Origin of the sequence: Nocardioides sp., assembly GCF_964229035.1 — a bacterium.
Lineage (GTDB): Bacteria > Actinomycetota > Actinomycetes > Propionibacteriales > Nocardioidaceae > Nocardioides.
In genome coordinates, this window is the sequence record NZ_CAXRAZ010000011.1 from 56,357 (window position 1) to 103,837 (window position 47,481).

General features: G+C 74.2%; 38 protein-coding genes (1 of these 38 running past the window's edge). 32 read left to right on the forward strand and 6 right to left on the reverse strand.

Annotated elements, in window-relative coordinates:
* Window positions 1-1,346 carry the 3' portion of an ABC transporter substrate-binding protein gene (locus tag ACERUN_RS04380; protein WP_370288532.1) on the forward strand. Its footprint begins 214 nt before the window's first position, so the window shows 1,346 of its 1,560 coding nt (coding positions 215-1,560); its start codon lies off the left edge, out of view; the stop codon is at window positions 1,344-1,346.
* 16 nt (window positions 1,347-1,362) lie between these two features.
* Window positions 1,363-3,132: an ABC transporter permease subunit gene (locus ACERUN_RS04385; RefSeq protein WP_370288533.1), complete on the forward strand. Its 1,770-nt coding sequence runs from the start codon at window positions 1,363-1,365 to the stop codon at window positions 3,130-3,132.
* A gap of 32 nt (window positions 3,133-3,164) precedes the next feature.
* Here the strand turns inward: ACERUN_RS04385 and ACERUN_RS04390 are convergent, their stop codons facing one another.
* On the reverse strand, window positions 3,165-3,674 hold the full coding sequence (locus tag ACERUN_RS04390) for an inorganic diphosphatase (RefSeq protein ID WP_370288534.1): 510 nt from the start codon (window positions 3,672-3,674) through the stop codon (window positions 3,165-3,167).
* 185 nt (window positions 3,675-3,859) lie between these two features.
* Between ACERUN_RS04390 and dacB the strand changes: the two genes are divergently transcribed.
* The 8 genes from dacB (at window position 3,860) to ACERUN_RS04430 (ending at window position 13,284) form a co-directional block, all read left to right on the forward strand.
* Window positions 3,860-5,374 (forward strand): D-alanyl-D-alanine carboxypeptidase/D-alanyl-D-alanine-endopeptidase, encoded by a 1,515-nt coding sequence (gene dacB, locus ACERUN_RS04395; RefSeq protein ID WP_370288535.1) that lies wholly within the window; start codon window positions 3,860-3,862, stop codon window positions 5,372-5,374.
* 73 nt (window positions 5,375-5,447) lie between these two features.
* Window positions 5,448-6,533, forward strand: a complete 1,086-nt coding sequence (locus ACERUN_RS04400; protein WP_370288536.1) for a zinc-dependent metalloprotease — start codon at window positions 5,448-5,450, stop codon at window positions 6,531-6,533.
* A 12-nt stretch (window positions 6,534-6,545) separates the two neighbouring features.
* Window positions 6,546-7,568, forward strand: a complete 1,023-nt coding sequence (tilS, locus tag ACERUN_RS04405) for a tRNA lysidine(34) synthetase TilS (protein ID WP_370288538.1) — start codon at window positions 6,546-6,548, stop codon at window positions 7,566-7,568.
* Between the two features lie 5 nt (window positions 7,569-7,573).
* Entirely contained in the window at window positions 7,574-8,125 is a 552-nt protein-coding gene (hpt, locus tag ACERUN_RS04410; protein ID WP_370288541.1) for a hypoxanthine phosphoribosyltransferase, read from the forward strand.
* Between the two features lie 201 nt (window positions 8,126-8,326).
* Complete coding sequence (gene ftsH, locus ACERUN_RS04415; protein ID WP_370288542.1) at window positions 8,327-10,399, forward strand: ATP-dependent zinc metalloprotease FtsH; 2,073 nt, start codon at window positions 8,327-8,329, stop codon at window positions 10,397-10,399.
* Window positions 10,400-10,410: 11 nt separating this feature from the next.
* Window positions 10,411-11,028 carry a GTP cyclohydrolase I FolE gene (gene folE, locus ACERUN_RS04420; protein ID WP_370288545.1) on the forward strand — a complete coding sequence of 206 codons (618 nt, stop codon included), beginning with the start codon at window positions 10,411-10,413 and terminating at the stop codon, window positions 11,026-11,028.
* Between the two features lie 67 nt (window positions 11,029-11,095).
* Window positions 11,096-12,142, forward strand: a complete 1,047-nt coding sequence (locus ACERUN_RS04425) for a sulfotransferase family protein (RefSeq protein WP_370288546.1) — start codon at window positions 11,096-11,098, stop codon at window positions 12,140-12,142.
* 29 nt (window positions 12,143-12,171) lie between these two features.
* Window positions 12,172-13,284, forward strand: coding sequence for an acyltransferase (locus tag ACERUN_RS04430; protein ID WP_370288547.1), 1,113 nt, complete (start codon window positions 12,172-12,174; stop codon window positions 13,282-13,284).
* Window positions 13,285-13,296: 12 nt separating this feature from the next.
* Here the strand turns inward: ACERUN_RS04430 and ACERUN_RS04435 are convergent, their stop codons facing one another.
* Both ACERUN_RS04435 and ACERUN_RS04440 read right to left on the reverse strand, forming a co-directional pair.
* Window positions 13,297-15,435 (reverse strand): acyltransferase family protein, encoded by a 2,139-nt coding sequence (locus ACERUN_RS04435; protein ID WP_370288548.1) that lies wholly within the window; start codon window positions 15,433-15,435, stop codon window positions 13,297-13,299.
* A 72-nt stretch (window positions 15,436-15,507) separates the two neighbouring features.
* Entirely contained in the window at window positions 15,508-17,127 is a 1,620-nt protein-coding gene (locus ACERUN_RS04440; RefSeq protein ID WP_370288549.1) for a glycosyltransferase family 4 protein, read from the reverse strand.
* Window positions 17,128-17,249: 122 nt separating this feature from the next.
* Here ACERUN_RS04440 and ACERUN_RS04445 point away from each other — a divergent pair, with 122 nt between their 5' ends.
* The 6 genes from ACERUN_RS04445 to ACERUN_RS04470 all read left to right on the forward strand — a co-directional run bounded on the left by ACERUN_RS04445 (window position 17,250) and on the right by ACERUN_RS04470 (window position 26,047).
* Window positions 17,250-18,596: a hypothetical protein gene (locus ACERUN_RS04445; protein ID WP_370288550.1), complete on the forward strand. Its 1,347-nt coding sequence runs from the start codon at window positions 17,250-17,252 to the stop codon at window positions 18,594-18,596.
* Window positions 18,593-20,803: a glycosyltransferase gene (locus ACERUN_RS04450; RefSeq protein WP_370288551.1), complete on the forward strand. Its 2,211-nt coding sequence runs from the start codon at window positions 18,593-18,595 to the stop codon at window positions 20,801-20,803. Before ACERUN_RS04445 ends, ACERUN_RS04450 begins: the two co-directional genes overlap by 4 nt.
* A gap of 120 nt (window positions 20,804-20,923) precedes the next feature.
* The gene (locus ACERUN_RS04455) at window positions 20,924-22,018 is read left to right on the forward strand and encodes a DegT/DnrJ/EryC1/StrS family aminotransferase (RefSeq protein WP_370288552.1); all 1,095 of its coding nucleotides are present in this window, start codon (window positions 20,924-20,926) and stop codon (window positions 22,016-22,018) included.
* Window positions 22,015-23,004: a Gfo/Idh/MocA family protein gene (locus tag ACERUN_RS04460; protein WP_370288553.1), complete on the forward strand. Its 990-nt coding sequence runs from the start codon at window positions 22,015-22,017 to the stop codon at window positions 23,002-23,004. The genes ACERUN_RS04455 and ACERUN_RS04460 overlap by 4 nt, the downstream gene beginning before the upstream one ends.
* Before the next feature lie 24 nt (window positions 23,005-23,028).
* A complete protein-coding gene (locus tag ACERUN_RS04465; protein WP_370288585.1) occupies window positions 23,029-24,627 on the forward strand; it encodes a glycosyltransferase in 1,599 nt (532 codons plus the stop codon).
* A gap of 130 nt (window positions 24,628-24,757) precedes the next feature.
* Window positions 24,758-26,047 carry a nucleotide sugar dehydrogenase gene (locus ACERUN_RS04470; RefSeq protein ID WP_370288556.1) on the forward strand — a complete coding sequence of 430 codons (1,290 nt, stop codon included), beginning with the start codon at window positions 24,758-24,760 and terminating at the stop codon, window positions 26,045-26,047.
* Window positions 26,048-26,085: 38 nt separating this feature from the next.
* On the opposite strand, the gene ACERUN_RS04475 is transcribed toward ACERUN_RS04470, so the two are convergent.
* Both ACERUN_RS04475 and ACERUN_RS04480 read right to left on the reverse strand, forming a co-directional pair.
* On the reverse strand, window positions 26,086-26,676 hold the full coding sequence (locus ACERUN_RS04475) for a DapH/DapD/GlmU-related protein (protein WP_370288557.1): 591 nt from the start codon (window positions 26,674-26,676) through the stop codon (window positions 26,086-26,088).
* Window positions 26,677-26,679: 3 nt separating this feature from the next.
* The gene (locus ACERUN_RS04480) at window positions 26,680-27,462 is read right to left on the reverse strand and encodes a hypothetical protein (RefSeq protein WP_370288558.1); all 783 of its coding nucleotides are present in this window, start codon (window positions 27,460-27,462) and stop codon (window positions 26,680-26,682) included.
* A gap of 142 nt (window positions 27,463-27,604) precedes the next feature.
* On the opposite strand from ACERUN_RS04480, the gene folP reads away from it, so the two are divergent.
* The 7 genes from folP to ACERUN_RS04515 all read left to right on the forward strand — a co-directional run bounded on the left by folP (window position 27,605) and on the right by ACERUN_RS04515 (window position 35,987).
* Window positions 27,605-28,465 (forward strand): dihydropteroate synthase, encoded by an 861-nt coding sequence (gene folP, locus ACERUN_RS04485; protein WP_370288586.1) that lies wholly within the window; start codon window positions 27,605-27,607, stop codon window positions 28,463-28,465.
* Complete coding sequence (folB, locus tag ACERUN_RS04490) at window positions 28,462-28,866, forward strand: dihydroneopterin aldolase (protein WP_370288559.1); 405 nt, start codon at window positions 28,462-28,464, stop codon at window positions 28,864-28,866. The genes folP and folB overlap by 4 nt, the downstream gene beginning before the upstream one ends.
* Entirely contained in the window at window positions 28,863-29,432 is a 570-nt protein-coding gene (folK, locus tag ACERUN_RS04495) for a 2-amino-4-hydroxy-6-hydroxymethyldihydropteridine diphosphokinase (protein WP_370288560.1), read from the forward strand. The genes folB and folK overlap by 4 nt, the downstream gene beginning before the upstream one ends.
* Window positions 29,429-29,956: a DUF3180 domain-containing protein gene (locus ACERUN_RS04500; RefSeq protein ID WP_370288561.1), complete on the forward strand. Its 528-nt coding sequence runs from the start codon at window positions 29,429-29,431 to the stop codon at window positions 29,954-29,956. The genes folK and ACERUN_RS04500 overlap by 4 nt, the downstream gene beginning before the upstream one ends.
* Before the next feature lie 113 nt (window positions 29,957-30,069).
* Complete coding sequence (locus ACERUN_RS04505) at window positions 30,070-30,768, forward strand: hypothetical protein (RefSeq protein WP_370288563.1); 699 nt, start codon at window positions 30,070-30,072, stop codon at window positions 30,766-30,768.
* A 130-nt stretch (window positions 30,769-30,898) separates the two neighbouring features.
* Entirely contained in the window at window positions 30,899-34,531 is a 3,633-nt protein-coding gene (locus ACERUN_RS04510; RefSeq protein ID WP_370288565.1) for a CDP-glycerol glycerophosphotransferase family protein, read from the forward strand.
* 10 nt (window positions 34,532-34,541) lie between these two features.
* Window positions 34,542-35,987 (forward strand): SDR family NAD(P)-dependent oxidoreductase, encoded by a 1,446-nt coding sequence (locus ACERUN_RS04515; protein WP_370288566.1) that lies wholly within the window; start codon window positions 34,542-34,544, stop codon window positions 35,985-35,987.
* A 38-nt stretch (window positions 35,988-36,025) separates the two neighbouring features.
* Here ACERUN_RS04515 and ACERUN_RS04520 read toward each other — a convergent pair whose 3' ends face one another.
* Window positions 36,026-37,450, reverse strand: a complete 1,425-nt coding sequence (locus tag ACERUN_RS04520) for a polysaccharide pyruvyl transferase family protein (RefSeq protein ID WP_370288567.1) — start codon at window positions 37,448-37,450, stop codon at window positions 36,026-36,028.
* A gap of 187 nt (window positions 37,451-37,637) precedes the next feature.
* Here ACERUN_RS04520 and ACERUN_RS04525 point away from each other — a divergent pair, with 187 nt between their 5' ends.
* The 9 genes from ACERUN_RS04525 to ACERUN_RS04565 form a co-directional block, all read left to right on the forward strand.
* Window positions 37,638-39,329: a DUF563 domain-containing protein gene (locus ACERUN_RS04525; protein WP_370288568.1), complete on the forward strand. Its 1,692-nt coding sequence runs from the start codon at window positions 37,638-37,640 to the stop codon at window positions 39,327-39,329.
* A 304-nt stretch (window positions 39,330-39,633) separates the two neighbouring features.
* Window positions 39,634-40,587: a Rossmann-like and DUF2520 domain-containing protein gene (locus ACERUN_RS04530; protein ID WP_370288571.1), complete on the forward strand. Its 954-nt coding sequence runs from the start codon at window positions 39,634-39,636 to the stop codon at window positions 40,585-40,587.
* A complete protein-coding gene (panC, locus tag ACERUN_RS04535) occupies window positions 40,584-41,513 on the forward strand; it encodes a pantoate--beta-alanine ligase (RefSeq protein WP_370288572.1) in 930 nt (309 codons plus the stop codon). Before ACERUN_RS04530 ends, panC begins: the two co-directional genes overlap by 4 nt.
* A 9-nt stretch (window positions 41,514-41,522) precedes the next feature.
* Complete coding sequence (gene panD / locus ACERUN_RS04540) at window positions 41,523-41,942, forward strand: aspartate 1-decarboxylase (protein WP_370288573.1); 420 nt, start codon at window positions 41,523-41,525, stop codon at window positions 41,940-41,942.
* Window positions 41,943-42,004: 62 nt separating this feature from the next.
* On the forward strand, window positions 42,005-43,726 hold the full coding sequence (locus ACERUN_RS04545) for an L-aspartate oxidase (protein WP_370288574.1): 1,722 nt from the start codon (window positions 42,005-42,007) through the stop codon (window positions 43,724-43,726).
* On the forward strand, window positions 43,723-44,646 hold the full coding sequence (gene nadC, locus ACERUN_RS04550) for a carboxylating nicotinate-nucleotide diphosphorylase (protein ID WP_370288575.1): 924 nt from the start codon (window positions 43,723-43,725) through the stop codon (window positions 44,644-44,646). Before ACERUN_RS04545 ends, nadC begins: the two co-directional genes overlap by 4 nt.
* Before the next feature lie 13 nt (window positions 44,647-44,659).
* On the forward strand, window positions 44,660-45,445 hold the full coding sequence (locus ACERUN_RS04555; protein WP_370288577.1) for a type III pantothenate kinase: 786 nt from the start codon (window positions 44,660-44,662) through the stop codon (window positions 45,443-45,445).
* A 176-nt stretch (window positions 45,446-45,621) separates the two neighbouring features.
* A complete protein-coding gene (locus ACERUN_RS04560) occupies window positions 45,622-45,960 on the forward strand; it encodes an Lsr2 family protein (protein WP_370288578.1) in 339 nt (112 codons plus the stop codon).
* A gap of 385 nt (window positions 45,961-46,345) precedes the next feature.
* Window positions 46,346-47,481, forward strand: a 1,136-nt coding sequence (locus ACERUN_RS04565) for a Clp protease N-terminal domain-containing protein (protein WP_370288579.1), incomplete at its 3' end; no start/stop codon positions are given.

Consider the following 47,481-nt stretch of genomic DNA (forward strand, 5'->3'; position numbering starts at 1 on the left):
ACGCCTTCAAGCTCTCCCGCTGGAGCACCGCCGAGACCCTCGTGCGCCTCGACGCCGAGGGCACCCCGGGGCCCTTCCTCGCCACCTCCTGGGAGCGGACGGCGCCCACCGCGTGGCGCTTCGAGATCCGACCCGGCGTCACCTTCCACGACGGCAGCGAGCTGGACGCCACCGCCGTCGTCGGAGCGCTCACCGAGGCGGCGGGTGCCTCCCCGCTGCCGCGGGTGCTCGACGGCGTCGAGCTCAGCGCGCGGGCCGTGGACGACGACACGGTGGAGGTCGCCACCGCGACCCCCGACCCGCTGCTCCCGCAGCGCCTGTCCAGCCCGCAGCTGGCCGTGCTCGCCCCGGGGGCCTACGACGGCGAGGCCGTCGACCCGGTCGGCACGGGCACCGGTCCCTTCGAGCTCACCTCCGTCGACGGCACCTCCGGGGCCACCCTCGACCGCTACGCCGACTACTGGGGCACCCCCGCGAAGGCGTCCGGCATCGACGTCAGCTTCGTGCCCGACGGCACCGCGCGGGCCGCGGCGCTGCGCACCGGCCGCGCCGACGTGGTGGAGGCCGTGCCCGTGGGCCAGGCGGCCACGCTCGACGACGACCTCGTGGTGGAGGTGCCGATGCCCCGCACCAACACCCTCTACCTCAACAACGCGAAGGGTCCTTTCCGCGACCCGGCCGTACGCGCCGCTGCCCGCGCGGCGATCGATCGCGCCCGTCTGGTCGACCAGGTCTACGAGGGCCGCGCCGACGAGGCGGCCGGCCTGCTCGGCCCGGCGCTGCCCTGGGCCGCCGCCCTCCGCGAGGACGACGCCTACACCGCCGCCCTGGCCCAGCGGTCGAGGCCGGCCCGGGTCGACGGTGTGCGCATCACCCTCGCCACCTTCACCGATCGCTCCGAGCTGCCGGAGGTCGCGGTGCAGCTGCAGCAGCAGCTCGAGGCGGCCGGGTTCGTGGTGGAGCAGGACGTGCGCGAGTACCAGTTCATCGAGAGCGACGCCCTGGCCGGCGCCTTCGACGCGTTCATCCTCTCGCGCGCGACGGTGCTCGACTCGGGCGATCCGGTGGCGTACCTGCAGAGCGACTTCGGGTGCGAGGGGTCGTTCAACATCGCCCAGGTCTGCCGGCCCGCGATCGACCGCGCCATCACGGCCGCCGCCGCGGCGGAGGCGGGACCCGAGCGGCAGCGCCTCGTCATGGCCGCGGAGGCGGCCGTGCTCGCCGGCGACACCGTGGTGCCGCTGCTGCACGAGCGCGTGCTCCAGGGCGAGGGCACGGGCGTCGAGGGCGCGCTGCGCGACCCGCGCGAGCGCGAGCTGATCGACGCCGACACCGTTGCGCGCTGAGGGGCGCCGCGGCCGGGTGCCGGTCGCGGCCTCGCGCGCCGGCGCGGCCCTCGCGCTGCTGGTGGTGGTCGGCTGCCTCCCGTGGCTCGCCCGGCGCGATCCCGCCTACACCGTGCTGCGCTCGCGCTACGCCGAGCGGGAGGCCACCCCCGAGGCCCTCGCCGCGGTGCGCGCCGAGCTGGGTCTGGACGACGGCCCGCTCGGCGCCCTCCGCACCTGGCTCGGCGAGCTGGCGCACGGCGATCTCGGGACGTCGTGGGTCAGCGGCGCCGCCGTGGGGCCGTCGGTGTGGTCGGCGACGCTGACCTCGCTGTCGCTGATGGGCTTCGCGCTGGTGGTGGCCGCCGTCGTCGCGCTCGCCCTGGCCCTGCCGGCGCTGCGCGGCGCGGTGGCGGGCCGCGGGCGCCGCGGTGGTGGGGCCGCGGCGGCCGCCCTCACCGCGGTGCCGGAGTTCGTGGCCGGCCTCGTGCTCCTGCTCCTCGGTGCGGTGTGGCTGCGGTGGCTGCCGCCCTACGGCTGGGAGGGGCCGTCGTCGGCGGTGCTCCCGGCACTTGCCCTGGGGCTGCCGGCGGGCGGCCTGCTCGGAGGGCTCGTCGCCTCGGCGATCGTCGACGCGGCCGCCGAGCCCTGGGCCACCACGTGGCGGCTGGCCGGTGCTCGACGCCGGACGCTGGCGGTCGCACTGCTGCGCCGCAGCGCGCCGGCGCTGGTCGGCCAGGTGGCGCTCGTGGTCGTCGGACTCACCGGGGGAGCGGTCGCGGTCGAGCAGATCTTCGCGGTGCCGGGCCTGGGGCGCCTCATGCTCGGGGCGGCAGCGGCGCAGGACCTGCCGACGCTGCGGTCCTCGATGCTGGTGCTGCTCGTCGTCGCCGGTGCCATCGGCCTGCTCGCGCAGCTGCTCCGGCGGGGGCTCCTCGCCGGTGCCACGCGCGGTGCCGCGCTGAGCGCCGCGCCGCCGGAGGCCTCACGCGGGCGCGCACCCGCGGCGCGCGCCGCGCTGGTGCTCGGGCTGCTCGCCCTCGCCGCGGTGATCGTCGGCGGCCTCGGTCGCGACCCCTACGCCGCCGTGCACGGCCGCCTCGCGCCGCCCTCGGGCGCACTGCCCTTCGGGGCCGACGCGTCCGGCCGCGACCTGCTCGCGCGGGTGGCCCACGGCGCACTCAGCACGGTCGGCACGGGGCTGGCCGTCACCGCGCTCGCGCTGGTGGTCGGTGTCGCGGCCGGCTGCCTGCCCCGTGCGGTGGTCGGCCCCGTCGAGGCCGCCAACGCGGCACCGCCCGTCCTGGTCGGGCTCGTCGCGGTCGGTCTCGCCGGGCCCTCGACGTCGACGGCGGCGATGGCGGTGCTGCTCGTCGCGTGGGCTCCCCTCGCCGCCCACGCCGCAGCCCTCGTGGAGGAGCTGCGCGCCCAGCCGCACGTCGCGATGCTGCCTGCGCTCGGCGTGGGGCGGGGCGGCGCCCTCGTGCGCCACGTGCTGCCGGCCGTCGTCCCGGCGGTGGGGCGGCACGCGGCTCTGCGGCTGCCGGGCGTCGTCCTCGCCCTCGCGGCCCTGGGCTTCCTCGGCGTCGGTTCGCCACCGCCCTCGCCGGAGTGGGGGCGCGTGCTCGCCGAGGGTGCTCCCTACCTCGAGCGCGCGCCGTGGGCCGTGCTCGCGCCGGCGGGCGCCCTCATGCTCCTCGCGGTGCTCGCCACGGCCGCCGCCGCCCTCGCCCCGGGCCCGTGGACGACGAAGGCCCGGCCGCTGCTGCGACCGGGCCTGCGCGGGCGCGGACAGGTCCGCGCGTGAGGTGCGCGAGGTGCGCGAGGTGCGCGAGGGTGTCAGTGGCCCTCGGACTTCGCGCGGGCGAAGGAGGCCTCGATCTCGGCCTCGGCGGCGGCACGGTCGACCCAGTCGGCGCCCTCGACGGACTTGCCGGGCTCGAGGTCCTTGTAGACCTCGAAGAAGTGCTGGATCTCGAGGCGGTCGAACTTCGGCACGTCGGTGATGTCCTTGAGGTGCTCCATGCGCGGGTCGTCCGCGGGCACGCACAGGACCTTGTCGTCGCCGCCGGCCTCGTCGGTCATGCGGAACATGCCGATGGCGCGGCACTTGATGAGGCAGCCCGGGAAGGTCGGCTCCTGCAGCAGCACGAGGGCGTCGAGCGGGTCGCCGTCCTGGCCGAGGGTGTCCTCGATGTAGCCGTAGTCGGCGGGATACATCGTCGAGGTGAAGAGGAAGCGGTCCAGGCGCATGCGCCCGGTCTCGTGGTCGACCTCGTACTTGTTGCGGCTCCCCTTCGGGATCTCCACGAGGACGTCGAACTCCTGCACTGGCTTCCTCCAACTCATCAGCCTTCGTCGATCCCGGGGGGTTCTGGTCACTCGGGATCGGCGCTGGTGCGGCTCGTCGGAGCCTCCCCGCGCGGTGGTCGGCGTCATTCTCACGCACAATGGGGCCCGCTGTGCAGTCGGGGAGCGTGGCGAGACGGCGAGCGGGGTCCGGCCCGCGCCGGCGAGAGGGAGGTCGCAGGATCGTGGGCGGCACGCATCAGCGCGAACGCGAGGGCCGCGGACGACGCTCCCGGCTCGGCGGTCTGCGCGGCGCGGCGGTGCTGGTCGTCGTCCTCGCGCTGGTGGGGGCGGGCCTGGTGGCCTGGCGCACCGGCTGGGCCGAGGAGCGATGGGACGCCCTGCGGGGCCGGACCTCCTCCGACGGCGACCCCGCCGCGGTGGCGGCTCCACCGGCCGTGGCGCCGCGGGTGGTGGCGAGCCCCTCGCCCGTGGCGGCCGAGGCCGACGCCTCAGCGCCCCTCGACCCCGCCGCCCTGGGGCAGGCGCTCCGCCCGCTGGCGGCCCCCGTGCTCGGCCCCCGCGTGCTGGCGGCGGTCGGCTCCCTCGACGGCCCCGTGGACGGCTCCGACCTCGCCTTCACCCGCGGTCGTGGCACGGCCATCCCGGCGTCCACCACCAAGGTCGTCACCACGGCCGCGGCGCTCTCGCTGCTCGGCCCGCAGCACACCTTCGCCACCACCACCGTGCTGCAGCCGGCTCCGGGATCGTCGGCGGGCGCGGTGCCCCGGCTGGTGCTCGTGGGCGGCGGCGACCCCTACCTCACCCGCGCGCCCGTGCCCACGGGCGCCCCCACCGCGACCTTCGCCCCACCGCGCGCCGACCTGCGCACGCTGGCCCGCGAGACCGCTCGGACGCTGCAGGCGCAGGGCACCCGGTCCGTGGCGCTCGGCTACGACGACACCCTCTTCACCGGTCCGGCGATCAGCCCGCGCTGGGAGCCCGGGTACGTGCCGGACGTCGTAGCGCCCATCAGCGCGCTGTGGATCGACGAGGGTCGCGACGCCGTCGGCGATCGCACGCTGGCGCCGGCCGACGCCGCTGCCGGCGTCTTCCGCGCCGAGCTCGCGGCCGCCGGGGTGCGCGTCGTCAACACGCCGCGTCGACTCCCCGCGGCACCGGGCGCCACCCCGGTCGCGTCGGTGAGCAGCGCGAGCCTCGCGCAGATCGTCCAGCGCGTGCTGGAGGTCAGCGACAACGCGGCCGCGGAGGTCCTGCTGCGCCACGTCGGGCTGGCCGCCCGCGGCGAGGGCTCGTTCGTGGCCGGCCGGCAGGGCGTCGTCCGCGCTCTCGCGGGCGCGGGCATCCGGCTCGGCGCCTCGGTGCTCCACGACGGCAGCGGACTCTCGCGCGCCAACCGACTGGCACCCGCGGTGCTGGTGTCGGTGCTGCGCTGGGCGGCCTCGCCGAAGCACCCCGAGCTGCGCCCCGTCATCGCCGGCCTGCCCGTCGCCGGATTCACCGGATCGCTCTCGGACCGCATGGGCGAGGGCGCCCCTGACGGTCGGGGCCGGGTGCGTGCCAAGACCGGCACGCTCTCGGGTGTCAGCTCGCTGGCCGGCATCGCGGTGGACGCCGATGGCACAGTGCTCGCCTTCGCCCTGATGGCCGACCGGATCCCCGAGCAGCGCAAGTTCCTGGCGCAGACCACGCTCGACACCGCCGCCGCGCGCCTCGGCGTCTGCCCCTGCACCCGCTGAGGGGCCGACGCCACCTGGGCGCACCGTCCGTGCCACCTCGGCGGGCGAGGGGGCACGACCTAGGCTCTCCGGCATGAGCGCCCCCCTCCTGCCCGACCGTCCGGCGAACGAGCCCGGCGGGTCCGACGGGCTGCCGCGGGTGATCGACTGGAAGCTCGCCACCGCCGTGGGTTCTCGGTGGGCGGGCGAAGGTCCGCAGGTCACGCGGGCCGAGGCGGACGACGCCGTGGCCGAGCTGCGCGCCGGCGCCCACCGCTCCACCGGGCTCGTGCGCGACTTCACCGGCCTCGACGCCCCCGAGGGCACCGCGCCGATCCTGGTGGTCGACCGGGCCGGCTGGGTGCAGGCCAACGTCGAGGCGTTCGCGGTGGCGACCCGGCCGATGGTCGAGAAGATGGTGGCCGACAAGCCGCCGTCCGGGCTCGCCCTGGCCGTCGGCTCGCGGGTCACGGGGCTCGAGGTCGGCGGCCTGCTCGCCTTCCTCGCCTCCAAGGTGCTCGGCCAGTACGACCCCTTCCACGAGCCCTACGGCCGCCTGCTCCTCGTGGCGCCCAACATCGTGCACGTCGAGCGCGAGCTCGACGTCGACCCCCACGACTTCCGGCTGTGGGTGTGCCTGCACGAGGAGACGCACCGCGTGCAGTTCACCGCGGTGCCCTGGATGCGCGAGCACCTGTTCTCCGAGATCCGCGCGATCAGCGAGGCGATGAACCCCTCCAGCCTGCTCGAGGGCGGCACCGACCGGCTCGTCGAGGCCATCCGCAGCGTGCGCCAGGGCGGCAGCATCGTGGAGATGTTCAGCAGCCCGGAGCAGCGCGAGGTGCTCGACCGCGTCACCGGCATGATGTCGCTGCTCGAGGGCCACGCCGACGTCGTCATGGACGACGTGGGGCCCACCGTCATCCCGTCGGTCGCCAGGATCCGCAAGCGCTTCACCCAGCGCCGCCAGGGCGTCGGCACCCTCGACAAGATGCTGCGCCGCCTGCTGGGGCTGGAGGCCAAGATGGCCCAGTACCGCGACGGTGCGGCGTTCGTGCGCGGGGTCGTCGACACGGTGGGCATGGAGCAGTTCAACGCCGTGTGGGCCGGCCCGGAGAACCTCCCGCGCAAGAGCGAGCTGGCCGAGCCGGCCGCCTGGGTCCGGCGCGTGCTCGGCTGAGCGGGCCGACCGGTGGGCCTGCACCCGGCGATCGCGGCCGTGCGGCGCGGCGTGCGCGGCGTCCTCGCTCCCCTGGCGCCGGGGCAGGCGGTGCTCGTGGCCTGCTCGGGCGGACCCGACTCGCTCGCCCTGCTCGCGGCGACCGTGGTCGAGGCGCGCGAGCCCGGTCTGCGCGTGATCGGCGTGACCGTCGACCACGGCCTGCAGGAGGGCTCGGCCGACCAGGCCGCGCGCGTGGTGGCTCAGATGGCCGCCCTGGGTGCCGACGAGACCGCCTCGGCCCGCGTCGCGGTCGATCCCGCCGGCCTCGGCCCCGAGGCGGCGGCCCGCCGGGCGCGCTACGCCGTGCTGGAGCAGATGCGCGAGCACTTCGGCGCGGCCCTCGTGCTGCTCGGCCACACGCGCGACGACCAGGCCGAGACCGTGCTGCTCGGGCTGGCCCGCGGCTCCGGCGGGCGCAGCATCGCCGGCATGCGCCGCGGCTACGACCACTACGCCCGCCCGCTGCTCGACGTCGCCCGCGACGACACGATCGCGGCCTGCCTCGCCGACGGTCTGGACTTCTGGGACGACCCGCACAACCACGATCCCGGCTACGCCCGGGTGCGGGTCCGCACGCGGGTGCTCCCGGTGCTGGAGGCCGAGCTCGGCCCCGGGGTGGCCGCCGCCCTCGCCCGCACCGCCGACCAGGTGCGCGACGACGTGGAGGCGCTGGACGACCTCGCCGACGCGGCCCTGCGCGAGCTCACCGCCTCCGCCGCGGCGGCCGGCACCGTCGGCCTCGCCGTGGACGACCTCCGCGCCCTGCCCCGCGCGGTGGCCACGCGCGTGCTCCGGGCCGCGGCGGTGGCCGCCGGCGCGGTGGACGCCGAGCTGTTCGCCGTCCACGTCACGGCACTGCACCGCCTGACCACCGGCGAGGTGCGCGGCGAGGTGCAGCTGCCGGGCCACCTCAGCGCCCGCCTGGAGCGCGATGCGCCCGGGTCCGCGCGCCGCCTCCGCTTCGGGCCGAGCAGTCCGCCTGTGGCAGGCTGAGCGCCATGCATGCGAGCGATGTCGGGGACGACCTGGTCGAGGTGCTCTTCACCGAGAAGCAGATCCAGGAGCGCATCGCCGAGCTGGCCGCCGAGATCGACCGCGACTACGCCGGCAAGGACCTCGTGCTCGTCGGCGTCCTGCGCGGCGCCGTCATGGTGATGGCCGACCTCTCGCGCGCGCTGACCACCCACGTCGAGACCGACTGGATGGCGGTGTCGTCCTACGGCTCGGGCACGAAGTCCTCCGGTGTCGTGCGCATCCTCAAGGACCTCGACTCCGACATCACCGGGCGCCACGTGCTCATCGTCGACGAGATCATCGACACCGGGCTCACGCTCTCGTGGCTCACCTCCAACCTCGGCTCGCGCGGCCCGGCGAGCGTCGAGATCGCCACGCTGCTGCGCAAGCCCGACGCCCTGCAGATGCCGGTCACCGCCCGCTACGTCGGCTGGGACATCCCCGACGAGTTCGTCGTGGGCTACGGCCTGGACTACCGCGAGCGCTACCGCAACCTGCGCGACATCGGCACGCTCGCGCCGTCGGTCTACTCCTGATCCTCGCCCGGCCCCCGCGCGGGCCGTGCGCCCGCTGAGGTCCGGCTGAGCGCTTCCTGAGCGGGCCGGCCCCGGGGAGCGCTCCTCAGGCGTGCAGGTCGCCTCCCGCTGGCCGTCGTCACCACTCATCCGCAAGACTGGTCGGCACGGCGGCAGTCAGGGTCGTCGGCTACGCAGGTGCGACTGGGAAGAGAGAACGGCGTGAAGCGCGTCTTCAGGGGGCCTTGGCTCTGGATCGTGGTGGCGGTGGTCTCCGTCGTCCTCGCCCTGGAGTTCCTCGCGCCCGGCGGTGGCTACGACGAGGTCCCGACCTCGCAGATGTCGAAGTACATCGCCGAGGGCAAGGTCAAGGACATCACGTTCATCGACGGCGACCAGGCCATCCAGGCCACGCTGGACGACGGCGTGCGTGACCAGGGCGAGAAGGTCTCGACCCACTACATCCTCGGCCAGCAGGAGGGGCTCATCGCGGCCGTCGACCAGCAGGTCGACAAGGGCACGATCGAGGAGTCCAACTCCAAGAACCCGCAGCCCAGCCTGATCGGCTCGATCCTGGCCACCCTGCTGCCGTTCGCGCTCATCATCTTGCTGTTCATCTTCCTCATGAACAACGTGCAGGGCGGCGGTCGCGGCGTCATGCAGTTCGGCAAGTCCAAGGCCAAGATGATCAGCAAGGACATGCCGAAGACGACCTTCGCCGACGTCGCCGGCTGCGACGAGGCGATCGAGGAGCTCGGCGAGATCAAGGAGTTCCTGTCTGAGCCCGCCAAGTTCCAGGCGGTCGGCGCGAAGATCCCCAAGGGCGTGCTGCTCTACGGCCCCCCGGGCACCGGCAAGACGCTGCTGGCCCGCGCGGTGGCCGGGGAGGCCGGCGTCCCCTTCTACTCGATCTCGGGCTCCGACTTCGTCGAGATGTTCGTCGGTGTGGGCGCCTCGCGCGTGCGCGACCTGTTCGAGCAGGCCAAGGAGAACGCCCCCGCGATCGTCTTCATCGACGAGATCGACGCCGTCGGTCGCCACCGCGGCGCCGGCATGGGCGGCGGCCACGACGAGCGTGAGCAGACGCTCAACCAGCTGCTCGTCGAGATGGACGGCTTCGACGTGCGCGGCGGCGTCATCCTCATCGCCGCCACCAACCGCCCCGACGTGCTCGACCCCGCGCTGCTGCGCCCGGGTCGCTTCGACCGCCAGATCCAGGTCGACGCCCCCGACCTGTCCGGCCGCCGCCGCATCCTCGAGGTGCACTCGCGCGGCAAGCCGCTGCACACCGACGTCGACCTGCTCTCGGTCGCGCGCCGCACCCCCGGCTTCTCCGGCGCCGACCTCGCCAACGTGCTCAACGAGGCCGCGCTGCTCACCGCGCGCAGCAACGAGAAGGTCATCACCTCGGCCACCCTCGACGAGGCCATCGACCGCGTCATCGCCGGTCCGCAGCGTCGCACGCGCCTGATGACCGAGAAGGAGAAGCTGATCACCGCCTACCACGAGGGCGGCCACGCCCTCGTCGCGGCGGCGCTGCCGGGCACCGACCCGGTGCACAAGATCACGATCCTGCCGCGCGGTCGCGCGCTCGGCTACACGATGGTGCTGCCCGACGAGGACAAGTACTCCCAGACCCGCAGCGAGATGCTCGACAAGCTCGCCTACATGCTGGGCGGGCGGGCCGCGGAGGAGCTCATCTTCCACGACCCCACCACCGGTGCGGGCAACGACATCGAGAAGGCCACCTCGCTGGCGCGCGCGATGGTCACCCAGTACGGCATGACCGAGCGCCTCGGCGCGATCAAGCTCGGCGAGACCCAGGGGGAGCCCTTCCTCGGTCGCGACATGGGCCACTCGCGCAACTACTCCGAGGACGTCGCCGCGATCGTCGACGAGGAGACCAAGAACTTCCTCGCGGTCGCGCACCAGGAGGCCTTCGACATCCTCGTCGAGAACCGCGACGTGCTCGACTCGCTCGTGCTCGCACTGCTCGACAAGGAGACCCTCGACAAGGGCGAGGTGGCCGAGATCTTCACCGCGCTGCGACTGCGCCCGGCGCGGCCCGCCTGGACGGGCTCGCCCACGCGCGTGCCCTCCGACATCCCCCCGGTGGAGATCCCCGAGGAGATCCGCCGTCGCGCCGAGCAGAACGGTCACGGCCAGCACGGTGACCACGGCACCCACGACTCCGGGCAGGTGCTCACGCCGCCCGGTCCGGACGGCGACATCTTCGGCAAGCCCGCTGCGCCGCCCTCCGACCCATCGCCGCCGGCGCCGCCGGTCGGTCCCTGAGGAGATCACCGATGATCGAGACCGTCCCCTTCCCCGACCGTTCGCCCGCGCCGGTCGCCGAGTTCGACCACGCCCGGGCCGAGGCCGCCGTCCGCGAGCTGCTCTACGCGATCGGTGAGGACCCCGACCGCGAGGGCCTCCAGGACACCCCGGGGCGTGTCGCCCGGGCCTACGCCGAGCTGACCGCCGGGCTGCGCATGCAGGCCGAGGACGTGCTCACCACCACCTTCGACCTCGGTCACGACGAGATGGTGCTCGTGCGCGACATCGAGCTGTGGTCGATGTGCGAGCACCACCTGGTGCCGTTCACGGGCGTCGCCCACGTCGGCTACATCCCGGCCGACTCCGGCAAGATCACCGGGCTCTCCAAGCTCGCGCGCCTCGTCGACGTCTACTCCAAGCGCCCGCAGGTGCAGGAGCGGCTCACCACGCAGGTGGCCGACGCGCTCGTCGACATCCTCGACGCCCGCGGCGTCATCGTGGTCATCGAGGCCGAGCACCTGTGCATGACGATGCGCGGGGTGCGCAAGGCCGGTGCCCGCACCATCACCTCGGCCGTGCGGGGCCTCATGCACAACCCCGCCACCCGCGCCGAGGCGATGGCGCTGATCCACAGCCCTCGCGGCTGAGCCGGGCGCGCCGTGCGGCAGGGACCGCCTTGCAGCGTGCGAGGCGGTCCCGCCTAGGGTGGAGGCCATGGCTCGCACCCTGCTCCTGGTCACCGGCACCGGCCGCAGCGGCACCAGCACGATGTCGGGCACCCTGCACCATCTGGGCCTGCACGTCCCCGGCCCGTACCTCGGCGCCAACGAGTCCAACCCGAAGGGCTTCTACGAGTCGCGCTGGTCGGTGCGCTTCCACAACGACCTGTGCCGGCGGGCGGGCATCCACATCGTCGACGCCCGCCCCGACGCGCTCCAGCGGGTGCACGCGGCCATCACTCCTCACGACCGTGACGCGCTGTCCGCCTTCCTCGCTGAGCGCACGGCGGGCCGGGCGCAGACCGTGGTCAAGGACCCCCGCACCACCTGGACCCAGCAGCTGTGGGCCGAGGTGGCCGGAGCGCAGGGGCTCGCGGTGGCCTACGTCGGCATGCTGCGACACCCGGCGGAGGTGGCGGGCAGCCGCCTGGCCAACTATTCGCGGCCCGGCGAGCACGAGGACGACGCCGCCGCGGCGGCACGCAGGCGCGCCGACGCCATCACCAACGTGGCCCGCTGGATCAACACCTCGCTGGTGAGCGAGCACGAGACGAGGGGGCGGCGCCGGGCGTTCGTCGCCTACACCGACCTGCTCGCCGACTGGCGGCCGGTGATGGCCCGCCTCGCCGACGACCTCGGGCTCACCTACGACGTCGACCCCGCCTCGGGCGAGCCGAGCGCCGTCGACGACTTCATCGACGGCGGGCTGCGCCGCCACCGCGTCGGCTGGGACGACCTCGACGTGCCGACCGAGCTCGCCGAGCTCGCCGAGTCGGTCTGGCAGCAGCAGCTGCGACTGCGCGACGACGCCGATACCCCTGCGGCGAGCGCCGAGCTGGACGAGCTGTCGGCACGCTACGCCGCGCTCCACCAGACCGCCGCCGCGCTCGACGCCGACGGCCGCGCCGGAGCGGTGCGCGTGGCTGAGCAGCAGTGGGCCTCGCCCGAGCGTCCGCTCGCCGAGCGCCGGGTGGGCGACGTCGGCGGACGCGAGCTGCTCCGCGCGGTCGGCGGACGGGTCAAGCGACGCCTGCGGTCCTGAGCAAGACCGCACGCCCTAGGGTGGCGCCGGTGAGCACCTCGCACGCCGCGCCGACCCCGACCGCCGACGACGCCGCGCCCGCGTCGTCCTCGGGGCACCGCTGGGACTTCGACCTGCTGCGGATCCTCGCGATTCTCGGCGTGGTCGCCATCCACGTCTTCGGGCTCATTCTCGGCAGCCCCGAGCTGAAGGGCACCGCCACGTGGACCTTCGCGGTGGTGCTCGACATCGGCAGCACCTGGTGCGTGCCGATCTTCGTGATGCTGAGCGGTGCGCTCCTGCTCGACCCGCGCGCCCACCGCGCCGGCCCGGGAGCCTTCCTGCGCCGCCGTGCCGCGCGGCTGCTGCCCGCGGTGGTGGTGTGGCACCTCGTCTACCTCGTGGTCGTTCGCAAGGTGCTGTTGGAGTCCGAGCTCGATCCGTCGACCGTGGCGGTCAACTTCATCGACGGCAAGGTCTACACCGCGCTCTACTTCCTCTGGCTGATCCTCGGCCTCTACCTCGTGGCTCCCGTGCTGGCGGCCTTCCTGGCCGGCGACACCCGCCGCGCGCGCATCGTCGCAGTGCTGGCCTGCCTGTGGTGCGCGGCCGTGGTGACGCTGCCGGTGCTCGCGAGCTACCTCGGCTTCCCACGGGCGCGCGTCGACACGCTGGTGACGATGTTCGTGCCCTACGTGGGGCTCTTCGTGGCCGGCTACGCGTGGCGCCACCCGCAGCGCACCGGTGTGCGCTGGCTCGCCGCGGGCACGGTGGCTGCGGTGCTGGTGGCCTTCAACGTGTGGCTGTTCCTCGCGGGGCCGAGCGATGCGGTGGCGCTGCTGAAGGCGGTCGTCCCGATCAACTACGCCACCGTGCCCACGGTGGTGGCCTCGATCGCGCTCTTCGTCTGCGTCATCGACCTGTGCGCCCGCGTCGAGCCGCCCGCCGGGGTGCGGCGGGTGCTGCAGAGGCTGGGCGACGCGACCTTCGGCGTCTTCCTGGTGCACCTGGTGTTCGTGGCGATCGTGCGCCGCTGGGCGCCCGACCTCTACGCCGACCCCGCGCCGGTGGCCAAGACGCAGCTGTACCTGCTCGTGGTGGCAGCGTCCTTCGCCACCAGCGTGGTAGCCGCGCGGATCCCCCTGCTGCGCCGCGTCTTCTGAGCGGCGTCGAGGTCAGCCCGCGGTGTGCTCCTTCACGAGCGGCACCAGCCGCGCGGCCAGCTCCGGCGCCAGCACCTTCACCCACGTGGCCGTGATGTGCGAGCCCTGGCGGTAGGTGAGCACGTTGCGCACGACCGCGCGGCACTCCCCGTCGGGGCACACGAAGGGGTTCATGTCGATGAAGGCGGCGTCGTCGACGGCGTCGGCCGCTTCCTGCATCGCCTGGTTGCTGCTCATCTCCTTGAACGGCCACGAGCAGGCGCGGGCGAGGCCGGCCGGTCCGTCGTCCTCGTGCTCGGCGACGCACTCGTAGGCGTTCGCCCCGATCTCGACCGAGGGGCTCGGGGTGTCGGAGATCGCGATCACCCGCGTGCCGCGGGCCGCGAGCCGGCCCCAGTAGCCCTCGTAACCCGCGACGAGACCCTCGACGGTCTCCTTGCCGGCCGCGTCGGCGGCGGCCTTGCGCAGGCCCGTGGTGATGAGGATGTCGGGCCGGTCGGCGCCCTCGGCGGTGACGAGCCGGTCGAAGACCTGCTTGCCCCAGTCGCGGCACTGCGTGAACGGCTTGCCCGCGACGAAGGTCATCGTGTCGGTGAAGGTGCAGCCGCCCTTGGTGTAGATGCGCACCCGCCAGCCGTTGGCCTCGGCGATGGCGTCGATGGCCGGCATCCACTGCGCGACCTTGGAGTCGCCCACCACGGTGACCTGCACGTCGCCGTCGGGGTCGCCGGAGTCGCAGGAGCGCACGGCGTCCTCGTAGACGTCGACGTGGCAACCCTTGCCGTAGAGGGCCGGGAGGTCCTTGACGGCATCGACGGGGTCGGGGGTGATCCGGTCGAAGAGGTCGGGGCCGGTGGAGGTGTCGACCGCGGCCGGCGCACCCTGCAGCTGGCTCGGGGTCAGCTGCACCCCGCCGCCGGGAGTGGCGGTGGTGGCGCCGCGCGAGCCGAGAGCGGCCGACTGCAGCAGGAGACCGGCCAGCGCGGCCACCAGCGTGCAGTTGAGGCCGATCGACAGGGCGAGTCGCGGTGAGGCGCTGATGGCGCGCGAGTGGCGCACCGGGCTCTCGACGAAGCGGTAGGACAGCCACGCCGGCACGATCGAGGCGGTGACGACGACGAGGCCCTGCAGGGTGCTCAGCTCGCCGAACTGCCAGGTGGCGATGCGCAGCGCCGGCCAGTGCCACAGGTAGAGCGAGTAGGAGAGACCGCCGATCCACACGAAGGCCGGGTTGCCGAGCAGCCGCCCGGCGCCGGTGTGGCCGGCGGAGAAGCCGCCCGCGATCACCAGCGCCGTGCCCAGCACCGGCACGAGGGCCCCGGGAGCAGGCCAGGTGGTCTCGGCGGTCTGCACGAACAGTCCGGTGGCCACCACGGCGAGGCCGGCCACCACCAGGGCCTGGCCCGCGCGCAGCGGCAGTCGCTGCCAGCGGGTGGCGCCGAGCGCCACGAGCGCGCCGATGCCGAGCTCCCACAGGCGGGTGGGGGTGACGAAGAAGGCCTGCGACGGCTGGGTGGCGGTGAGGTGGAAGGCGTAGGCCAGCGAGGGCAGCACGATCACCAGCGCGAGGCCGCCCGCCAGGAAAGCCCGGCCCGGCGGGGTGGCCCCGCGCGCCCGCGACCACAGCCACGCCAGGGCGATGAGCACCAGCGGCCAGATCACGTAGAACTGCTCCTCGACCGCGAGCGACCAGAAGTGGAGCACGGGGGAGGGGGCGACGTCCTCGGCGAGGTAGTCGACCGAGCGGGCGGAGAACACCCAGTTCACGACGTAGAGCGCGGCGCCGACGATGTCGTCGGAGATCGCCTGCCACTGCACGCGCGAGACGCTCAGCCAGGCCGCGATCGTCGTCATCACGAGGACGACGGCCGCCGCTGGCAGCAGCCGACGGGCGCGTCGCGCGTAGAAGCCGGCGAGACTGATGCGACCGGTGCTCTCGACCTCGCGGGCGAGTTGGGTGGTGATGACGAAGCCCGAGACGACGAAGAAGATGTCGACGCCGGCGAAACCGCCGCTCGGAGCGGGGGCGCCCGCGTGGTGCAGCAGCACGACGCCGACGGCGAGGGCCCGCAGGCCCTCGATGTCGGGCCGGAACCGGGAGCCGCCGGGTCGCTCGGTCGCGTTCCGGGCGGCGTTCCGGTGGGCGTTCACGCCCTGGATGGTCGCACAGGCGGCCCAGCCGCTCGGAAATCGTGCGGGCGCACCCGTGCCGCCGGGAGCGGCTCAGGCGTGGGCGGCGCGCACCTTCGCGAGCGCCTCGCGGTAGACGGCGTCGAGGATCTCGGCCTGGCTCTCCCAGGTCCACTCGTGCAGCGGCACCGCGCCGTCGTAGGCCGCGCGGTAGCGGGCGGGATCGGCCACCACGGCGCGGACGGCGCGTGCGAGGTCGTCGACGTCGCCGGCGGTGAAGACCTCGCCCTGGCCGGTGGCGCGCACCTGCCCCGACATCGCCCGCACGTCGCTCACCACGATCGGCAGGCGCGCGTGGCTGTACTCGAAGAACTTCGTGATGAGCGCGATCTCGTGGTTCGGGAAGTGCTCGATCGGGATGAGCCCGAGGTCGGCCGACGACAGGTAGGCCACCACGTGCTCGGGGGCGACGTAGGGCAGCAGGTGCAGGCGGTCGTCGAGCCCGAGCTCGCGGGCGCGCTCGACGACCTCGACCACCGGCGGCGAGTCGGGCAGGGCCACCACGAAGGCGCAGTGGACGTCGGGCAACTGGGCCATCGCCTCGACCACCGTGCCGAGGCCGCGCTGACGCGAGGGCGAGCCGCTGTAGACCATCAGCGGCGTGTCGGCCGCGAGGCCGCACAGCTCGCGGATGCCGGGGCCCGGCAGGGGGGTGGTCTGGCTGCCCGCGGGATCGGGCGGGCAGTTGAGGACGACGGCCGGCTGCTCGCTCAGGTGGTGGCGCTCGGCGAGCATCTCGCCGAGCTCGGCCGACACCGTCACGACCGCGTCGGCGTCGCCGGCGAACTCGTTCTCGTGGGCCATCTGGGCCACGTGCCAGCGCGGGTGGGGCGACCACGGCTTGATGCCGGGCAGGTACTCGTGGGCGTCCCACACCAGCGCGATGTGACGACCGGCCATGAGGGCGCGCATCTTGGCGCGGGCCCCGGAGCCGAGCATGCGGAAGTCGTTGGCGTGGATGACGTCGGGTTCGAAGGCGTCGATCGCCGGGCCGTAGTGGGCGTCGAAGTCGTAGAGGTGGCTGTCGAGGCGTCGCCAGGCGCGCGCGCCGCCGAAGCGCACGTGGAAGGAGGTGGCCACGCGGTCGACGAGGTCGACCTGCGAGCGGCGCTTGCGCCGCACCTCCTGCGTGGCGTCGCGGCGGGTGGCGTGGAGGCGCTCGGCCAGCTTGACCAGCACGCGCAGCGGCAGCAGGTGCCAGGGCTGCAGGCGGTGCAGGCGTCGTCCGCGCCCGGCGGCGCGCACCCGCGCGCGGCCCACGGCGAGGGTGAGGTCGGCCGCGCGGCGCTGGCTGGAGAGTCGGCTCTGCTGCTCGCGGATGGGGGAGGGGAAGGCCAGCGGGTGGCGCCAGCGCGGGCTGCGCGCCTCGTGCGGACGACGTCGCGTCTCGACCTTGATCAGGTGCACCTCGGCGCCGCCGATGTGCCACTGCTCCTCGGCGCCGAGCGGGGCGAGGCCCAGCACGCGCACCTCCCAGCCGTGCTCGGCCATCGAGCGCGCCTGCTTCTGCACGCGCGAGTCGCGGCGCACGTCGTTGTCGACGAGGATCGCGACGCGCGGTCGGCGTCCGGTGCCGCCCGTGCCGCCCGGGCCGTCTGATCCGCCCGAGCCACTCGTGACGTGTTCGGCCTCCTGCGGCGCCACCATGCTCATCGCTCCCCACTGCCGTCGCGGCGCTGTGCCTCGGGCTCCCCGCGCTCCCGGGACCGGGCGCGCGAGGCCGTACGATACCGAGTCGCCACGCCCCACCCCCGTCGCCGGCGAAAGGTCTCCCTGTGGTCCACGACAGGACTCGGCGCCTGCTCTTCCTCGCCTTCGGCTTCCCGCCGGCCCTGAAGAGCTCCTCCTACCGGCTGCGCGAGATCGCGAACACCTTCGCGCGCTCGGGGTGGGAGGTCACGGTGCTCAACGCCGAGCAGGCGATGTGGGAGAACGAGTTCGGCCTCGACCCCTCCCTCCTGGACGACGTGGAGCCCTCCATCCGCGTCATCGAACTGCCGCTCACCCGCGGCGACCTCGAGACCGACCTGCGCTCCTTCGACGAGGAGCGCGCCCTCCACCCGGCGCGGTGGCTCGCGCAGTGGCGCGAGGCCAACGAGGCCGCCTTCCCCGAGCCGACCTTCGGCGGCTGGCGCGACCCGCTCGAGCGCACGGTGCTCGCGCTGCACGACGAGCAGCCCTTCGACCTCGTCGTGGTCAGCTGCGTGCCCTACGTGTCGCTGGCCGCCGCACTGCGCCTGCACGAGGAGCGCGGCGTGCCCTTCGCCGTCGACTTCCGCGATGGCTGGTCGGTCGACGTCATCGCCGGCGGCGAGGCCTTCGCCGCCGACAGCGAGCCCGGGCGCTGGGAGCGCCGTGTGCTCGAGGCCGCCACCTCGCTGTGGCTGGTCAACGAGCCCATCGCCGAGCACTACCGGGCCCGCTACCCCGAGCTCGCGGAGAAGGTGCGCGTCGTCCGCAACGGGTTCGACCGGGGCAGCGTGGCCGAGCGGCTGCCGGAGCCGGCCACCGCGCCGCTGCGCTTCGGCTACCTCGGCACGATCAACTTCAAGCCGCCCTTCGTCAAGGCCGTGCTCGCCGCGTGGCGTGAGGCGCGGGCCACCCATCCGCTGCTCGCGGATGCCACCTGGCACTGGCACGGCAACCTCGGCGCGGGTGCCTCGCGCGGGTCGTCGGAGGTCGCGCAGCTGCTCACGGCCGCCCGCGGCGACGGCGTCAGCTACGGCGGGCCGGTGCCCAAGCGCGAGGTCGCAGCGCTCTACGAGAGCTGGGACGCGTTGACCTTCATGGTCATCGGCGGAGCCTTCATGACCTCCGGCAAGGTCTACGAGTGCATGGCCTCGGCCCTGCCGATCGTCTCGGCGCACGAGCCCGTGCACGACGCCTCCACCCTGCTCGCCGACTACCCGCTGTGGACCGGCGTCGAGGGGCTCGACCACGACTTCCTCGTCGGCGCCTTCGGCCGGGCGGCCGAGCTGGCGGTGTCGACGAGCGCCGAGCAGCGGGCGGCGGCGCGCGAGCACGCCGAGCGCTTCGAGCGCAGCCGGATCATGCGCGAGGCCGTCGCCTGGCTCGAGCAGCGCCTCGCCGTGGGCGCCGGCCCCGAAGGAGTCACGCGATGAGCACCTCCGCCCCCCGCGTGCTGGTCGTGGCCTCCACGACCTTCGAGCGCGCCTTCCTCGTCGACACGATGACCCGCTTCGCCGCCACCGGCGCCGAGATCGCCTTCGTCAGCGTGCCCTCGGTGGTGCTCGGCGACCTCGGGGCGAACGTCACCGTGCGCTGCCTCGACCAGGAGGCCGAGGGCTACCCGCCCGCCTTCTGGCGGCGCAGCCTCCTGGCTCCGCCCACGCGGCGCGTGTGGCTGCACGTCGAGCGCGACCCGTGGACGACGCAGCGCGCGGCCGCGGCCGACGTCCTCGTGGCCCTCGACAACCGCTCGATCTTCGCGGTCTGGCGCCTGGCGCAGAAGAACCGCACCGCAGCTGCGGTGGTGGGCCAGCACGCCGGACTGCGTGCGATCGCCCGGGCGCAGGACGGCGCCGAGCCCGTGCCCGTCCCCGCCACGCCGGCCTCGAACGCCGAGCTGCCGGCGGCCGTCGTCCGCGCGTTCGCGGAGTCGGCCGCCGCTTCCGCCGCCGCAGCCGCTCCCGCCGCGCCGGAGGCCGCCCCACCGAGCCCGCTGCGCCGGGCCCGCTCCCTGGCCGGTCGGGTGCGCCGCCGGGCCCGCGCCGAGGCGGGCCGCGTGCGCCGACGCCTGCGCGAGCAGCCGCAGCCGGCAGCCGCCGACGCCACGGCCGAGCAGCGACTCGGCGAGCTCACCCGCGAGTCCCTCGACCTCGCCGCCCACCGCCGCTTCGACGAGGCCGAAGCGGTGGTGGCGGCGGGCGTGGCCACGCTGCCCGACCCCCGTCGGCGTGCCGACCTCGCCGGCTCCCTGGCCTTCGCCGAGCTGGCCTCGGGTCACGTGCCGGGCCGGCTGCTCGAGGCGGTCGCGCTCGAGCTCGCCCACGCCGACGACCTCCTCGCCCGCGGCGAGCCGCGGGCGGCGATCGCCTCCTTCCTCACCGCCATGCGGCTGATGTTCGCGCCCGGCGTGCACTTCGACTCCGGGCGATCGCCGCTGGCCGCCGACCCCGCGTCGTTCGCCGAGGTGCTCGCGCGCAGCGAGGTGCGCCGACGCATCACCGCCCCCCGTGGACGACGCACCCCCGCGGCCCCCGTCCCGCCGGCTTCCGAGCGGCCGCCCCGGGTGGGCGTGATCTCCAGCGGCAACGTCAACTTCCTCGGCGCGATCCGCACGCGGCTCGAGGGAGCCGGGGCGGAGGTGCGCACGATGACGCGCACCGACCTGCTGCTGGCTCGCGGCTTCCCGGCGGTGCTGCTCGCCAAGCTCACCGACGACCCCTGGGTCGTCGACGCCCTCGAGGAGAAGCTGCGCGACCTGCTCGACTGGGCCGACGTCGTCCTCGTGGAGTGGTGCACCGAGACGGCGGTGCTGCTGAGCACGATCGACCCCGGCACCACCCGCATCGTCGTGCGCCTGCACTCCTACGAGGCGTGGACGGTCAACCCCCAGCTGGTCGACTTCTCCCGCGTCGACGAGGTGGTGTTCGTCAGCGAGCACCTGCGCGAGCTCGCGGTGGGGGTGCTGCCCGCGCTCGCCGTCGGCGGGTCGGCGACGCCGCGCGTGAGCGTCGTCCCCAACGTCGTCGACCTCGCGCCGATGCGTCGTCCGAAGCTGCCCGAGGCGCGCTTCACCCTCGCCCTGGTGGGCATCTCCTCGATCGCCAAGGACGTGCGGTGGGCGCTCGAGCTGGTGCGCCGCCTGCACGCGCACGACGAGCGCTACCGCCTGCTGCTGGTCGGCGCCGACCTGGAGCCGGGCACCTCGTCCCTCGGGCGCGCCTACGTGGCCGACTACCACCGCGAGGTGGCGCAGCTGCGCGAGCAGGGGGTCGTGGAGGTGCTCGGGCAGCGCCGCGACGTCGGCGAGGTGCTGCGCCGCGTCGGCGTCATCGTCAGCTCCTCCACCCGCGAGAGCCAGCACCTGGCGGTGGTGGAGGGGGCCGCGAGCGGCGCCGTGCCCGTGGTGCGCGACTGGCCCTACTTCGCCGGCGGTGCCCACGGCGCGCGCACGTTCTACCCCGAGGAGTGGGTGGCGGCCGAGGTGGAGGCGGCCCTCGAGCGGGTGCTGGCGGTCACCGCCGACGAGGCCACCTGGCTCGCTGCGTCGCGGGCGGCCGCCGAGGCGGCGTCCGCCTGGGACGCCGCGACCGTCGGGCCGGTCTTCGAGTCAGCGCTGCTCGGGCGCTCCCCCGAGCAGTGAGGACGTCGCGCGTCGGCACCGGCGCGCGACACACCGAGCCCGCCCGGGGCGCCCGTTAGGCGCCGCCGCGTGGATCGGTGGATGATGAGGCCGCAGACACCGACCCCTGGGAGGACATCCATGACCGACACCGTGCTGCAGAGCATCCCGGCCGCGAGGCCGGTGATCGACGAGTCCGACATCCAGGCCGCCGTCGACGTGATGCGCTCCGGGATGGTCGTGCAGGGCCCCCAGGTCAAGGCGTTCGAGGAGGAGTTCTCCGAGGTCGTCGACGGCCGCCACTGCGTGGCGGTCAACAGCGGCACCTCCGCGCTGCACCTCACGCTCATGGCGCTGGGCTTCGGTCCGGGCGACGAGATCATCTGCCCGTCCTTCACCTTCGCCGCCACCGCGAACTCGATCCGCCTCGTCGGTGCCACGCCGGTGTTCGCCGACATCCAGCCCGACACCTTCAACATCGACCCCGCCGCGGTCGAGGCCCTCGTCGGCCCGCGCACCGTGGCGATCATGCCGGTGCACCTCTACGGCCTCCCCGCCGACATGCGCGCGATCATCGACATCGCCCACCGCCACGGCCTCGCCATCGTCGAGGACGCCGCGCAGGCGCACCTCGCCGCCATCGACGGCCTCCCCGTCGGCTCGCTCGGCACGGCCGGCTGCTTCAGCTTCTACCCCACCAAGAACATGCACTCCCTCGAGGGCGGCATGGTCACCACGCGCGACGCCGAGCTCGCCCGCCAGCTGCGCCTGCTGCGCAACCAGGGCATGGAGCAGCGCTACGCCAACGAGGTCGTGGGCACCAACACCCGCATGACCGACGTCGCCGCCGCCGTGGGCCGCAACCAGCTGCGCCGCCTGCAGGGCTGGACCGAGCAGCGCCGGGCCAACGCCGACGTCCTCAGCGCCGGCATCACCGCGGCCCAGACCCCGGTCGTGCCCGAGGGCTACCTGCACTCCTACCACCAGTACACCGTGCGCTCGCCCGAGCGTGACGCCCTGCAGGCCCGCCTCGCCGAGCAGCAGATCGGCAGCGCCACCTACTACCCGACCCCGGTGCACCGGCTGCGCCCGTTCCTCACCGAGGCCGGCACGCCCGACCCGCGCTGGGAGCTGCCCGAGACCGAGCGCGCCGCCCTCGAGGCGCTGTCGCTGCCGGTGTTCCCCACGCTCACCGCCGAGGAGCTCGAGCGGATCATCGCGGCGGTGAACGCGTGAGCGGCACCCTGCGCGCCGGCCTCGTCGGCCTCGGCGCGATGGGCCGCAACCACGCGCGCGTGCTCTCGGTGCTCGACGGCGTCGAGCTGGTCGGCGCGGCCGACGCGGTCGTCACCGATACCCGGGTCTCGCACGGCGCGCCGATCGTCGCCGACGTCGAGCAGCTCATCGCGCTGAAGCCCGACTACGTGGTCGTGGCCGCGCCCACCGCCACCCACGAGGAGATCGGCCTGCAGCTGGCCGAGGCGGGCATCCACGCCCTCATCGAGAAGCCGCTGGCGCCCACCGTCGAGGGCGCCCAGCGCCTGGTCGACGCGTTCGCCTCGCGCGGCCTCGTCGGCGGCGTCGGCCACATCGAGCGCTACAACCCCTCGCTGCAGAGCCTGCGCACCCGCCTCGCCGACGGCGAGCTCGGCGAGATCTACCAGGTCGTCACCCGCCGCCAGGGCCCGTTCCCCGGCCGCATCGCCGACGTCGGCGTCGTCAAGGACCTCGCCACCCACGACATCGACCTCACCGCCTGGGTCACCGGCCAGCGCTACGTCAGCGTGTCGGCCCGCTCCTCGCGGCGCAGCGGTCGCGAGCACGAGGACATGGTCGCCGTGGTCGGCGAGCTCGACGGCGGCGCGATCGTCAACCACCTCGTCAACTGGCTCAGCCCGCTCAAGGAGCGCTCCACGGTCGTCACCGGCGAGCGCGGCGCGTTCATCGCCGACACCCTCACCGCCGACCTCACCTTCTACTCCAACGGCGCCGTGCGCACCGAGTGGGAGGCCGTCAGCGCGTTCCGCGGCGTCTCCGAGGGCGACGTCACCCGCTTCGCCATCGCCAAGCGCGAGCCCCTGCTCGTCGAGCACGAGAACTTCCGCGACGCCGTGCGCGGCGAGGACGCCGACATCGTCACCCTCGAGCAGGGTCTGCGCACGGTGAGCGTGGCCGCGGCGGCGCTGCTCTCGGCCACCGACGGGAGCGTCGTCCGGCTCTGAGGCCGGCGCAGCGTGAACAAGGTGATGCCCACACCCGACGTCAGCGTCGTCGTCCCGGTCTACAACACCCTCGACTACCTCGGCGCCTGCCTCGACTCCCTCGTGCAGCAGAGCATCGCCCGCGAGCCGGGGCGCCTCGAGGTCGTGGCCGTGGACGACGGCTCCACCGACGGCAGCGGCGAGCTGCTCGACCGCTACGCGGCCGAGCACCCGGGCGTCGTCCACGTGGTGCACCAGGCCAACTCGGGCGGGCCGGCGCGCCCGTGCAACGTGGGCCTGGACCACGCCCGCGGCCGCTACGTGATCTTCGTCGGCTCCGACGACCACCTCGCCCTCGACGCCCTGGAGCGGCTCGTCGCGGCCGCCGACGCCTGGGAGTCCGACGTGGTGGTGCCGCCCGCGGAGGGCGTCAACGGTCGCCACGTCGACCAGCGCCTCTTCGAGCGCGAGCACCCGGCGATCGAGTTCCCCGGCGACCTCATGCCCTACTCGCTGTCGAACACCAAGCTGTTCCGGCGCAGCCTCATCGAGGAACGCGGCCTGCGCTACCCGCTCGACCTGCGCGTCGGCAGCGACCAGCCGTTCGCGGTGGCCGCGATGCTCGCGGCCCGCCGGGTCAGCGTGCTCGCCCGGCCCACCGCCTACTTCGCGGTCAAGCGTCACGACGCCGGCAACATCAGCTACGCCGCCGACTGGCGCACCCGCCTGGGCGACCTCACGGCCGTGGTGGAGCACCTCGCCGACATCGTCCCCGCGGGTGACGTGCGCGACGCCCTGCTCGTGCGGCACTTCACGTGGGAGTTCGACAAGCTGCTCACCCGCGACCTCCTGCAGCGCACCGACGACGACGCCGAGGCCCTGCTCGACGCCCTCGCGGAGGTGGCCCGGCGCTTCCTCACCCCCGGCCTGCTCGAGCGTCTCGACGGCGCGGTGCGCCTGCACTGGCGCCTCATCAGCACCGGGCGGCGCGACCTCGTGCGCTCCGCCGTCGGCCCCGTGGCCCCCGGGTCGCGGCTGCTCGTGGAGCGCAGCGGGCTGTGGCTGCTCCTCGACGGGTTCGACGAGCCCACCGACGTCTCCCGCCTCAGCGGGCCGGAGCTCGCCCCCTGGTTCGAGGACGTCGAGCGGGGCGCCCGCCTGAGCCTCGACGGCTCACGGCTGCTCCTCGAGGCCCGCACCGGCGCGATCGACCCCGCCTCCGACGCCCGCATCGAGCTCGCCCTCAGCCCGCTCAACGAGCACGGCGTCCCGCGCCCCTGGCTCAACGTCGCCCTCGACCGCGGCACCCGCGTGCTCGCCGCCGCGCCGGTGCGCATCGGGGCCGACGGCGAGGTGCGCGCCGAGCTCGACCTGGCCCCCCTCGCCGTCGACACCGACCCCGGCTCCACCAGCTTCGGGATCCGGTTGCGGGTCACCACCGACGAGCGCATCCTCGACCGGCCGCTGCGCGCCGCCGTACCGGTCGCGGGGAGCCCGGGCGCCGGCCCCGCGGAGTTCACCACCCGCGGCGCGCGGGCCCAGGTCGCCGTGACATCCTCGCTCGAGCACCGCCTCGCGCTCACCCTGAGCATCGAGCCCACGCTGCGCCGTCGGGTCGGCGCGCTCGGGCGGCGGCTCACCTAGCCTGTCCCTCGCGCGGTGTCCTCGCGCGTCACCAGCACTCATCCCAGCACTCACCCCAGCACTCACCCCAGCAATCAGCAGCACACCGGCCGCCGGCCGGTCGCGTCAGCAGTCGAGAAGGAGCTTTTCCGTGGACATCTGCGTCGTCGCCCTGGGCAAGATCGGCCTCCCCCTGGCGGTGCAGTTCGCCAGCGCCGGGCACACCGTCGTCGGTGCCGACGTCGACGCCGGTGTCGTCGACCTCGTCAACCGCGGCGAGGAGCCCTTCCCGGGCGAGGCCCACCTCGCCGAGAAGCTCCGCGAGGCCGTGGACGCCGGGCGCCTCAGCGCCACCACCGACACCACTGCCGCGGTCGCCGCCGCCGACGCGGTCGTGATCGTCGTCCCCCTCTTCGTGGCCGCCGACGGAACGCCGAGCTGGCAGTGGATGGACGCCGCCACCGAGGCGGTGGGCCGCGGCCTCAAGGCCGGCACGCTGGTGAGCTACGAGACCACGCTGCCGGTGGGCACCACCCGCAACCGCTTCGCCCCGAAGCTCGAGGAGCTCTCCGGCCTCACCGCCGGTGAGGACTTCCACCTCGTCTTCAGCCCCGAGCGGGTGCTCACCGGCCGGGTCTTCGCCGACCTGCGCAAGTACCCCAAGCTCGTGGGCGGCATCAACCAGGCCTCCACCGACGCCGCGATCGCCTTCTACGACGCGGTGCTCGAGTTCGACGAGCGGCCCGACCTGCCGCAGGCCAACGGCGTGTGGGACCTCGGGTCGTCGGAGGCCTCGGAGTTCGCCAAGCTCGCCGAGACCACCTACCGCGACGTCAACATCGGCCTGGCCAACCAGTTCGCCCGCTACGCCGACCAGATCGACGTCGACGTGCTCAAGGTCATCGACGCCTCGAACTCCCAGCCCTATAGCCACATCCACCGTCCGGGCATCGCGGTCGGCGGCCACTGCATCCCGATCTATCCGCGCCTCTACCTGTGGAACGACCCCGCCGCCACCGTGGTGAGCGCGGCGCGCGAGGCCAACGCCGGCATGCCGGACTACTCCCTCGACCTCCTCGCCGCCGCCGTCGGCGACCTCTCCGGCGTGCCGGTGCTCGTGCTCGGCGCCGCTTACCGCGGGGGCGTCAAGGAGACCGCCTTCTCGGGTGTCTTCCCGCTCGTCGAGGGGCTCAAGGCCCGCGGCGCGGTGCCCTACGTCAGCGACCCGATGTACTCCGACGCCGAGCTCGAGCGGCTCGGCCTTCCGCCGCACCGCGGCGAGGAGGTCGAGGCCGCCGTCGTGCAGGCCGACCACGCCGAGTACGCCTCCCTCACCCCGGCCGACCTGCCGGGCGTGCGGGTGCTGGTCGACGGTCGCCGGGTCACCGACGCCTCTGCCTGGCGGGGCGACGGCGTGCGCCGCATCGTCATCGGCGGCTGAGCCGCCGCGGGTCGTGGCGCTCGCGCTGCGACCCGCCCTCAGCCGAGGGTGAGGACGCCGTCCGCCTCGGTGTAGGTCTCGCCGGTGCTCGGGCAGGTCCACGTGCCGGGAGCGGTCTCCTCCAGGCGCACGCCCGCGCGACCGACCCAGCCGATGCGCTTGGCCGGGACGCCGGCCACGAGGGCGAACTGCGGCACGTCGCGCGTGACGACCGCGCCGGCGGCCACGAGCGACCACGCGCCGACGCGCACGGGCGCCACGCACACCGCACGGGCGCCGACCGAGGCGCCCTCGCCGATCTCGACGCCGACGGCCTCCCAGTCGTGGGCGCGCTTGAGCGCGCCGTCGGGGGCGACCGAGCGGGGGTACTGGTCGTTGGTGAGCACGGCCGCGGGGCCGATGAAGACGCCGTCGCCGAGGGTGGCGGGCTCGTAGACGAGCGCGTAGTTCTGCAGCTTGCACCGGTCGCCGATGCGCACGCCGGTGCCCACGTAGGCACCGCGGCCGATCACGCAGCTCTCGCCGAGCACGGCGTCCTCGCGGATCTGCGCGAGCTCCCAGACGGTGGTGCCCGCGCCGAGGGTGGCGGAGTCGGCGACCTGGGCGGTGTCCTTCACGACGGCGCTCACGGCTCAGCCCCTCTTCTCGATCGGGGTGTTGCTGCCCTCGTTGTTGAGGCCCTTCTCGATGATCACGAGGTTGTGGTAGGCGTGCACCGCGATGACGTGGCGGTCGCTGTAGGTGGGCTCGTAGTCGGCCTGCGGGTACTCCTCGTAGTTGAGGCCGTCGAGGAGGTCCTTCACCAGGGCCATCGTCGTGTGGGTCGCGTGGCGGTCGGGATCGCCGCCCCAGCGCCCCCAGTAGGAGGTCTGGGTGTCCTCGATGGCGTAGAGGCCGTCGGGCTCGATGAGCGGGAAGAGCAGGCGGAAGGTCTCGCGGATGTGCTCGGGGCGGTGGCTGCCGTCGTCCACGACGACCTTGAGCGGGCCGCGCTCGGCGACGATGCGGCGCAGCACCTCCTCATCGACCTGGGATCCCTGGTAGGCGGTGATGCGGGGCTCCTCGACGAAGGACTTGTCCTGGATGTCGAGGCCGACGATCTGGGCCTTCGCGAAGAAGTGCTTCCACATGCGCAGCGACTTGCCGCCCTCGCCCTCGCGGGCGTAGCCGCCGATGCCGATCTCGAGCAGCGTGAAGGCCTCGTCGCGCAGGTGGCCGAAGTGGCGCTCGTAGTGCTGGGTGTAGTGGTGGCCCGGCCCGGCCTTGTCGGTGCGGAAGTGGCGCCCGATCTCGGTGAGGTCCATGCGGTGCCAGGCCGGTCCGGCGTCGCCGCCCGCGCGGCGCAGCCGCTGCCACACGCGGTCGCTGACCAGCGGCTTCACGGTCTTGACCGCGGCGCTCTTCAACATCGACATGACGGCTCCTTCTCGGCGGGTGGGACGGCTGGAACCCTAGCAACGCGCCCGCCCGCCGCCCGCGTCGCCGCCCGCGACCACTAGCCTCTCGACCGTGGCCGCGACCGACCCCTCCACCGCCGCCTCCGCGCGGCCGCTGGTGATGGGCGTCGTCAACGTCACCCCCGACTCCTTCTCCGACGGCGGCCGCTACGTCGATCCCGAGGCGGCCGTCGCCCACGGCCGCGACCTGCTGGCCCAGGGCGCCGACATCCTGGACGTCGGCGGCGAGTCCACACGACCGGGCGCCACCCGTCCGCTCGTCGACGAGGAGCTCGGCCGGGTGCTGCCCGTCATCTCCGCGCTGGCCGCCGAGGGGGCGCGGGTCTCGGTCGACACCATGCGCGCGGAGGTGGCGGCCCGGGCGGTCGAGGCCGGTGCGAGCATCGTCAACGACGTCTCCGGGGGCCTGGCCGATCCCGCGATCCTCGACGTGGTGGCCGATGCGGGCGTCACCTACGTGGCGATGCACTGGCGCGCGCACAGCGAGCACATGCAGCGCTGGGCCCGCTACGACGGTCCGGGCGGTGTCGTCGCCGCCGTCCGCGACGAGCTCGCGGCCCGTGTGGAGGCCGCGCTCGCCGCCGGCATCGGCGCCGAGCGCCTGGTGCTCGATCCGGGGCTGGGGTTCGCCAAGCTGGCCGAGCACAACTGGCAGCTCGTGCGCCGCCTCGACGTCGTGGCCTCCCTGGGTCTGCCGCTGCTCGTCGGGGCCAGTCGCAAGACCTTCCTCGGCCACCTGCTGGCCGACGCCGAGGGCGCCCCGCGCCCGGTGGGGGAGCGGGAGGCGGCCGGAGTGGCGCTCACCGCCCTGCTCGCCGCCGGCCTCGGCGGTGCGCCCGTGTGGTGCCTGCGGGTGCACGACGTGAGGGCCCACGTGGACGCCTTGGCCGTTGCGGCACAGTGGGCCCTGCCCGCGGGGCCCGACCGGCCCCAGCACCACCACGATCAGGAGCACCGATGAGCGACGAGCTGAGGATCCTCGGCATCGAGGTCTTCGCCCACCACGGCGTCTTCGAGCACGAGCGCCGCGAGGGGCAGGTGTTCCGCTTCGACCTCGAGCTGGGCGTCGACACCGCTCCCGCGGCCGCGTCCGACGACCTCGCCGACACCGTCGACTACGGCGGGCTCGTGGCCCACGTCGTCGCCGAGGTCGAGCGCGACCCCGTCGACCTCATCGAGACCCTCGCCCAGCGCATCGCCGATGCGTGTCTGCGCGACGTTCGTGTTGAATGGGCGCGAGTGACGGTGCACAAGCCGCAGGCCCCCATCGAGGCCACGTTCGACGACGTGCAGCTCACGATCACCCGACGCCGCACCGCGGCACCGGGAGACCACGACGGGAAGGCGGAAGACCGACCATGACCGAGACCCCCAATCCGAACATCATCGACGCGGACACCCTGACCGGGGAGATGCGCCCGATCCGCCGGGTGGTGATCGGTCTCGGGTCCAACCTGGGCGATCGGATGAGCAACCTCCAGGGAGCCGTCGACGCTCTCGCCGACACGCCCAACGTGTGGGTCACGGGCATCTCGCCCGTCTACGAGACCACGCCGGTCGACTGCCCGCCGGACGCCGAGACCTTCCTCAACGTGATCGTGCTGGCCGACACCACGCTCTCCGCGCACCGCCTGCTCGACCGCGCCCAGGCCATCGAGGACGCCTTCGGGCGCGTGCGCACCGGCGTGCAGAACGCGCCGCGCACCCTCGACGTCGACCTGATCGTCGTGGGCGATCGCCGCAGCGACAAGCCCGAGCTGATCCTCCCGCACCCGCGTGCGCACGAGCGCGCCTTCGTGCTGCAGCCGTGGCTCGACCTCGAGCCCGACGCGCAGGTGCCCGGCGTCGGGGCCGTGGCCGACCTCCTCGCCTCCGCCGACACCACCGGCGTGCAGCGCCGCGACGACCTGGTGCTCGAGTTCGAGTGAGCCGCGACGGCTCCGAGCCCGACGCCTCTCGGGGCCCCGACCGGCCCGGCGGGCCGGACGACGACCGCGACGGCCTGCGTCCGACCCCCGTGTCGTCCGCCCTGGCCTGGGCGGGCGTCGGCGTGGTCGGCGGCCTGCTGCTGCGCTTCGCGGTCGGGCGCCTCGGGGCGGTGGCCCCGCTCGTCACGCTCCCGCAGGGGCTCGCCTTCGCCCTGCTGGCCGCGATCCTCGGCTACGTCGCCTGGGCCACCCGGCGCTCGCTGCGCGGTCGCGGCAGCCGCCTGGCCGCCCACCAGGCCGTCAACCGGTTCCTCCTCGGACGGGCGAGCGCCCTGGTGTCGGCGCTGGCGCTCGGCGGCTACCTCGCCTACGGGCTCACCTGGATCGGCGACCCGGCCGAGCGGGCCGACGACCGGCTCGTCGGGTCCCTCGTGGCCGCCGGGTGCGCCCTCGCGGCCGTCGTCGCGGGGCTCCTGCTGGAGCGCGCCTGCCGCGTTCCGCCGTCGGAGCGCGCGGGCTCCTGAGGGACCGCCCGGGACCTGATCTGCGCGCCCGCCTGGGGCCGCTGTGACTCCTGGGGTGGGTGTGACGAGCGTGTCGCCGTCTCCCGGAGCGGTGCGCGGCCTACGGTGAGCCCATGACCTTCCCCGTCGGCCGACCCGCGGGCACCGCAGCGGGCACCCCCTCCGTCCCCTCGCCCGCGCCGTCCGCGTCGACCTCGCCGGCCTCGCCGACGGGCAGCGGCTCGCGCCGACGCCAGCGCTCCACGCGCATCGCGGTGGCCGTCGTCCTCGTGGGGGTGGCGGCCGCACTCGTCGCCGGCGCCGCCGTCGTCGGCACCAGCCCGGTGCTGCTGCTCGCCGGCGCGCTCGCCGTGCTGCTCGGCGGTGCCGCCACCAAGATCACCCACGCAGAAGTGCAGCGCACCCGCGTGGACGCCGCCCGCGACCGCGCCGACCAGGCCCGCGCCTACGCGCGCCTCACCGAGGCCCGCACGGCCGAGAACGTCGAGTTCGCCGCCGACATGACCGGCCTGATCGCCAAGCGCGACGCGCAGGTGCAGCGGGTCGAGAAGCGCCTGGCCGAGACCACCGACGAGCTCGCGGCCGCGCGCAGCGAGCTCGCCGCGAGCACGGATCGGGCCGAGGCGGCCGAGCGCACCTCCGAGCGGCTCACCTCGCGCCTGGCCGAGGCCGAGGAGCGCGCCGAGGCGGCCGTCATCCGCGTGGCCGAGCTCGAGGCCGAGATCGACGTGCTGCGGGCGGAGTGGCAGGCGCTGCAGGCCGCCCGCGCGGCCGAGGGTCACCACCACCCCGGCAACCGTCGCGCCGTCTGAGCCGGCCGCTCCTCGGGCCCTCTCGAGGAGGGGAGCCGCACGGCCCCCGACCGGGCGCGGCGGCTAGGGTGGGCGGATCGCCGCCGGCCCGCCCATCGGGCCCCGACCCGACTGCGAGGATGCTCCCGCCGTGGCCTTCGACCCCGTCCGCGCCCGCGCCACCGCGATCCGCCTGGGCAAGTCCGGGCCGGCCCGCCTGAGGGGTCCCGTCGGGCGCGCGACGCGCCGCTTCCGCGCCGGCTTCGGGGGACCGCTGGTCACCGTCGTCGTGCCGGTGAGCGACGACGCCACCACCCGCGTCGGCCCTTGCCTGGACACCTTGAAGGTGCAGACCCACCGCAACCTCGACATCGTCGTCGTGCCCTACGGGCGCCACCAGCGGGTGGCGGCCGTCGTCGCACCGCAGGCCGCTGCCGACTGGCGGATCCGACGTCTGCGGCCCGCGGCCGACCTCATCGCCGCGCGCCACGCCGGCATCCGGGCGGCCCGCGGCTCGCTGGTCATCGTCGCCGAGGGCGGTGACGACTTCGTGCCGGAGGGCATCGAGGCCCTCGTCAGCAGCCACCTGGCCACCGGCTCCCCGCTCGTCGTGGGCCGCCTGCGTCGCCCGTCCACGGTCGGCTGGATCCCGGACGCGCCGCTCGACGCCGCGCACGTGGTGGATCGACCGGCCACCGACCTGACCCGCTCGCCTGTCGCCGTCACCGACCTGGCGCTGGGCAACCGGCTCGCCACCCGCGAGCTCTGGTCGCGCGTGCGGTTCACCCCCGGCCTGCCTGGCGGGGCGGACGTCGCGCTCGCGCTGCTGCGCGCCGCCGACCGCTTCGACCTCATCGCCGCCGAGACCTACGTGCCCTCCCAGCGCCGCGACGGCGTCGGCGTCGGCAGCGTCGTCGACGTCCTCTCGGGCCTGGAGGAGTGGCTGGCCCAGCAGGGTCGGCTCTGGGAGCTCGTCGAGGCCGTCGGCGACCCCGCCGTCAGCGACTGGTGGCGCTGGGGCCAGCTCGGCTACGGCGTCCAGCGCATGGTCGCCGACGTCGAGCGTGCCGACGACCGTCAGTGGGCCCTCCTGCGCGAGCACGTGGGTCGCCTGCTCGAGACGGCCGGCACGCGGCTGTGGAGCTCGCTCGGGGCCGAGGCACGGGTCAAGACCTGGCTGCTGCGCGAGGGCCAGCGCGCCGCGCTGGAGTCCTTCCTGGCCGCCCGCCTCTTCAACGAGGGCAGCGTGCGCACCGTCGTCGAGGCCGGCCGCGTGCGCGCGCTGCTCCCGCTGCACGACGACGCCTCGCTCGCTCTGCCCGACGAGCTCTTCGTGATGACCGACGACGAGACGCGCCTGCGGGTCGTGCTCGCCGACGTCCGATGGCGGGCCGAGAGCATCGAGCTCACCCTGCTCGCCTCCCCCGACTTCGTGGACCTGCCCAGCACGCCGCAGGTCGAGGTCAGCCTGGTCGAGGAGGGCGTGCCGGCCGAGCGGGCGCGGCGCTTCGACCTCACCGTGCTGGACCAGCCGCGCGATCCCCGGGCCCACCTGGGTCTCGTCGAGCGGCGCGAGCAGGACGCCACCCGCGGGGCGGTCGTCGTCGAGATCCCGCTCCCGGCCCTCGTGGCCGCGTCCGGAGCGGGCCGCACCTGGGTGGTCGAGACGACGCTGAGCATCGACGGCCTCACCCGCACCGGCCCGGTCACCGGCGTCGACGCGCGCTCCTCGGCCGGCCTCCTCGGCCGCGACCACCTCGCGCCGCGACCGTGCGGCGACGCGCTCGTCACGCTGCTGCCGCGCACCAGCTCGACCGGTCTGCGGATCACGCCCGACGAGGCCGTGCGGCTGCACGAACCCGTCGTGGCGGGCCGCACGCTGCGCGGCCGCCTGCGGCTCGGTGCGGCCGCCTCCGCCGACGCCGCCGACCGCCCGGTCGCGGTGATCGCCTCCTCGGGCGGCCTCACCGCCCGCGCCGAGGTGGACCCCGGCGCCGACCTCGCGTTCGAGCTGACCCTGCCGCCCGCCCGCCACGAGCAGCGGTCGTGGTCGCTGCAGGTCGTCGACGCCGCCGGTCGCAGCCGCGACCTCGGCTGGCCGGCCGGAGCGCTCGCGCAGTGGGTCGGCGTCGCCACCGGCTCGGTGGTGCTCTCGCGGGGCGCGGCAGGCGAAACCCGCGTGCTCGAGGCGGCCGACGAGTTCGTCGTGGACGACGTCCGCGTGAGCGGTCTCGAGGCGCTGGTGCTCGGGCGCTGGCTGGGCGGCGCGGCGCCCGCCGACGCCGAGGTGCGGCTCGAGGGCCCGAAGGCAGTGCTCGTCGGCGAGGCGGTGCCCGATCCCGATCCGTCGGCCGGGCCCGGAGCGGCCGCCTACCGCTTCCGGTTGGCCCACGACCCCTGGGGGCTCGGCGAGCGTCCGGTGCCGCCGGCCACCTACCCCGTGACGGTGCACCGCGGCGGCCGTCGCCGCATCGCGCCGTTCGGCGAGCGGGCGCTGGAGCGGCTCGGTCGCCCCGCGGTCGACGAGGTGTTCGCCAGCCGGCTCGTGCAGTACGGCCGCGACGCCAACCTCGACCTCGACCGGCCGCTGCGCGACGATGAGCGCGGCCCGTCGGCGCAGTGCGCGCTGCAGCGCTGGTACGCCGGGGCCGACCTGCCGATCGAGGCCGACGTCGTCTACCTGCAGTCCTACCTCGGGGCGTCGGCCACCGACAGCCAGCTGGCGCTGCACGAGGAGCTGCGGCGCTCGCGACCCGACCTGCGCCTGGTGTGGGGGGTGCACGACTCCTCGTGCTGGACGCCGGAGGGCGCCGAGCGCGTGCAGCTGTTCAGTCGCGAGTGGTACCGCGTCATCGCCACCGCCGGTCACCTGTGCCTCAACATCGACCCCGAGCGCTGGTTCCGTCGGCGCCCCGGCCAGCGGGTGCTGCAGACCTTCCACGGCTACCCCGCCAAGTCGATGGGGCTGCGCATGTGGCGGGCCAAGAACTTCACGCCCCGGCGCATCGACCTCGAGCTCGCCCGCACGTCGGGCCAGTGGGACCTCATCCTCACGCCGGCGCCCGAGATGGACGAGCACTACCGCCGCGAGTACGCCTACGACGGGCCGATCCACAGCCACGGCTATCCCCGCGACGACGCCCTGGTGGGCCCGGACGCCGACGCCCGTCGTGCGGCGGTGCGCGAGCGGCTCGGCATCGCCGAGCACCAGACGGCGGTGCTCTACGCACCGACGTGGCGCGACGACCTCGCCACCAACTGGCGCGAGGCCGAGATGGTGCAGCACCTCGACCTCGCCGCTGCCGCGCGCGAGCTCGGCCCCGACTACGTGCTGCTGATGCGCGGCCACCGCTTCCACTCGGGTGCGGCCGGTCGGCCCGGCGGTGAGACCCGCTACCGCGACGTCACCGACTACCCCGAGATCAACGACCTGATCCTGGCCTCCGACGCCGCGGTGCTCGACTACTCCTCGCTGCGCTTCGACTTCGCGCTCACGATGCGGCCGATGATCTTCCTCGTGCCCGATCTCGACTCCTACGTCGGCGGCGTGCGCGGCTTCCTCTACGACTACCGCGACTCCGCGCCCGGGCCGCTGGTCGACACCGCCGAGGAGGCCGTGGCGCTGCTGAAGGACCTGCCGCGCCTGCGACGCAGCACCGCGGCGCAGCTCGAGCACTTCGCCGCCACCTACAACCGTCTGCAGACCGGCGACTCGGCGCGCCGGGTGGTCGAGGCGTTCTTCGGGCCCGCTCCCGAGGCGGGCGCGGAGGCGAAGGGTCAGTAGCCTTCGGGCCATGTCCGACGCCACCGCTGCCGCCCCGGTCACGAACGTCGCCGTCCTCCTCGCCGGAGGCGTGGGCAGCCGGGTGGGGCTCGACATCCCCAAGCAGCTGATCAAGGTGGCGGGCAAGACGCTGCTCGAGCACACACTCGTGGCGCTGCACGACCACCCGGACGTCGACGAGGTCATCGTGCTGATGACGCCCGGGCACACCGACGCGGTGCGCGACATCACCCGCGGCGAGGCCTTCGACAAGGTCACCGCGATCCTCGAGGGCGGCGACACCCGCAACGACACCACCCAGCGCGCGATCGACCACCTCCTCGCCCAGGAGGCCGCCCGCGGTCGGGCCGCCGACGGCTCCGGCGTCCGGATCCTGCTGCACGACGCGGTGCGCCCGCTCGTGACGCCGCGCATCATCGGCGAGTGCTTCGCCGCACTGGCCACCCACCCAGCCGTCGACGTCGCGATCCCCTCGGCCGACACGATCATCGAGGTCGCGCCCGACGACACGATCCGCAGCATCCCGCCGCGCGCCAGCCTGCGCCGCGGGCAGACGCCGCAGGCGTTCCGGCTCGACGTCCTCGCCCGGGCCTACGAGCTGGCGGGCGCCGACCCCGACTTCGCGGCCACCGACGACTGCAGCGTCGTCCTGCGCTACCTGCCCGACGAGCCGATCGTGGTGGTGCACGGCGACGACCGCAACATGAAGGTCACCGAGCCGATCGACGTCTTCATCGCCGACAAGCTCTTCCAGCTCACCGGCATCGACCTGCCGCGCGCCAAGTCCGAGGAGGGCTACCGGGCCGCGCTCGAGGGCCGCACGATGGTGGTCTTCGGCGGCAGCTACGGCATCGGGGCCGACATCGCGGCGCTCGCGGAGGCCTACGGCGCCCGCGTGCTCACCTTCAGCCGCTCGGCCACCGGCACCGACGTCGGACGACGCGCCGACGTCGCCGCCGCGGCCCGCACCGCGATCGCCGAGGCCGGCTCGATCGACTTCGTGGTCAACACCGCCGGCGTGCTGCCGCGCGGCCAGCTGGTCGAGACCTCGGAGGAGACGGTGTGGGCCGCCACCGAGATCAACTACCTCGGTCCGGTGTTCATCGCCCAGGAGTTCTATCCGCACCTGGCGGCCTCCGGCGGCTCGCTGCTGCTGTTCACCTCCAGCTCCTACACGCGCGGGCGCGGCGGCTACAGCCTCTACAGCTCGGCCAAGGCCGCCACGGTCAACCTCACCCAGGCGCTCGCCGACGAATGGGCCGAGGCCGGGGTACGGGTCAACTGCATCAACCCCGAGCGCACCGCCACGCCCATGCGCACCAAGGCCTTCGGTCAGGAGGCCCCCGGCACGCTGCTGGACTCGGCCACCGTGGCGCGCACCTCGATCGACGTGCTGGTCTCCGACCAGTCCGGTCACGTCTACGACGTGCGCAAGGACGACCCCTTCAGCCTCTGACCAGGCCACTCAGCCTCTGACCAGGCGGAGTCGGCTGCTCAGCTCGTCAGGCGCCGCTTGGCCCGCCCGGCCACTCGCCGCGCGCGAGCGATCGGACGACGGGCACGGGCGTCGTCCAGCTGGCGGCGGGTCGCGTCGAGCTCGGCGCGCAGGGCGGCGGCCTCGGCGGTGGCCTGGTCGATGCGCGCGTGCAGCTTCGCCTCGTCGGGCGCGCAGGCGAGGCGCTCGGCGAGGATCGGCTCGTAGATCGCGCGACGCCGCGCGGCGAGCTGCTCGACCTCGGCGGCCGGCCGGCTCGCGGCACCGCGCACGAGGTCGGCGAGCTCGCGGGCGTTGGCGTCGGCGCGACGGGTGAGCTCCGCGGAGGCCTCGACCACCTCGTCGCGGTCGCCGATCTCCAGCGCCCGCCCGATCGAGGCCTCGAGGTCGGCGAGGCCGACGTCGAAGGGCATGTGGGGGTCCCAGTGCTTGGCGTAGCGGGTGGGCTTGACGCGGGTGAAGGTGAGCCGCGGCACCTGGTAGGCCGCCGAGATGATGCGCACGTGCAGCGAGGTGCCGATCACCACGCGGGCGGTGCGCAGCTGCTCGACGATGTCGGCGGGGCGGCGCTCGGTGCGCAGCTCGACCGAGCGGGCGGGGTCGAGGCGCGCGATGTGGTCGGCCACCTGCTCGTAGGCGGCGAGGGAGTCGGTGGAGGGCACCGTGCCGGCCATGACGAAGCGGATCGTCATGCCGTCGAGGTGCTTGCTGGTGACCAGGGCCTTCGCCAGCGCCTCGTGGCCGAGGTCGCGCAGGATGCTCACCGACGACTGCACCACGACCACGTCGGAGTCGGGGTCGTAGGGGTGGGGGTCGACCGCACCGAGCGCGTGGACGACGTCGGGCACGAGCGTGTGCTCGACGGCCATGTCGGTGAGGTAGGCGCTCGCGATCGGGTCGCGCACCGAGACCGCGTCGGCGCTGCGCAGCGCCTCGAGCAGCTCGTGGCGCACGTGCCAGGGGCGCCCGCGCAGGCCGCCGAGCCCGGCGGAGTTGACGATCGTGACCGCGCCCGCGTTGCGCTCGAAGGCCGCCGGGTTGGGGATGTAGGGAGCGACGATCGGCGCGTGGTCGACGGCCTCGGCCAGCATCCGCTGCTGCTCGGCGTGCGTGGCGGTGTTGAACCGCTGGCGCAGCGGCTGCGGCATCGACATCCGGAACGCCGACTCCATGGTGGTGCCGCCGATCTCGCCGCCCATCGACCAGATGGCGTCCACGTCGTCGTCACGCAGCCGTGAGCCGTAGGCCTCGACCCTCCGGTCGAGCAGCTCGGTCATGTCGGAGGCGAAGGGGGCGGTGGCGATCACCTCGGCGTCGGCGAGGTAGCGCTCGGTGACCAGCAGGAAGAGCAGGTCGCCCACGTTGTCGCGCTCGTAGGGGCCGATCGCCAGGACACGGGGGCGGGCGGACGGGGCGTCGGGCATCGGGGCGATCTCTCCTGGCGTCGTGCTGCTGGGTCGGCGGGTCCGGCGGGTCCGGCGGGTCGCCATGCTCTCACGCCCGCCGCACCGGGCACGGGCCCCGCAGCGCGTCCGCTGCCCATCCTCTAGCCTCTCCCTGACCCGGACCGGTGCCGCGAGAGCACGACCAGCACGCGCGAGGAGGACGACGGTGGTGCGACGCCTCGCCCGCGCGGCCCGCCACCGCGTGCGCACCGCCCGGCTGGAGCCCCGCGTCCTGCGCCGCGAGCTCGTCGAGCTCGTCGCCCGCGAGTGCGCGGACCGCCCCGACGCGCACGTGGTCGTCGTCGGAGAGCACCGGCGCGCGCTCGTGCGGGCACTGCGCCGTCGCGGGCCCGGCTGGCAGGTGAGCGCCACCCCGGCCGACCCGGCCCGCCGCCACGTCGAGCTGGCGCTGCTGCCGCACGCGGACGTCGTCCTCGCGGGGGCGGACCCTGCGGGCGATCGACTCGGTGACTTCCGCGCCGTCTTCTTCCACACCCGGCCCGGTGGAGCGTTCGTGGTGCCGCGGGGTGCCGGCGAGCTCGGCGCCGCGCGCGGCGCCCTCGGCGAGCACCTCGCCGAGGGGTGGGCCACCGAGCCCGGGCCTTTGCGCGCGGGCCGGGTCCGCAAGGCGTGGCAGAACCACCGCCTCGCCGTCCGGATGCACGTCACCGGCGAGACGCTCGGCGACCACTTCGTCCTGCGCCACGACCTGCCCGACGTCATGGTCAAGCTCGACGAGCCGCGCGGCAACGCCTGGATCGAGGGCTCGGCGGCGCGCCACGGCACCCCGCACCGCGTGCTCTCGGTGCTGCCGGCCGAGCAGCCGCCGTCCGCGGCGGTGATCACCGAGGTGCCCGAGCCGCGTCGTCCACCGATGGGGCGCCCGATCAAGCTCGCCGACATCGCGCTGCGCGAGTACCGCGACGTCGTCGTGGACGTCGAGCAGCTCGTCGTCACCGGTCGGGTGATCCTGCCCGACACCTACCGCCACAACCAGGCGCCGACGCTCACCAACTTCGGCGTGATCGACCTGCCCGGCCCCTACGGCATCCTCCAGCGCCCCCTGCCCGCTCCTGAGGACCTGCCGCTGCTCGCGGGCACCCACCTGCACCTCGACAACGAGATCCGCGGCCACTTCGGGCACACGACCACCGAGGTGCTCTCGCGGATGTGGAGCTGGCCGGCCGCGCTTGAGATCGATCCGGACGTGCGGGTGCTGATGACCGCCGCGCGCGGGCGGCCCGAGATCGCCGAGTGGGAGTACGACTTCTACGAGGCCTGCGGCATCCCGCGCGAGCGCATCGTGAAGATCGACGGCCCCGCGCGCGTCGAGCGCCTGCTCTCGGGCACACCGATGTTCTCCAACCCCGAGTACGTCCACCCCCGCATCCTCGAGACCTGGGACCGCCTCGGCGACGTCCTCGCTGCCCGCGCCGAGCCCCGCGACGACCGCCCCTCGCGCATCTTCATCGCGCGGCGCATCCGCAAGCGCGCCTGCCTCAACGCCGAGGAGGTCGAGGAGATCTTCGCCGCCCGCGGCTTCGCGATCGTCTACCCCGAGGACTATCCGCTCGGCGAACAGGTCGCGATGTTCCGCGCCGCCGACGTCGTCGCCGGCTACGCGGGCAGCGGCATGTTCCACATCGCCTTCGTCACGCACCCCCAGCACGTCATCCAGATCGGCTCGGACGCCTACACCCCGCGCAACGAGGTCCTCATGGCCGCGCTCCGCGGCCACCGCATCGACGCCGTCGTCTCCCGCGCCAGCAAGTCCACCGTGCAGGCCGAGTTCGCCGTCGACCTCGACCGCGAGGGCCCCCACCTCCTCGCCCTCCTCGACCGCCTCCCTCCCGCCTGAGGCCGCCGGCCGGTCGGCGCGGGATTCACCGGTGGACCGGCGAAACTCGTGCTGGTCACATGAAACTTCGGTCGACCAGCGCGAGATTCACCGGTGGACCGGTGAATCCCGAGCGCCGCATCAGGCCACCGGGGGCGATGTGACCCCGGCCACGCGCGATTCCGGTTCCCCGCCGACCGCCGCGGGCGTACCGTTGGCAGCGCTCCGGACGCCCCCGGAGCGCCTGTCACGAGCACACGTCCTGTACCCACACCGCACGCGGCCCCGGCCGGGTGGTCGGAGGGACGGGAACGAAAGGTTCACGATGGCCCACTTCCGGGTGGGCGTCGTCGGCGCGGGTCGCGTCGGCGCCGTCCTCGCTGCTGCCCTGCGGCGCGCCGGCCACGACGTGGTCGCCGCCGCCGGTGAGTCCGACGCTTCCCGGCGTCGCGCCGCCGACCTCCTGCCGGGCGTGCCGCTGGCCAAGCCCAGCGACGTCGCCCGCGCGGTCGACCTGCTGCTGCTCACCGTGCCCGACGACATGCTGCCCAACGTCGTCCAGGTGCTGGCCGACTCCGGTGCGCTGCACGCCGGGCAGGTCGTCGTCCACACCTCGGGGCGCCACGGGCTCGCCGTGCTCGCGCCCGCGGCCGCGGTGGGCGCCCGCGTGGTGGCGCTGCACCCCGCGATGACCTTCACCGGCACCGCCGTCGACCTCACCCGCCTGGGCGGGTGCGTCATGGGGCTCACGGCCGGGGACGCCGAGCGCGCGCTGGCCGAGGGTCTCGTGGCCGACCTCGGCGGCCGGCCCACCTGGGTGCCGGAGGAGATGCGCACGCTCTACCACGCCGGTCTCGCGCACGGCGCCAACCACCTGGTCACGCTGGTGAGCGAGGCGATGGGGCTGCTCGCCGCCGCCGGCGTCGACGACCCGTCGGGCACGCTGCGCCCCCTGCTGGACGCCGCCCTGGCCAACGCGCTCGAGCACGGCGACAGCGCTCTCACCGGCCCGATCGTGCGCGGCGACGTGCAGACGGTGGCCGCGCACCTGGGCGACATCAGCGCCAACGCCCCCGACACCGTGCCCTCCTACGTGGCGATGGCCTGGGCCACGCTCGACCGCGTGGTCACCGACGGTCGGCTGCTGCCGATCCGCGCCCTGCGCATCGCCGAGACCCTGGCCGCGCACGATCCCGCCGGCGGCGCCCACCGCGCCCGCGTCGAGCAGCTGCTCGCCCGGGCGCCCGGTAGGTCCCGCGCCGCGATGGAGCAGGCGTGAGCACTTCGGTCGCCGTGCGGTCGCCGGCCGTCGCCCGCACCCGCGCCGACCTCGCCAGCCTGCTCGGCGCGCGCGCCGCGACCGCGCCGGTGGTGCTCGTTCCCACCATGGGCGCCCTGCACGAGGGCCACGCCACGCTCATGCGGCTGGCCCGCGAGCGTGCGGGCGCCGACGGCACGGTCGTGGTGAGCATCTTCGTCAACCCTCTGCAGTTCGGGCCGGGCGAGGACCTCGACCGCTACCCGCGCACCTTCGACGCCGACCTCGCGCTCGCCGGCGGCGAGGGCGTGGACGTCGTGTTCGCCCCCGTCGTGGCGGAGGTCTACCCCGACGGCGTGCCGCACCCGGGCGAGCCCTCGCCGGCGGTCACCGTGCAGCCGGGGCCGCTGGCCGACGTCCTCGAGGGGGCGAGCCGCCCGGGCCACTTCCGCGGCGTCCTCACCGTGGTGGCCAAGCTCTTCGGCCTCGTGCGCCCCGACGTCGCGGTGTTCGGCGAGAAGGACTTCCAGCAGCTCGCGCTCATCCGGCGCATGGTCGCCGACCTGTGCCTGGGCATCGAGATCGTCGGCGCACCCACCGACCGCGAGCCCGACGGCCTGGCGCGGTCGAGCCGCAACCGCTACCTCTCGGACGACGAGCGCGCCCGCGCCGCGGTGCTGAGCGCCGCCCTGCGCGCCGCCCAGGAGCGCGCCGCCTTCGGTGTCCCCGCCGCGCGATGGGCCGCGATGAGCGTGCTCGCCGCCGAGCCCGCGATCGAGCTCGACTACCTGGCCATCACCGACGCCGGCCTCGGCCCGATCGACGACCACCCCGCGCCCGGCACCGAGGGCCGCGTGCTGGTGGCCGCGCGCCTGGGCACCACCCGACTCATCGACAACCTGCCCCTGCACTTCACCGCCCCGCCCACGAACCAGCCCGGAAGCTGAGGGATCCCCATGCTGCGCACGATGATGAAGTCCAAGATCCACCGCGCCACCGTCACGCAGGCCGACCTGCACTACGTCGGCTCGGTCACCGTCGACGAGGACCTCCTCGACGCCGCCGACCTGCTGCCCGGCGAGCTCGTGCACATCGTCGACATCGACAACGGCGCCCGCCTCGAGACCTACACGATCGCCGGCGAGCGCGGCAGCGGCGTGATCGGCATCAACGGCGCCGCGGCCCGCCTCGTGCACCCCGGCGACCTCGTCATCCTCATCGGCTACGGCCAGATGAGCACCGAGGAGGCGAAGGAGTTCAAGCCGAGCGTGGTCTTCGTCGACGCCGACAACAAGATCATGGCCACCGGCTTCGACCCCGCCGAGACCTTCGGCGACCCCACGCTGGCGCGCGGCGACGTCACCGCCGGTCGCTGACCGCTCCACCACCCGCACGTCAGGCCTCTCGGTAGCCTGCTGGAATGCCTGAAGGGTCCGCTGTGCCTACCTCCCTGCGACGTCTCCCAGGTCGCCTCGACGCCCCCGGCCCCGGGTGGACGACGCGCGCCGACGTCGTCGTCGTGGGCTCCGGCATCGCCGGGCTCACCGCGGCGCTGCGCCTGCGCGGCCACGTGGACTCGATCCTCGTGGTCACCAAGGACGTGCTCGCCGCCGGCTCCACCCAGTGGGCGCAGGGCGGCATCGCCGCGGCGCTCGGGCCGGGCGACACCCCGCACGAGCACGAGGTCGACACGCTGGTCGCCGGTGCGGGCGCCTGCGACGCCGAGGCGGTGCGGGTGCTGGTGAACGAAGGCCCGGACGCCGTGCGCGAGCTGATCGCGCTGGGCACCAACTTCGACCACACCGCCGACGGCGAGCTCTCGCTCACCCGCGAGGGCGGTCACCACCGCGACCGCATCGCCCACGCGGGCGGCGACGCCACGGGCGCGGAGATCCAGCGGGCCCTCATCGCCGCCATCGAGGCCGCCCCCGACATCGAGGTCATCCAGCACGCGCTGGCCGTCGACCTGCTGCTCGGGCGCCCCGCCGGCTCCCCCGACGACCCGGCGGCGCCGCTGGGCGTCGCCGGGCTCACCCTCCACGTGATCGGCGAGGGCGAGCGCGACGGCGTGGGCGCCGTCCACTGCCGGGCGGTGGTGCTCGCCAGCGGCGGGCTCGGCCAGGTGTTTTCGCAGACCACCAACCCGGCGGTCGCCACCGGCGACGGCATGGCGCTGGCCCTGCGCGCCGGCGCCACCCTGCGCGACCTGGAGTTCGTGCAGTTCCACCCGACGGTGATGTACCTCGGCCCCGACTCGCGCGGCCAGCAGCCGCTCATCTCCGAGGCCGTGCGCGGCGAGGGCGCCTTCCTGGTCGACTTCGAGGGCACCCGCTTCATGCAGGGCGTGCACGAGCTGGCCGACCTCGCGCCACGCGACGTGGTGGCCAAGGCGATCATGAAGCGGATGCTCGAGACGGGTCAGCCGCACATGTGGCTCGACGCGCGCCACCTCGGCGCGGAGTTCTGGGAGCGCCGCTTCCCGACCATCCTCGCCACCGCCCGCTCGCACGGGGTCGACCCCGTCACCCAGCTCATCCCGGTGGCGCCCGCGTGCCACTACGCCTCCGGCGGCGTGCGCACCGACCTCGTGGGCCGCACCGACGTGCCGGGCCTCTACGCCACGGGTGAGGTCGCCTGCTCCGGCGTGCACGGCGCCAACCGGCTCGCCTCGAACTCGCTGCTCGAGGGCCTGGTGTTCTCGCGGCGCATCGCCGAGGTGCTCCCCGGCGAGCTGGGCCCCTGGCGCGAGCCCGTCGCCGACGAGCGCCACCCCGGCCTCGTGGACGGCGAGGTGCGCCGCGAGCTGCAGGAGGTGATGACCTCGCGCGTCGGCGTCCTCCGCTCGGCCTCCGGCCTGGTCGAGGCGGCCGCGGTGCTCGACAAGCTCGCCGGTCGTGCGGCCGGCGCGGCCGGGCAGGCCGCCTGGGAGGCCACCAACCTCGTCACCATCAGCGCCGCCCTCGCCGACGCCGCCGCGCTGCGCGAGGAGACCCGTGGCTCGCACTGGCGCGAGGACTTCCCCGAGCGCGACGACGCCACCTGGGCCGGCCACTTCGACGTCCGCATGGCCGACGGCGCCACCACGGTGACCTTCGTGCCGTCGCCGGCCACCGACCGGGGAGCCGGGATCGGCGCCGTGGGCGCGGAGGAGCCGGCGTGATCGCGGTGATCGCGCGCGTGCCCCTCGCCGACCTGCCCGCGGCGCTCGTCGAGGAGATCGCCGCCGCCGGGCTCGACCCGCAGGCCGTCTACGACCACGTCGTCCTCGCCTTCGAGGAGGACCTCCCCGGCGGCGTGGACGACGTCACGAGCGCCGCGATGCCCGACATGGGCCGTGCCACCGCCGACTTCGCCGCGCGCGAGGCAGGGGTGGTGGCCGGGCTCGCGATCGCCGAGCTGGCCTTCGTCTACGCCCTCGGCGACGACGTCACGGTGAGCGGCCGCGTGCCCGACGGCACCCGGGTCGCGCCGGGCGACGTCGTCCTCACCGTGGAGGGGGCGGTGCGGGGCGTGCTCACCGCGGAGCGCACCGCGCTCAACTTCGCCTCCCACCTCTCGGGCGTGGCCACCGCCACCGCCCAGTGGGTCGACGCGCTGGTCGGCACCCGCGCCCGCGTGCTCGACACCCGCAAGACCCTGCCGGGCTGGCGCGCGCTGCAGAAGTACGCCGTGCGCTGCGGTGGCGGCGTCAACCACCGCCTCAGCCTGGTCGACCGGGCGATGGTGAAGGACAACCACGCCGTGGCGGCCGGGGGAGTGGTGCCGGCCTACCGCGCGGTCGTGGCCGCCAACCCGGGTCTGCGCGTGGAGGTCGAGGTCACCACGCTGGAGGAGCTGCGCGACGTGCTCGACGCCGGCTGCACCGAGGTGCTGCTCGACAACATGAGCACCGCCGAGCTCGCCGAGGCCGTGCGCATCAACGACGAGCGGGGCCGCCCCGCCTCGCTCGAGGCCTCCGGCGGACTGACCCTCGCGCGGGCCCGCGAGGTGGCCGCCACCGGCGTCGACTTCATCTCCGTCGGCGCGCTCACCCACTCGGTCGACGTCTTCGACCTCGGCCTCGACTTCCGGACGGGCTGAGGACGGCGATCCGATGGTGCTGCTCGCCGCCGACATCGGCAACGTCTCCACCGTGCTCGGCCTGCTCGCCGGCGACGGATCGGACGACGTCGTCGACCACTGGCGCGTCGGCACCGACGAGCGCCGCACCGGCGACGAGTGGGCGGTGCTGCTGCGCGGCCTGCTCGGCCGGCGCTTCGACGACGTGGACGGCGTGGTCGTGTGCGCGACCGTTCCCTCGGTGCTCAACGCTTGGCGCGAGATGCTCGCGCGCGACTTCGGCGCCGTGCCGTGCGTCGTCCTCGAGCCGGGGACACGCACGGGCGTGCCAATCGCCGTCGACAACCCGCGCGAGGTGGGCACCGACCGCATCGCCAACGCCGTGGCCGCCGCTGCCCGCTTCGACGCGCCCACGATCGTCGTCGACTTCGGCGGCACCGCCACCACCTACGACGTCGTGGACGGCGGCGGGCGCTACGTCGGCGGAGCGATCACGCCCGGCATCGCCATCTCGCTCGAGGCGCTCGGTCGCGGCGGCGCGCAGCTGCGCATGGTCGAGCTCGCCCGCCCGCGCAGCGTGATCGGCAAGAACACCGTGGAGGCGCTCCAGTCGGGCGTGCTCTTCGGGGTCGCCAGCCAGGTCGACGGCATGGTCGAGCGCATCGTCGAGGCCCTGGGCTGCGACGTGGACGACGTCGCGGTCGTGGCCACCGGATATCTCGCGCCGCTGGTGATCGAGGAATGCCGCAGCTTCACCGACCACGAACCCTGGCTGACCCTTCAGGGGCTGGGGATCGTCTTCGGGCGCAATCGTCGCTGAATTATCGTGGGATTCAGCCGCGATAATCGTCGGCCATCGTGATTCGCGCGCGCCGTGGGGCGGTCGATTTCGCGGAATGTGCTTGAATGAGGCCATTCCCGGCCGATCGGGCTGGCATCGTCTCGGGCGAAACACGGTCCTTTCACAATTCAACGATTCGCAGGAGGAAATGCGTCATGGCGCAGAAGGTCAACATCGTGCTCGTCGACGACATCGACGGGAGCGAGGCCACGCAGACCGTGACCTTCGGGCTCGACGGTGCCACCTACGAGATCGACCTCAACGACGACCACGCGGCGGGCCTGCGCGACGCGCTCGCCACCTACGTCGGGCACGGTCGCAAGGTCGGCCGCTCCGGGGTCGGCGCGAAGCGCAGCAGCAAGGCCGCAGCCGCCAACGACTCCGGCGCCTCGGCCGCCGACATCCGCGAGTGGGCCCGCCAGAACGGCTACGACGTGCCCTCGCGCGGTCGCATTCCCTCCGAGGTGCGCCAGGCGTTCGACGCCGCCAACTGAATCATCGGGCATCGAGTGCGGGAATCCCCGGAACGTCTCGTTCCGGGGATTCCTGTGCTCTCAGCCGTCGGGGCGCGAGGTGCAGGAAATGGCGTCGACTCACCCGAGCAAGGGACGGCCTGATTCGTCCGCCGACCGGTGGTGCCCCAACCTGCCGCGCTGACGATGGATTCATGATTCCCCTGCGCCCGGACCCGTCGTCCCCGCTCCGATCGCCGGTTGCCTTGCGCCACCGATGGACGGTCTCGTCGGCGCCTTACTCGTGGCCCCGCGGCGACGCCCGTTCGCTGAGAGCGGACGGACCTGGTCCCATCAGGGGGAACGCGTAGGCTGAAGTCTGGGTTGTACCCCGTGAACAGCCCCGGAGTACGAGGAGCGTGCAGAGATGTTCGAGCGGTTCACAGATCGAGCCCGTCGGGTGGTCGTGCTGGCCCAGGAAGAGGCCCGCATGCTCTCCCACAACTACATCGGGACCGAGCACATCCTGCTCGGCCTCATCCACGAGGGTGAGGGCGTCGCCGCCAAGGCGCTGGAGTCCCTCGACATCTCGCTCGAGGCGGTGCGCGCCCAGGTCGAGGAGATCATCGGTCAGGGCCAGCAGGCGCCCTCGGGCCACATCCCCTTCACCCCGCGCGCGAAGAAGGTGCTCGAGCTCTCGCTGCGCGAGGCCCTGCAGCTGGGCCACTCCTACATCGGCACCGAGCACATCCTGCTGGGCCTGATCCGCGAGGGCGAGGGTGTCGCGGCGCAGGTGCTGCAGAAGCTCGGCGCCGACCTCAACCGCGTGCGCCAGCAGGTCATCCAGCTGCTGTCCGGCTTCCAGGGCAAGGAGAGCGGCGCCGCTGCTGCGGCCGCCGGCGCCACCAGCGGCAGCGAGGCCCCGGCGTCCTCGCTGGTGCTCGACCAGTTCGGTCGCAACCTCACCCAGGACGCCCGCGAGGGCAAGCTCGACCCCATCATCGGCCGCGCGGTGCAGATCGAGCGCGTGATGCAGGTGCTCAGCCGCCGCACCAAGAACAACCCTGTGCTGATCGGCGAGCCCGGCGTCGGCAAGACCTCGATCGTCGAGGGCCTGGCGCAGGACATCGTCAAGGGCAATGTGCCCGAGACGCTCAAGGACAAGCAGATCTACACCCTCGACCTCGGTGCCCTCGTGGCCGGTTCGCGCTACCGCGGCGACTTCGAGGAGCGGCTGAAGAAGGTCCTCAAGGAGATCCGCACCCGCGGCGACATCGTGCTGGTCATCGACGAGATCGACACCCTCGTCGGTGCTGGTGCGGCCGAGGGCGCGATCGACGCCGCCAGCATCCTCAAGCCGATGCTGGCCCGCGGCGAGCTGCAGACCATCGGTGCCACCACGCTCGACGAGTACCGCAAGTACCTCGAGAAGGACGCCGCGCTCGAGCGCCGCTTCCAGCCGATCCAGGTGCCCGAGCCGTCGATCGCCGACACGATCGAGATGCTCAAGGGCATCCGCGACCGCTACGAGGCCCACCACCGCGTCACCATCACCGACGAGGC

What these genes read in the sequence shown, in the direction of transcription:
- ACERUN_RS04390 (WP_370288534.1), bottom strand. Translation starts at nt 3,674, where the DNA reads ATGAGTTGGAGGAAGCCAGTGCAGGAGTTCGACGTCCTCGTGGAGATC.
- ACERUN_RS04400 (WP_370288536.1), top strand. Translation starts at nt 5,448, where the DNA reads ATGAGCGCCCCCCTCCTGCCCGACCGTCCGGCGAACGAGCCCGGCGGG.
- hpt (WP_370288541.1), top strand. Translation starts at nt 7,574, where the DNA reads ATGCATGCGAGCGATGTCGGGGACGACCTGGTCGAGGTGCTCTTCACC.
- folE (WP_370288545.1), top strand. Translation starts at nt 10,411, where the DNA reads ATGATCGAGACCGTCCCCTTCCCCGACCGTTCGCCCGCGCCGGTCGCC.
- ACERUN_RS04425 (WP_370288546.1), top strand. Translation starts at nt 11,096, where the DNA reads ATGGCTCGCACCCTGCTCCTGGTCACCGGCACCGGCCGCAGCGGCACC.
- ACERUN_RS04440 (WP_370288549.1), bottom strand. Translation starts at nt 17,127, where the DNA reads ATGAGCATGGTGGCGCCGCAGGAGGCCGAACACGTCACGAGTGGCTCG.
- ACERUN_RS04450 (WP_370288551.1), top strand. Translation starts at nt 18,593, where the DNA reads ATGAGCACCTCCGCCCCCCGCGTGCTGGTCGTGGCCTCCACGACCTTC.
- ACERUN_RS04455 (WP_370288552.1), top strand. Translation starts at nt 20,924, where the DNA reads ATGACCGACACCGTGCTGCAGAGCATCCCGGCCGCGAGGCCGGTGATC.
- ACERUN_RS04465 (WP_370288585.1), top strand. Translation starts at nt 23,029, where the DNA reads ATGCCCACACCCGACGTCAGCGTCGTCGTCCCGGTCTACAACACCCTC.
- ACERUN_RS04480 (WP_370288558.1), bottom strand. Translation starts at nt 27,462, where the DNA reads ATGTCGATGTTGAAGAGCGCCGCGGTCAAGACCGTGAAGCCGCTGGTC.
- folP (WP_370288586.1), top strand. Translation starts at nt 27,605, where the DNA reads ATGGGCGTCGTCAACGTCACCCCCGACTCCTTCTCCGACGGCGGCCGC.
- folB (WP_370288559.1), top strand. Translation starts at nt 28,462, where the DNA reads ATGAGCGACGAGCTGAGGATCCTCGGCATCGAGGTCTTCGCCCACCAC.
- folK (WP_370288560.1), top strand. Translation starts at nt 28,863, where the DNA reads ATGACCGAGACCCCCAATCCGAACATCATCGACGCGGACACCCTGACC.
- ACERUN_RS04505 (WP_370288563.1), top strand. Translation starts at nt 30,070, where the DNA reads ATGACCTTCCCCGTCGGCCGACCCGCGGGCACCGCAGCGGGCACCCCC.
- ACERUN_RS04515 (WP_370288566.1), top strand. Translation starts at nt 34,542, where the DNA reads ATGTCCGACGCCACCGCTGCCGCCCCGGTCACGAACGTCGCCGTCCTC.
- ACERUN_RS04520 (WP_370288567.1), bottom strand. Translation starts at nt 37,450, where the DNA reads ATGCCCGACGCCCCGTCCGCCCGCCCCCGTGTCCTGGCGATCGGCCCC.
- ACERUN_RS04530 (WP_370288571.1), top strand. Translation starts at nt 39,634, where the DNA reads ATGGCCCACTTCCGGGTGGGCGTCGTCGGCGCGGGTCGCGTCGGCGCC.
- panD (WP_370288573.1), top strand. Translation starts at nt 41,523, where the DNA reads ATGCTGCGCACGATGATGAAGTCCAAGATCCACCGCGCCACCGTCACG.
- ACERUN_RS04555 (WP_370288577.1), top strand. Translation starts at nt 44,660, where the DNA reads ATGGTGCTGCTCGCCGCCGACATCGGCAACGTCTCCACCGTGCTCGGC.
- ACERUN_RS04560 (WP_370288578.1), top strand. Translation starts at nt 45,622, where the DNA reads ATGGCGCAGAAGGTCAACATCGTGCTCGTCGACGACATCGACGGGAGC.